We start from the raw sequence: 55,276 nt of genomic DNA on the forward strand, positions 1-55,276 counted from the left end.
TCGATCTTGTAGAGGACGTCGCCCTCCTTGACCTGGCTGCCCTGCTCGAACAGCCGCTTCACCACGAGGCCGGAGACGCGGGACCGCACCTCGGCGATCCGCATCGGCGCGACGCGGCCGGGCAGGTCGCGGACGTAGGGGATCGCCTGGGGCGCCACCGTGACGATGCTGACCTCCGGCGGCGGAGGCGGGACCGGGGCCGAGGCCTGCTTCTGGTTGCAGGCGGAGAGCGCGACGAGAAACACCCCGAAACCGAGCGAGGCAGGGCGCATCCGGCGGGCGGACAGGGAGAAGGTCAAGGTCGGGTCGCTCCTGCGAAACGCATCTCGGGGAAGGCCGAGGCGAGGCTCGGCCGTCCGGTGTGTGTCGGTGGCGCGTGGTGCCGGATCGTTCGGCAACGGTCGCCCGCTCGAGGGGTCGGGGCAACCGCGAGGACAGCGCGAGACCCCCGCTTTCGCAGGACATCTTGGCGATCCCGCGACGACGGGCGGAAAGTCCGCGCCGTCGGCCCTTCAGGCGAGCCGGGGCGGGCGGTCGGGCGGTGCGGAAGCCCGGGCGCGCACGACGGCGCGGCCGCGTGGAACGAAGGCGGATCCGGACAGGCATCGGAGGAGGTGCGGCAGCGGATCGGCGGAGGCCGAGCGTCCGGCCCAATCGTCGGCCTCGACCGCGTGCGGCGCGACCATGTCGACCGAAGCGTCGGCGGCGTCGGCCAGGACCGACCGGGGAGCCGTCAGCGTCGAGCCGCTGCCCGAGACGGCGGCACCGGCCTCCCGAGGGAGACCGACGACGAGCAGCAGCACGCCGACCACGAGAGCGACGAGCACCCGCAGCATCGTGGCACGAGCGGCCACGCGGGCCGGCGCAGCGATTTCGGAGGGGCATGTCACAGCTCCCATAAAGGCTCTGCCCCATCGCGGCACAACCGGCTGCGACATCTTGTCGAGAGGGTCTGCGAGAAATCCGGGAACCAATCGCCCTCCGCCTCCGGCCGGGTGGAGGGCTTTCCGGGTCGGCAGGCCGCGATCCGCCCGCAGGAAGTGTTGCGGCGATCCCACAGGCGGCGCGTTCCGGGCCCCCAACGCATCCGACGTCCGCCGCTTGCCGCAATGCCCGCCTATCCGGCAGCGGACCGAACGAACCACCGGAGGACCTGCATGACACGCCGCATCGCCACACTCTGCCTCGCTGCCGGGCTCGCGCTCGGCGCCGGCGCGGCGCACGCGAACCCGTTCGATGCCGGGCCGATCGCCGACTTCATGAACATCTTCCGCACCCAGGCGATCCCGCGCGAGACCATCGCCTGGAAGGGCAAGGAGAAGCCCGGCACCATCGTCGTCTCGACGAGCCAGCGCCGGCTCTTCTACGTGCTCGGCGGCGGCGAAGCGGTGCGCTACGGCGTGGGCGTCGGGCGCGAGGGCTTCTCGTGGTCGGGCGAGAAGAGCGTCACGATGAAGAAGGAATGGCCGTCGTGGCGGCCGCCGTCGCAGATGCTCGCCCGCCGCCCGGATCTGCCCCGCTTCATGGCCGGCGGCCAGGACAACCCGCTCGGGGCCCGGGCGATGTATCTCGGCTCGTCGCTCTATCGCATCCACGGCTCCAACGAGCCCGAGACCATGGGCGCCGCCGTCTCTTCCGGCTGCATCCGGATGACCAACAAGGACGTGGTCGACCTCTACGATCGCGTCCGCGTCGGCACCAAGGTGATCGTTCGCAACTGATGGTTGATGGCGGCGGGATGGGGCGCCGGTCTTCGTCCCGCCGTTACGAAGGGCTTCGCCTGGGCAGCCGTCGCCTCGATCGACAAAATTACAATTCAAGATTGTAATTTTAAGTCTTTGACAGCGTTTGCCGTGAAATCCTGCCGTCCGCGCCCGATCGGGCGTCCGGGACGGTTTCGCATGGCGGATGATCGAGCAGGCTCAGCGGCGATGCGCGACGCGCGGACGGCGTCGGTCGAGGCGTCGCTGCAGGGCCTGATCGACCTGGCCGCGGACCTTCTCGAGGCGCCGATCGCCGCCATCCTCGGCGCCGGGGCGCCGATCGGGCCGCGAGCGGAGGAAGCGAACGCGCTCGCGCCCTTCCGCGACCGTGCGATCGCCCGGGGCGACGTCCTCGTCGTCCCCGACGCGGCGATCGATCCGCAGTTCCATGCCGGCTCCGCCGGCCGCGGCGCGATCCGCTTCTTCGCCGGCGCGCCGCTGATCGACCGCGACGGCACCTGCCTCGGCGTGCTGTGCGTCGCCGACCCGGCGCCGCGGCCGCCCCTGGCCGACCGCACGCGCCGGCGGCTGGCGCGGCTGTCCGACCTCGCCGTCGCGGTGCTGGCGCAGGGGCGGCGGACGATGGCGCAGCGGGACGCGGAAGGGTTCGTCGCCGCCACGAGCTCGGCGCTGATCACCACCGACGCGACCGGCCGGATCACCTTCGCCAACCCCGCCTGCGAGACGCTGCTCGGCTACCCCGCCGGTGCCCTGGCCGGGCGCGACGTGGCCTCGATCGTGCCGCTGCGCCTGCGCGGGCACCACGTCGCCGGCATGGGCGCGCTCACCGCCGGCGGCCCGCCCAAGCTCGCCGGCCGTTCCGTCGAGGTGACGGCTCTGCGCGCCGACGGCAGCGAGGTGCCGATCGAGCTGTCGCTCTGCGCTTGGGGGGAGGGCGCCGCGATGGGCGTCGGCGCGGTGATGCGCGACATCTCGGAGCGCCGCCGCCGCAACGCGCGCCTGCTCCGGCTCGCCCACGAGGACCCCGGCACCGGCCTGCCGAACCGGGTCCGCCTGTCCGGAGAGATCGATGCGCGCCTCGCCGCACGCCGACCGGTCGGGCTGCTGACCCTCGGGGTCGACGGCCTGCGGGCGGTGACCGACGGGTTCGGCTCGGGCATCGGGGCGGCCTTGCTGGAGGCGCTGGTGGTGCGGCTGGCCGGACGCCTGCCGCCGGGGGCGCTCCTGGCCCGCCTCGGCGAGGACGAGCTCGCCGTGCTGCTGGCCGCGACCGAGGCGCCCGGCGAGGCGGATCTCGAGGCCGGCACCGAAGCCTGCGCCGAAGCCCTGTTCGCCGCGCTCGCCGAGCCCGTCACCGTCGGCCACCACGTCCTGCATGTCGGCGCGCGGATCGGCGCCGCGCAGGCGCCGCGCGACGGGGCCGACGCGGCCGAACTGATGGCGGCGGCCGACCTCGCCCTCGAGCGCGCCCGCCACATGGGCCCGCGCGGCTACCGCGCCTTCACCCCCGCGATGCGGGATGCGGCCAAGGCCCGGCGCGACCTGCAGGATGCGCTCCTCGACGGCCTCGCCGCCGGCGAGGTCGCCCTGCACTACCAGCCGCAGATCGAGCTCGCGACCGGGCGCCTGCGCGGCGTCGAGGCCCTGATCCGCTGGAACCACCCGACCCGCGGGCTGCTCGCGCCGGCCGAGTTCCTGCCGGCGATCGAGGCGAGCACCCTGGCGACCCGCTTCGGCCAGTGGTGCCTCGACGAGGCCTGCCGCCAGGCGGCCGCGTGGCGCAAGGCCGGCCTGCCGCGGATCGGCGTGGCGGTGAACCTGTTCGACGCGCAGATCCGCGCCGGCACCCTAGCCGAGGTGGTGATCCAGGCCCTGGCGCGGCACCGGCTGCCGCCGGAGATCCTGGAGCTGGAGGTGACGGAGATGATCGCGCTGGCCGACGCACCCGCCACGCTGGAGCCGCTGCGGCGCCTGCGGGCCCTCGGCGTCGGCATCGCGCTCGACGATTTCGGCACCGGCTACGCCTCGCTCTCCACCCTCAAGAGCTTCCCGCTCACCAAGCTGAAGATCGACCGCGGCTTCGTCCGCGACGTGCTCCACGACGCCCACGACGCGACCATCGTGAAGGCGGTGCTCGACATCGGCCGCAGCCTCGACCTGATCGTCATCGCCGAGGGGATCGAGACGCCGGAGCAGGAGGCGGCGCTGATGGGCATGGGCTGCCGCTACGCGCAAGGGTACCGCTACGGCCGGCCGGTGCCGGGCGATCTCCTGGGACGTCGCCTCGCCGAGCCCGTTCCCGCCAAAGCCTTCTCCCGCAGCGCCTGAAGCCGGTGCGGGACGCGCCCGGGGCGGGCCGTCACTTCGGCATGAAGGCCCAGTAGTCGAGGTCGAGGATGACGCTCGGGTGGTAGCCGTCGCCCTCGCGGCCGGGATGCGCGGCGCAGGGCTGGTTCTTGGTGGCGACCGTGCGCAGCCGCAGCAGGCCGACGTCGCCGCGACCGGTCTCGGCCGTGTCGAGCACCTCGCTCCAGGCGTAGACCGTGTCCCCGGCAAACAGCGGCGCCACGTGCCGGCCGGCGTTGATGCCCGCGATGGCGAAGGCGTTGGCGAGCCCGTTGAAGCTCAGGGCGCGGGCCAGCGAGATCACGTGGCCGCCGTAGATCAGGCGCCGGCCGAAGCGGGTCTCCTTGCCGCTCAGCGCGTCGAAATGCACCTTGGCCGTGTTCTGGTAGAGGCGCGTCGCGATCTGGTGCTCGGCCTCCTCGACGGTCATGCCGTCGACGTGGTCGATCTTCTCGCCGACCGCGTAATCGGAGAACCGATGCGGGCTGCCGGCGAGGTCGAGATCGTAGGCCGAGACGTCGAGCGGGGGCAGGGCGCCTGCGAGGTCGGCCGGGTCGACCACCTTGGCGAAGCTCGGCACGTGCTCCTCGGCGACCGCGGCTTGCGGGTCGCGCTTGCGCACCAGCACCCAGCGGCAATAGCTCAGCACGGTCTCGCCCTTGGCGTCCGAGCCGGTCGAGCGCACGTAGACGACGCCGGTCTGGCGGTTCGAGCTCTCCTTGAGGCCGATCACCTCGGAGACGGTGGACAGGGTCTCGCCCGGATAGACCGGACGGCGGAACCCGCCCTCGGCGTAGCCGAGGTTGGCCAGCGCGTTGAGCGAGATGTCCGGCACGGTCTTGCCGAACACCACGTGGAAGGTGAGCAGGTCGTCGAGCGGGCTGCGCGGGTAGCCGATGCCTTGCGCGAACGCGTCCGACGACTGCACCGCGAAGCGCGGGCCGTAGAGGGCGGTGTAGAGCGCGACGTCGCCGGTGGTGACCGTGCGGGGCGTGGCGTGGCGGATGGTCTCGCCGAGGCGGTAATCCTCGAAGAAGCGGCCGGGATTGGTCTTCATGGGGCTCGGGGATCTCCGCGTCCGGGCGCGACGGTTTCGAGGACGGTGTGCGGCGGGTCGGCCGCCGGCGCGCGGGTCCCACGATCCTGAGGATCGCGGGACCGGCCGTCAGCGGGCGTAGACGTAGGGGTCGGCCGGCACGAACTCGTGCAGCAGGCGGCTCACGAACAGCAGCAGCAGGATCAGGATGATCGGCGAGATGTCGACGCCGCCGAGGTTCGGCAACAGGTTGCGGATCGGGCGCAGCACCGGCTCGGTGATCCGGTAGAGCACCTCGCCGATCTGCGAGACGATCGGGTTGCGCACGTTCACCACGTTGAAGGCGACGAGCCAGCTTAGGATCGCGCTGGCGATGAGGACGTAGATGAAGAGCTGGACGACGGTGTCGAAGAGCCAGATCAAGGAATTCATGCGCGAAACACGTGTCCTCGTGCGCCCGCGCGGGACGCCGGAACGGCGACGCGACGGCAGCGGGAATCGGGAATTGACAGTTCGATCGGCGCAAGCCTAAAAGGCTGGCGCCTTGGACGGGGCTGTAGCTCAGATGGGAGAGCGCCGCAATCGCACTGCGGAGGTCAGCGGTTCGATCCCGCTCAGCTCCACCAGGCTTTCCTGGTGGTCGATCGTCAGGTGAGGTCCGGCCGCGATAACGCTGCCGCGACAACGGGTTGAGGCCCGCCATCAGCATTTCTGCGATCCGGCGGATCGGCGGCGCGCACGCGCTCCGAGCCTGTCGGCCGGCGGCGTTCCCGCCGTCCTGCGAGCCTTCGGTCGACGCAGGGTCTGAAGGCGTCGCGACCGCTCCCGTCACGGGCCGCCGAAGCGTGCGGGCGGGACCGAAGCCCGATCCTCGCGCCGCGCTCTACGGCGCGGTCCGGCCGATCACGGCGCGCAGCGGATCGCCCGGGCCGCCTTCCGGCAGGACGACACGGGTTTCGACGGTCGGGAAGCCGGCCTGGCGGAGATAGAGATCGATCAGCCGCGCCTGATCGTCGCCGCCGAGCGCCTGCCAGATCGCCACGGCCTTGGTCGAAAAGCAGCGATTCGAGAAGGTGATGATCACGGGCGCGTCCGGGCGCAGCACCCGCGCGGCCTCGCGCAGCACGGCGACCGGATCCTGCAGGTACTGCACGCCGACGCAGACGAGGACGGCGTCGATGCTGCCCGCCTCCGACGGCAGGGCCGGGTCGCCGTTGAAATCCTGCACGAACGAGGCCGTCAGGCGGGGATTGGCCGCGAGCTCGCGCCCGTTGAGGCCGTGCCCGATCACGGCGGCGTAGGCGATCTCCGGAGGCAGGTGGCTGACCCAGCTCGACATCAGGTCGAGGAGGCGGCCGCCGGCCGGGAGCAGGGCGCGGTAGAGGTCCGTCACGGCCGCGATCGCCGCGTCGTCGATGTGGGTGACGAACCGGGGCTGGGCGTAGAACAGGGCGTCCGGCGCCTGGTCCCGCTTGCGGAACGCCTCGGGCGGAAGCTGGGGAAGGCTCGTCATGGCGTCACTCCGTTCGGGATCTCGTCGCGCCTCGCGCCGCCATGCGACGGCGCCATGCGCGGTGGCATCCATCGCCCGGGGCGACGAAGGCCGCTTGCGCGAGAGGCGACGCCGTAAGCTCAGATGTCCTGCCGGAGGTGGTCGCCGGGCGGCCGGAAGGGAAGCGCCAGCACCTTGCGTCCCTTCAGATCGTGCACGCTCACCTGCCACTCCGCCCAATCCGTCTGCCCGTCGAGCGTGACCATCAGGGCTTCGGCGACACCGCGCGCCTTGGCGGCCAGCCTGTCCGGCAAGCGGATGTCCTTGCCGACCGTGTCGACGACGCATTCCAGGCCGTTCGTGCAATGGAAACGGTAGCGTGCCATGGCGGTGCAACTCCCTGAGCGACCGGGTCGAATCTCGTTCATGATATGTTCTGAAATCCGTCGAAGGCAAACGGGTTCCGGTGCGAACAGCGTCGCGCGGTCACGACAGGGTGGATAAGCACCCCGACGGCATCGCCCTCGCCGGCGCGCCGGCGCCCCGCTTCCAGGCGACGCTGGTCCCGCGCCCGCATCAGGCCGCGGCCGCCGACGCGATCCTGGCCGCGCGGGCCGCCGGCCGTCCGGGCTTCCTGCTCGGCGACGCGACCGGCCTGGGCAAGACGCTCTCGATCTGGAGCGCGCTCGCGCGAATGCCCGAGGGCGAGGTGCTGATCGTCTGCCCGAAGGGCGCGATGCCGCAGTGGCGTCGCACGATCGCCGGTTCGGGATTGCCGGAGAAGGCGGTGACCCTCGTGAACTACGAGCGCACCAAGTCCCTGATGGCGCCGCCGCCCGCGAGCCCCCGCCGGTCGGCGCGCGCCAGGAACAACGCGCTGGCCAAGAACGGAAGCCTGCGCCAGACCTGGCCCCTCGTCGTGTTCGACGAGAGTCACCGGCTGCGCAATCCCTACAGCCAGCAGAGCCTGGTGTGCCGCCACCTGGCCGACGCGGCGGTGTTCACCGGCTACGTGAGCGCGACGGCCGGGCAGGCGCCCCACGAGCTCTCCTATCTCGGACGCCTCCTCGGCGAGGCGGCCGACGCGCCGACCGCGACCCTCGCCGAGTTCCGGACGCTGATGCAGCGCCTCGGGATCGGCCGGGCCAAGGGCCGTTGGGTGAACTGGTCGTGGACCAGCAATGCGCGCGACTGCGCCGTCATGGCCGACCTGCTCTACACCGGCCCGCGCGCGATCGGGCTGCGGCGGCGCCCGGGCGACATCGCAGGCTGGCCGGAGGTTCAGCGCGCCCTGGCGCCGACGGCCCTGACGGCGGAGGCCCGCCGCCTGTACCAGGCGACGTGGCGCGCGTTCCGCCAGGAATTCGGGTTGCTCGGCGGCAGCCACCGGCGCCCGGCCGGGTGGGCGGCGGATCTGCGCTTCCGGCAGAAGGCGAGCCTGCTGCGCGTGGCGGGAACGTGCGACTTCGCCGAGCTTCTCCTCGGCGCGGGCGAGCAGGTCGCGATCTCCGTGGCGTTCCTCGAGACCGGTGCGGCGCTGCAGGCGGCCCTGGAGCAGCGCGGCTGGCAGGTCGGCACCATCGACGGGCGGCAGGATGCCGAGGCGAACGAGGCGGTGCGCTGGGCCTTCCAGACCGGTCGGCTCGACGCCGTCGTGTTCACGGTGACGGAGTCGATCTCGCTCCATCAGGACGAGCTGCCGGGCGGCGAGCGCACGCGGGCCCTGGTGATCCACGACATGCGCCACAGCGCGATCCAGCTCGCCCAGATCGAGGGACGCTGCCACCGGGACGGGCAGGCGGCGACGATCCACTACGCCTATGCCGAGGGCACGGTCGAGGAGGAGATCACCGCGACCGTGGTCCAGCGCATGGCCGCGATGGGCGCCATGGTGGGCGAGGATACCGGGATGTTCGAGGCGATCGCGCGCCGCCTGGCAGCCGACGGCCCCGGCGCCTGAGGGACCGCCGGGACGCCGCCGACGACGACGCGCCCCACGGGCCGGCGCCGGCTTGATGGTCGCCTGATCTATCGCACATCCGACAAATCAGGCCTCTGTAGGCTCGCTTGACGCCTCGCGACTGTCAAATCGCGGCTACCATTTCGAAAGACCTTGCCCGCGATAGTAAGGCATGACACGCAGACTCACGAGCCGCCAGGACCTGCCCGACGACGTGCAGACCGAGCTCGTCTTCCTGCTGTACTCGTCCCTGCCGCAGGTGGCGATCCTCGCGATCACCGTGTCGGCGGCCAGCCTCGCCTTCGCGCTCGCGACCGGCGGCCTCGTCGAGGCGGCGCTGGGCGCGCTCGCATCCGCCGCCACCCTCTGCCGCGTCGCCTCGATCCGGCGGTTCAAGCGCACGCGGACGCAGGACATGACGTTTCGCGTCGCGCGGGCCTGCGGCCGGACCTTCGGCGCGATGATGGTCGGCACCGGGATCTGCCTCGCCCTGCTCGCGCTGCGCGCCGCAGCGATCGACCGCCTGGACTTCTTCATCCTGTTCTTCGGCATCATCCTCAGCTTCTGCGTCGGCGCGGCGACCCGCTCCTCCGTGATCCCGTGGATCCCGGTGACGACCGCCTACATCATGCTGATCGCCTGCATCGTCGCCCTGACCCGGCGGCCGGAATTCGGCTGCTGGTTCGGAGGCTGGTTCCTGATCCTGATGCTGGTGGCCTACGCCGAAGCCTGCCTGCACCTGGAGGGCACCGTCATCGACAAGATCCTGGCACGGCGCGCCGTCGCCTGGACCGCGGCGCATGACGGCCTGACCGGCCTGCCGAACCGCGCCAGCTTCGGCACGCAGCTCGATCGCGCCTGCCGCCGGCCGGGCGGCACGGGCGAGCCCTGCGCGGTGTTCTACCTCGACCTCGATCGCTTCAAGTCCGTGAACGACACGATGGGCCACGCCGCCGGCGATACGCTCTTGGCTCGGGTCGCGGACCGCCTTCGCCAGGCCATCGAAGGGCAGGCGAGCGCCTATCGTCTCGGCGGCGACGAATTCGCCGTGCTGCTGGAGGTCGACGCGACGCCCGAACGGGCGCGCGCCCTGGCGTCTCGGATCGTCGCGGAGGTCGGCCGCCCCTACCGCCTGTCCGGCGGCAGCGCGGAGATCGGGATCTCCGTCGGCATCGCCCATGCGCCGGAGGTCGGGGCCGATCCGCAGGAGGTCCTGAACCGGGCCGACCGCGCGCTGTATGCCGCCAAGGGCGGCGGGCGCGGGCGGTGGATCGCGGCGGATCATCCCGGGGCGCTCGCCGCCTGAGCCGGCCTTCCGTGCCGTCGGCTTGACCGGCCGGCGGAGGAAGAGGCCTCAGGCGACGGGAAAGGCCGTCGGCTCGGCGATCTCGACCCGGTTGTTGCGGGACCGGTATTCGCGGGCGGCGGCGTAGGCCGGGCGCCGGGCTCGCATGATCGAGCCGAGCGGCCGGTGCGCGGCCAGGCCGGTCCACGGATTGAAGGCCAGGCGGTCCTCGACGGCGGCGCGCATCGCGTCCGACCACGTGTCCTGCGGCGCGGCGGTGATGCGGGCGACGGGGCGATAGGGGCTCTCGTCCTCGGACCACATCGCCGCGGCGTCCTCGACCGGCATCGCCTCGATGTCCGTCGCCAGCTGCACCCGCAGCTCCCAGACGGCCGGGCAGGTGCGGAAGAAGTCCCGGACGGCCTCGCGGATCCCGTCGGGACGGCCGGCGAGGTCGAGGGGCCGCTCCGACAGGGCGACGAGGTCGGAGGAGACCGGCGAAAGCGCCACCTTGCCGAAATACGCGCCATGCAGGAGCGCGGCCTGGGAGAAGAAGCTGTCGCCCAGAAGATGGGTCTTCGCCTGGCCGGCCAGGGTGGTCAGCGTGGCGGACTTGCCCCCGACCATCTCGAGCGCGGCCTCCGCGGTGCGCGTCACGGCCGACACCGCCCGCTTGAGGGGCTCGGCACGCCCGGTGGTCGCGGCCAGCGGCCTGAGCTGCCGCAGGAAGCCCTCGGCGGTGCCGATCTGGAACGCGGGCGAGTTGCCGAGCACGTAGTTCTGGGTGGTCTCGCCCTCGCTGCCCGGCAGGCGCGGGCCGGGAACGCCCAGGACCTTGAGGGCGGCCCCCCGCGGGGTGGACACCCGGTCGTCGAGGATGTCGCCCGGCGTGGTGCTGAACCGCAGGATCGCCTCGTAGCTGGCCGGCGCCGCGAACAGGCCCTGGGCGAGGGCCGGCGGAAGGCCGGGCAGGACCTCGAATCGTGCCTTCAGGTAGCCGTGCGCCTTGGCGTGGACGGCCCGGTGGGCGTAGCCGGTGTCGGCATGCGTCTTCCGCTGGATCGAGAGCATGGCCTCGGTCAGGCCCCGCTGGATCTCGTCCTCGTCCGCCGGGACGGTCTCGAAGGAGGGGTCGAACCGAAGCGGAGGTTGCTGGGTCATGCCCTCAAACGTGGGGCGACTCGCGGAAGTTGCCCGACCGGGCGAGATGCCGCGTCCTCGACCGGGCCGCCTCGGCCCTGGAACGCCGGCCGCCCTCGGTTCGGCCCCGCCCCGATCCGCTCACGGGGCGGGGGAACCCCGGATCTCACCAGCCTGGGCCGAAACGCGACGCGGCCCGGATGCGGGATACCGCGATCGGATTTAAGCGCGCGTAGGATCGGACCATGCCCGGCTGTCCCGTATCGAGACGCCGGGCCGTCTCGGGTCGGGTGGGCGCCCCCCCCGACCGGCGCGTCGGCTTTCGGGGCGGATTGTACCGAAAAGACCGTGCGACGCGGCCGAGCGGGCGTGCGAGTTCGAAGCGTCGAGCGGCGGCGCTCGACGATCGCCCACCGGTCGGAACGACAGGCGAGCGGTCATATTTCCGCCGTCGCGCACCGACTCTGAGAGACCGACCAGACCGTTCCAGATAAAATCGGTGACATGAATCGTCCCCCCGCCCGCGAGACGGAGGCCGCGCGTCTCGGCGCCCTCGATCGCTATCGCATGCTCGATACGCCGCGCGAGCAGGATTTCGACGAAATCGCGGAAGCGGCCGCCGAGCTGTGCGAGGTGCCGATCGGGGTCGTCAACCTGATCGGCGACGGGCGCCAGTTCTTCAAGGCCGAGGTCGGGCTCGGCGTCCGCGAGACGCCGCTGGAGAGCTCGTTCTGCCGGCAGGCAATCCTGCAGGAGGACTTCCTCTACGTCCCCGACGCGCGCCACGACCCGCGCTTCGAGGCCAACCCGCTCGTCGTCGGGGACCCGGGCCTGCGCTTCTACGCCGGCGCCCTGCTCAAGACCGCCGACGGCCATCCCATCGGCACGGTCTGCGTCCTCGATACCAAGCCGCACCAGCTGACCGAGCGCCAGCGCAAGGGCCTCGCCCGCCTCGCGCGCCAGACCATGGCGCAGATGGAGCTGCGCCGGTCGCTGCGGGCGCAGGAGGAGCAGCGCCTCCTGCACGAGCGCATCGTCGACGGCGCCACGGACTACGCCATCGTCGCGACCGACGCGGCGGGCCGCGTGACCCGCTGGAACACGGGCGCCGAGCGCACCCTCGGCTGGACCCAAGCCGAGATGCTGGGCCGGGCGGTGGACGCGTTCTTCACGCCGGACGATCGCGCGAGCGGGCGGCCGGAGATCGAGATGCGGCTCGCGGAAAAGAACGGCAGCGCGCCCGACGAGCGCTGGCACGTGCGCAAGGACGGCAGCCGGTTCTGGGCCTCGGGCAAGATGATGCCCCTCCGGTCGGACGACGGGCGAACCGTCGGATTCCTCAAGATCCTGCGCGACCGGACCCGGGAACGCGACGCCGGTGCGGCGCTGGAGGCGAGCGAGCTGCGCTACCGCTCCCTCGTCGAGGTCAGCCCTCAGGTGGTCTGGTTCGGCGACATCGACGGCAACGTCACCTACTGCAACGCCTACTGGTACGCCTATACCGGACTGCCCGCGAACGAGACCGGGGAGACGAGCTGGATGGGCGTGATCCACCCCGACCACCGCGACGCGACCCGTCGCGCCTGGCTCGCCGCCTCCCGCGACGGCCGGGACTACGAGGTGGAGTTCCTGCTGCGGCGGGCCGACGGGATGTACCGCTGGTTCCTGTCCCGCGCACGCCCGATCCGCGATGCGGACGGGACCGTGCGCAGCTGGATCGGCACCTCGCTCGACATCCACGAGCGCAAGGTCGCCGAGGCGCGCTTCCAGACCCTGACCCAGCTCGCGCCGACCGTGATCTGGTTCGGCAATCCCGACGGCAGCCTCAGCTACCTGAACGACCGCTGGTACGCCTATACCGGGCAGACGCCGGAACACACGCTGCCGCTCGGCTGGGCCGAAGCGATCCATCCCGACGACCGGCCGGGGCTGTTGGAGACGTGGGAGGCGGCGCGCACCCGCGAGACCGTCTACGACACGGAGGCGCGGCTGCGTCGGGCCGACGGCGCCTATCGCTGGTTCCTGATCCGGGCCGAGCCGATGTGGGACGGCGCCGGATCGGTCGTGGGCTGGCTCGGCAGCACCAGCGACATCCACGACCGCCGCCAGGTGGAGGAGGACCTGCGCCGCGCGCGCGAGCAGCTGCGCCTCGCCGTCGAGGCGACGGGAACCGGGATCTTCGACTACGACCTCGTCGCCGACGTCCTGAAGTGGGATGCACGCACGCGCTCCTTCTTCGGCCTCGGCCCCGATGCCGCGGTGAACCTCGACGTCTACCTCGCCCGCCTGCACCCGGACGACCGCGCCGCGGCGGACGCGGCGGTCGGCGCCGCGATCGATCCGGCGGGCGACGGGACCTACGACATCACCTACCGCACCGTGGCGCCGGAGGACGGCATCGAGCGCTGGGTGTCCGCCAAGGGGCAGACCCTGTTCGAGGACGGGCGGCCGCTGCGGCTCATCGGGACGGCGCGCGACATCACCGTCGCGCGGCGGGCCGAGCAGGTCCTGCGCGAGACCGAGGAGCGCTATCGGCTGGCATCGCGCGCCACCAACGACGCGATCTGGGATTGGGACCTCGCCAGCAATCACGTGTTGTGGAACGAGGCGCTCCAGGCTGCCTACGGCCACGCCCCGGACGCCGTCGACCCGACGGGGGATTGGTGGATCGGGCAGATCCATCCCGAGGACCGCGGGCGCGTCGACGCCGCCATCCACGCGATCATCGACGGCACCGGCACGGCCTGGACCGACGAGTATCGCTTCCTGCGCGCGGACGGCTCCTACGCCTACGTCCTCGACCGGGGTTACGTCATCCGCGACGCGACCGGCCGGGCGGTTCGGATGATCGGCGCCATGCTCGACATCTCCGAGCGCCGGAAGGCCGAGGAGCACCAGCGCCTGTTGACCGGCGAGCTGCAGCACCGGGTCAAGAACACCCTCGCCCTGGTGCAGGCCATCGCTAGCCAGACCCTGCGCGGCTCGACCGACGTCAACGAGATGCGGGAGGCGTTCGCCGCCCGGCTGATCTCGCTCGGCCGCGCGCACGACATCCTGACCGCCGCGAGCTGGACGGCCGCCCCGATCGGGGACGTCGTGGACGGGGCTCTGAGCGTGCATCTCGGGGCGATGGCCGCGCGCCTGCGCACCAGCGGGCCCAACGTGCTCCTGGCGGCCAAGCCCGCCCTGTCGCTCGCCCTGTCCCTTCACGAGCTCGCCACCAACGCCGCCAAGTACGGCGCGCTCTCGAACGACGCGGGCGTCGTCGACCTGCGCTGGCACGTGGCCCATGCCGGCGACGCCCCGCGGTTCTCCCTGGTCTGGTCCGAGCAGGGCGGCCCGCCGATCCTGGTCCAGCCGGCGCGCCGCGGCTTCGGATCGCGCCTGATCGAGCGCAGCTTTGCCGCCGAGGTCGGCGGAGAGGTCACGCTCACCTACGCACGGACGGGCCTCGTCTGCCGGCTGGAGGCCCCCCTCGCGTCGATGCAGGAGATCCCCGATGCCGCCGCGGCCTGAGGTGCGGGCGGGCGCGGCCCGCGCGTGCATCGCGCCTTGGCGCGGCGGCCGACCGGCCTATCTGTGCGGTCACCGCGCCGCGATGCCCATCGCGCGCAGCCCGAGCGCTCGGCCGATCCCGTCATGTCGCTGACCAAACGCATCGTCGGCCTCGTCACGCTCGCGCTCGTGCCCGCCCTCGCGATCCAGGGCTACAACGAGTTCGCGTTGCGCGCCGCGCGGGGCGAGGCCGTGCGCGACGAGGCGATGCGCGCCGCCCGCAGCGTCGCCGCCGACCTCGGCCAGTTCGGGCGCGGCACCCGACAGGTTCTCGGCATCCTGGCCGAGGTCCCGGAGATCCAGGGCAAGGACCCCGACACCTGCAGGGCCTATCTCAGGACCCTGCTCGGGAAGGTCCCGGGCGCGTTCTTCTTCGGGGTGGCGGATGCCGGCGGCACCATCGTCTGCAACACCCTCGGCTCCCCGCGCGGCGCCTACACCCTGGCCGACCGCGGCTACTTCCGGGACGCGATGCGCACGGGCGGCTTCGCGGTCGGCGGCTTCGTGACGGGGCGGATCACCCGCAAGCCGACCTGGCAGTTCGCCCAGGCCATCCCGGGAGCCGGCGGCCGGCCGACCGGCGTCGTGGTGGCCAGCATCGACCTGGACCACCTCGCCGGACACCAGGCCCGGGCCGGGCTGCCTCCCGACGCCGCGCTGATCGTCGCGGATCGGGACGGCGTCATCCTGCTCCGCCTGCCCGACCACGCCGCATGGGTCGGCAAGCCGCTGCCGCAGCCGTTCTGGTCGGCGCTCTCGGAGAACCGCGGCAAGGTGATCGACCTGGCGGGCCTGCGCGGGACGATGCGGATCACCGGAATCGCGGCCGTCACGCCGGACGACCTCGAAGGCGTGACCGTCGCGGTCGGCCTTTCGCCCACGGCCGCCTTCGCCGACATCGACGCGGCGACGCAGCGCGGCGTCATCCTCATCGTCCTCGGCGCCCTCGGCGCCCTCGTCGCGGCGCTGCTGGCGGGGCGCGCCTTCATCCGCCGTCCGGTGCGCCGCCTGCTGCAGGCCGCGTCCGCCTGGCGGCTCGGGGACCTCGGCGCGCGGTCGAGCCTGTCCGGCCCGTCCGAGTTCGGGCAGCTCGGCGAGGCGTTCGACGCCATGGCGATCTCGCTACAGAAGCACGAGGGCGAGCTGCGCTCGGAGATCGCGCGCAGCCATCTCCTGCAGGAACGGCAGACGATGATGCTGCACGAGCTCAACCACCGGGTCCGCAACACCCTCACCACGGTGCAGTCGCTGGCCCGCCAGTCGCGCCGCACCGACGAGACCGGCGAGCGGCTGGAGGGGCGCATCATCGCCCTGTCGAAGACCCACGACCTGCTCTCGCGCGACGACTGGGCGGGCGCCCCGCTCCGGACGGTGCTGGAGAACGAGCTGGCGCCGTTCAGCGAGGGCCAGGCCGACCGCTTCCGGCTCGACGGCCCGGAGGTCGACCTTCCGCCGCGCTACGTGCTGGCGCTCGGCATGGCGCTGCACGAGCTGACCACGAACGCCGCCAAGTACGGCGCCCTGTCCGGCGGGACCGGGCGCGTCGACATCGCGTGGCGGACCGCGACCGCGGAGGGCGGCACGCGCCGGCTCGTGCTGGACTGGCGCGAGAGCGGCGGCCCGCCGGTCGTCGCGCCGCAGCGGCGCGGCTACGGCACGCGGCTGATCAACGGCGGCATCGGCCATGAGCTCGGCGGGACGGTGCAGCTCGAGTTCGACCGCTCGGGGCTTCGCTGCACCCTGGACGTGCCGCTCGACGCGCAGGATCGCTTCACCTCGTTCCACCCGGAATCCGGGATGCCGATGTCGGCGGCCTGACCGCGCGCCCCCGGCCGGGACCGGCCGGAGGCGGCAGACCATGAACGGCCGCGTGCGGGTCCTCCGCGGATCCCCTCGATCGGCGGGGTCGGGTCCGGATCGCGGCTCGGCGACGACGAGCGAGACACCGGGGTGTCCCGCGACAGCGGGCGCGTCGCGGCTCCCCAGAGGATTGCGCATCCATGCTCGAGGCTTTCTTCGACCGCCCCGCGGCCGCCGTCGCGCAGGATCTGATCGGCGCGCGACTCTTCGTCGAGGCGGTCGGCGGCCTCGTCGTCGAGACCGAGGCCTACGACCGCGCCGATCCGGCGTCCCACAGCTTCCGGGGGCCGACGAAGCGCAACGCCAGCATGTTCGGGCCGCCCGGCCACGCCTACGTCTATCGCTCCTACGGCCTGCACTGGTGCCTCAACCTCGTGTGCGAGCCCGGCAGCGCGGTGCTGCTGCGCGCCATCGAGCCCACGCAGGGCATCGCGGCGATGCAGGCGCGCCGTGCCACGGCGGAACCGCGGCTGTTGTGCGCGGGGCCCGGCCGCCTGTGCCAGGCGCTGGGCGTCACCGATGCGCTCGATGGTCGTTCCCTCGCGGGCCCGCCGTTCCGCTTCGCGCCTCGGGGCCGGCCGGTGCCCGTCGTCGTCGACCGGCGCATCGGCATCACGCGCGGCGCCGAGACGCCCTGGCGTTTCCTGCTCGCCGGATCCCGGTACGTCAGCCGCCCCGCACGGCGCATCGCCGCAGCGGACGCCTGACCTCGGGCGCCCCGCACCCCGAAGGCGAGCGGAGGTCCGGCCCGGTCGCGGGCAGGGGAGGCCCACGCTCATAGGCCCCGGCCCGACCGGCATGCGGCGCTCCGCGTCACAGGGCCAGCGGCGCGTTGTCGACGACCTCCTTCATCACGAAGAACGTCCGCGTCTGGCGCACGCCGGGCAGCGCGATCAGCGTGCTGCTGTGCAGGCGGTTGAAATCCGCCATGTCGCGCACCCGGATCTTGAGGAAGTAGTCGAAATCGCCCGCCACCAGGTGGCAGTCGAGCACGGTCGGCATGGCGCGGGCCGCCGCCTCGAAGGCCGTGAAGCTCTCCGGCGTCGAGCGGTCGAGCACCACGCCGACGATCACCAGCGCGCCGAGGCCGACCTTGTCCGGCGCCACCTGGGCGCGGACCGCCTTGACGTAGCCCTCCGCGAACAGCCGCTGCGTCCGACGATGGCAGGTCGCCGCGCTGGTGCTCACGCGCTTGGCGATCTCGGCGTTGCCCATCCGCCCGTCCGCCTGCAGCAGGCGCAGGATCTTCAGGTCGATCCGGTCGAGCCCCGCGTCGGTGGACGAATCTCTCATGACCCCGCCGCCTCACGATCCATCGAGCGCCATATGCCGGCGATCAAGGGAACACGGCGGCAAAGCGCGCGCCACCCTTCGAGAGAACCTTCCGGGACGGCTGACGCCCGCCGCAAACGGCCGAGACCGTTCGCGGCGCGCCGACGTCTCAGGCGGCGAGGGCTGCCGCGATGTCGCGCTCGAGCGACGCGGGCTTGGCGGTCGGCGGATAGCGGCCGATCACCCGGCCGTCGCGGCCGACGAGGAATTTCGTGAAGTTCCACTTGATGCCGGCCGTGCCGAGGAGGCCGGGCTTCTCGCTCTTGAGATGCCGGTAGACCGGGTCGGCGCCCGCCCCGTTGACCTCGACCTTCGCCAGCAGCGGGAAGCTCACGTCGTAGGTCAGGCTGCAGAACTGGGCGATCTCGGTGGCGTTTCCCGGCTCCTGCGCGCCGAACTGGTTGCAGGGGAACCCGAGCACCACGAGCCCGGCCGCGCGGTGCTTCTTCCACAAGGCCTCCAGCCCCTCGTATTGCGGGGTGAACCCGCATTTCGAGGCGGTGTTGACGACGAGCACGACCTTGCCGCGGTACTGCGCGAGGGGATGCGGAGCGCCGTCGGCGCCCTTCGGCGCGAAGTCGAACAGCGTCATCGGGCCGCCGTCCGCCGCTCGACGAGGCGGGCCAGGTACGCGGACCCGATCGGGATGATCGTGTCGTCGAAATTGTAGCCCGGGTTGTGCAGCCCGGCTCCGGTCGAGGCGCCGATCCAGGCATAGGCGCCGGGCACCGCCATCGCCATGTCGGCGAAGTCCTCGCTGCCCATCTTCGGGCTGGAATTGAGGTCGACCCGCTCGGGCCCGAACAGCTCGGTCGCGGTGTCGATCGCGGCCTGGGTCTGGTCGGGGGCGTTCTCCAGCACCGAGAACTTGTCCTGGATGTCGACCGTGATCTCGGCGCCGTAGGCCGCGGCGTAGCCCTTGGCGAGCTCCCGCATCCGGTCGTGGCTGAGCTTGCGCAGGTCGCGGTCGAAGGTGCGGATCGTGCCGGCCATGTGCGCGGTGTCGGGGATGACGTTGTAGGCCGAGCCGGCGTTGAACTGGGTGATCGACAGCACGATCGACTTGAGCGGGTCGGCGTTGCGCGAGACGATCGACTGCAGCGCCTGCGCCAGGGCCGTGCCGACGACGATCGGGTCGATGCCGCTGTGCGGTTGCGCCGCGTGGATGCCGCGGCCCTTCACGTGGATGTCGAAGAAGTCGGCCGCCGCCATGATCGGGCCGGGGCGCAGCTTGATCATGCCGTGCGGGCCGCTCGGCTGGTTGTGCAGGCCGTAGATCTCGTCGCAGGGAAAGCGCTCGAACAGCCCGTCGGCGAGCATGGCGCGGGCGCCGCCCAGCCCCTCTTCCGCCGGCTGGAACACGAACACCGCCGTGCCGTCGAAGTCGCGGGTCTCGGCGAGGTACCGGGCGGCGCCGACGAGCATGGTGGTGTGGCCGTCGTGCCCGCAGGCGTGCATCTTGCCGGGGATGGTCGAGCGATAGGGGAGGTTGGTCTCCTCCTCGATCGGCAGCGCGTCCATGTCGGCGCGCAGGCCGATGCGACGGCCGTTGTCGCTGCGGCCCTTCAGGATGCCGACGACGCCGGTGCCGCCGACGTTGCGATGGACCTCGATGCCGAAGCCCTCGAGCAGGTCGGCGACGATGCCCGAGGTGCGCACCTCCTCGAACCCGATCTCGGGATGGGCGTGCAGGTCGCGGCGGAGCGCGGTCAACGCGTCGGCGTAGGTCGTGATGCGATCGATCGGGCTCATGGGCGTCAGGACTCTTCCGGGCTGGGCCGTCGGAACGGCGTCAGGGTGTCGAGCTCGTCGACCATGGCTTCGACATGGGCGCGCTCGCGCTGCAAGTAGTCGGCCACCGCGCGGCGCAACGACGGGTCGGCGATGTCGTGCGCGGAGTGCATCAGCACCGGCCGGTAGCCGCGGGCGAGCTTGTGCTCGCCCTGCGCCCCGGCCTCGACCCGCTTCAGGCCGCGCGCGATCGCGAAGTCGATCGCCTGATAGTAGCAGACCTCGAAATGCAGGAACGGGTGCTCCTCGATGCAGCCCCAGTTCCGGCCGTAGAGCGCCGTGTCGCCGATCAGGTTGATCGCGCCGGCGACGTAGCGGCCCTCGCGCTTGGCCATGATGAGAAGCACGCGCTCGGGCATCCGCTCGGACAGGAGCGAGAAGAAGCGCCGGTTGAGGTAGGGCCGGCCCCATTTGCGCGCGCCGGTGTCGGTGTAGAATTCGTAGAACGCGTCCCAATGCGCCTCGGTGAGGTCGGCCCCGGTCAGGTGCTCCACCGTGATGCCGGGCGACAGCGCGTCGCGCCGCTCGCGCTTGATGCTCTTGCGCTTGCGCGAGGCGAGCGCCGCGAGGAAGTCGTCGAAGCCCGCGTAGCCGGCGTTCTCCCAGTGGAACTGCTGGTCGGTGCGCTGGAGGAAGCCGGCGGCGCCCGCCCGCTCCCATTCCGGCTCCTGCATGAAGGTGACGTGGATCGAGGAGGCCTTGGTCTCGGACCGCAGCGCCCGCAGGCCGGCGACCAGGGCGGCCGTCGCGGTCTCCGGGTCGGCGCCGGGCGCGATCAGGAAACGCGGGCCGGTGACGGGGGTGAACGGCACGCTCACCTGCAGCTTCGGGTAGTAGCTCCCGCCGGCGCGCTCGAAGGCGTCGGCCCAGCCGTGGTCGAAGATGTATTCGCCCTGGCTGTGGGATTTCAGGTAGCACGGCACGACCCCGAGCAGCGTGTCGTCGCGCTCCACCGAGACGTGCAACGGAAGCCACCCGGTCCGGCGCGAGACGCAGCCCGAATCCTCGAGGGCCGAGAGGAAGGCGTGGCTGACGAAGGGGTTGTGGGTCTCGTCGCCCGAGCCCAGCGTCTCGGCCGACGTGGCGCAGGCGTCCCAGGCCGCGGCCCCGATCTCCTTCAGGCCGGCGAGCGCGCAGACCTTGAGCACGGTCTCGGAGGTCGCAGGCTCGTGCGGAGCACCCGGTTTTTCCATGCACGACAATCTAGCCCGCCGGACAGGGGGGACAAGGCGGAGGCGTGCATCCTGCCGTCGCAGCGTGGGGCATCGCCGTCTTCCGGTCTTGCCAAGCCGCTCGCCACCTTCCAACGGTCCGCATGGGAATCGACGGTCCCCTGAGAGTCGAGCCAATGCGCCTCAGCCACCCGCTCGCCTTCCGAAGGCGGACGCCGCCGGCTGATTTCATCGAGGATCATCCGATCGAGATGTCGAACCTCGACGAGGCGGACCCGCATGTGCCGGGCACGATCTTCGTGTCGACGGCCCTCGGCTCGCACGGCCCCCAGGTGAAGTGGTATCCCGACCGTGCAGGGCGGACGTTACCATGCCTCATCGTCTCGATCGGACCGAATCCGAGCGTCCGTGACGATTTCCTGCCGCCGATCGTGTCACGGGCCGCGGCCCCGAAGGTCATCGCGTGGGTGCGACCCAACCACGTCGCCCTGCTGGACTTCTGGACGAACGGCGCATCCTGGAACCGCCGTGAGGTCGCCGCCTTCCTCGATGGGCTGCTTCCCCTTCCCTGATCGAGCCTTGCCCTGATCGAGCCTTGCCCTGATCGAACCCTGCCGTGACCGAACGGATCAGGCCGAAAACCCCTCGAACACCATCTGGTCGGCATGCATCTCGGCGAGCCGGCGCTGGTCCGGGTTGCGCACCGTCCAGGCCATCACCGGGAGATGGCCGAGCACGCGGGCGAGATGCGTCGCGGCGCAGGGCAGGTCGTCGACCCGCCAGGACACGAAGCCGGGCCGCGTCTCCGCGATGTGCAGCAGGTCCGAGAGCCGGCGCCGCGCCGAATCGGTGAGGCCGGCATAGGCCGGGTCGTCCTGGTTCGTCTCGCCGACGATGCCGCGCGGGATCGTCTCGGGCACCAGCCCGCGCAGCGCCGCGACCACCTGCGGGTCGAAGGATTTCACCGCCACCGGCCCGGCGTATTCGCAAAGGATGTCCGCGACCCGGCGGGTCAGGGTGAGGTCGCCGGAATAGGACGACTTGATCTCGACCACGAGCGGCGTCCGCCCGGCGATCTCCGACAGGAAGGCCGGCAGCGTCGGGATGGTCTCCGCCGTGCCCGCGACCGTCAGGCGAGCGAGGTCGGCGCCCCGCATCGCGGCGACGGGGTCGGCGACGCCCGTCAGCCGCCCCAGCGCCGCATCGTGGAACACCATCGCCTCGCCGTCGGCGCTGATCTGCACGTCGCACTCGATGGCGTAGCCGCCGGCGATCGCCGCGCGGGCGGCGGCGACCGTATTCTCGGGGCGGCCCGCCGCGCGGTCGTGCAGGCCGCGATGGGCGATCGGCCGCGCGACGAGCCAGGAGATCCCGGCGGGCCGGCCCATCACCGCACCTCGAACATCGCCTCGACCTCGACGGCGGCGTCCAGCGGCAGCTCGGCGACGCCGACCGTGGAGCGGGCATGGCGGCCGCGGTCGCCCAGCACCGCGACCATCAGGTCGGAGGCGCCGTTCATGATGCCGGCGAGGCCGGCGAAGCTCGGCACGCAGTTGATGAAGCCCCCGAGGCGGACGCATTGCACCACCCCGCGCTCGAGGTCGCCCACCGCCGCCTCGACCTGGGCCAGCACGTTGAGCGCGCAGAGCTTGGCCGCGGCGATGCCGTCCTCCGCCGAGACCTCGGCGCCGAGCTTGCCGACATGCGCCGGCCCGAGCTTGCCGTCCGCCCCGAAGCAGATCTGGCCCGAGATCACCACGAGGTTGCCGGTCCGCACGAACGGCACGTAGTTCGCGACCGGGGCCGCCGCCTTCGGCAGGGCGAGCCCGAGGCTCTCGAGGCGTTCCTTGACCGTGCTCATGAGGCGATTCCTCTGGTTCGTCGTCGGCGATGCGCGGGTTCTGGAGCACGGGCAGCACCTGCCGCGCAAGCGGCCCGTGCGAGGCATGTCGTAGGCAAGCCGGCAAACGACGCCTGTTTTGCAGGCATGTCCGGCACGAAGGCCGGCCCCATCATTGACAGCGCGGCCTCGTTTCATAGTAATCGCGCGCGTGCCGCCCCGGTGACGAGGCGGCACTTTCGTTTTTGCACGCAGGGCACTCGTCCTGCACGCAGCCTTCAACGCTGGGTCGTCGCCCGGCACGCCGACACGGAGACGGGATCGTGACATCCGCCCTTCTGCCGACCTATGCCCGGGCCCCCATCGCCTTCGAGCGTGGCGAGGGCGCATGGCTGGTGGCGCGCGGGGGCGAGCGATACCTCGATTTCGGCGCCGGCATCGCGGTGAACGCGCTGGGCCACGCCCACCCGCACCTCGTCGAGGCCCTGACCACCCAGGCGCAGAAGCTCTGGCACACCTCGAACCTGTTTGAGATTCCCGACGGCGAGCGCTTCGGGCAGCGCCTCGTCGACGCGAGCTTCGCCGACGTCGCCTTCTTCTGCAACTCGGGCGCCGAGGCCAACGAGGCCGCGATCAAGATGGCGCGGAAGTACCATGCCGCGGGCGGCCACCCCGAGCGCTACCGCATCGTCACTTTCGAGGGCGCGTTCCACGGGCGCACGCTGGCGACGCTGGCCGCCGGCGGCCAGCTGAAGTACATCGAGGGCTTCGGCCCGAAGGTCGACGGGTTCGACCAGGTGCCCTTCGGCGACCACGCCGCGCTGCGCGCCGCGATCGGCCCCGAAACGGCGGCCGTGATGATCGAGCCGATCCAGGGGGAGGGCGGCGTCCGGCCGGTGCCGCCGCAATGCCTGCGGGGCCTGCGCGAGCTCTGCGACGAGCACGGCCTGATGCTGATCATGGACGAGGTCCAGACCGGCGTCGGCCGCACCGGGCGGCTGTTCGCCCACGAGTGGTCGGGCATCGCCCCGGACATCATGAGCGCGGCCAAGGGCATCGGCGGCGGCTTCCCGATGGGCGTGTGCCTGGCGACGCACGAGGCCGCCCGCGGCATGGTCGCCGGCAGCCACGGCACCACCTTCGGCGGCAACCCGCTCGCGATGGCGGTCGGCAACGCCGTGCTCGACGTGGTGCTGGCCGACGGTTTCCTCGATCACGTCCGGCAGGTCGCGCGGGTTCTGACGCAGAAGCTCGGGGCCCTTCGCGACCGCTATCCCCACGTCGTCACGGCGATCCGCGGCGACGGCCTGATGCTCGGGCTCAAGCTCGGCGTGCCCAACACCGCGTTCGCGGCCGCCGCGCGGGCCGAGCACCTGCTGGTGATCCCGGCGGGCGACAACGTGGTGCGCCTGCTGCCGCCGCTGATCGTCACCGAGGCCGACGTGACCGAGGCCGTCGCGCGCCTCGAAGCCACCGCCGCCGCGTTCGACGGCGCGATGCGCGGCGCCGCCGAGTGATCCTTCCTCGGCTCCCGAAGGCGGAGCCGCCGACCGAACCCGGACATGATGTGTTGAGATGACTGCCCCAGCGAACGGCCAGAGCAGCGGCCAGACGGCCGGCGCGAGCGCGCCCCGCCACTTCCTCGACCTGTCGGACTTCTCCGGCGCCGACCTGCGCCGGGTGCTCGACGCGGCCGCCGCGATCAAGGCGCGCCGCCGCAAGGGCGAGATCGCCGTGGAGCGCCCGCTCGCCGGCAAGAACCTCGCGATGGTGTTCGACCGGCCCTCGACCCGCACCCGCGTCTCGTTCGACGTGGCGATGCGCGAGCTCGGCGGCGAGACGCTGATGCTGACCGGCTCCGAGATGCAGCTCGGCCGCGGCGAGACCATCGGCGACACCGCGCAGGTGCTCTCCCGCTTCGTCGACGCGATCATGATCCGCATCCTCGATCACGCGCTGATGCTCGAGCTGGCCGAGAACGCCACGGTGCCGGTGATCAACGCACTGACCAAGCTGTCGCATCCGTGCCAGATCATGGCCGACGTGCTGACCTTCGAGGAGCATCGCGGGCCGATCAAGGGCCGCACGGTGGCGTGGTCGGGCGACGCCAACAACGTGCTGACGAGCTGGGCGCACGCGGCCGCGCGCTTCGACTTCACCCTCAACGTCGCCTGCCCGCCCGAGCTGGCGCCCCCGCCCGCGCTGATGGCCTGGGCGCGCGCCGAGGGCGCCCGCGTCAACGTCACCACCGACGCGTTCGCCGCCGTCGAGGGAGCCGACGCGGTCGTGACCGATTGCTGGGTCTCGATGGGCGACGAGGACGAGAGCCACCGCCACAACCTGCTCAACCCCTACCAAGTGAACGCCGAGCTGATGCGCGCCGCCGCCAAGGACGCGGTGTTCATGCACTGCCTGCCGGCCCATCGCGGCGAGGAGGTCACCGCCGAGGTGATGGACGGCCCGCAATCGGTGGTGTTCGACGAGGCGGAGAACCGCCTCCACGCCCAGAAGGGCATTTTGGCGTGGTGCCTGCGGGCGAACGGGCTCTGAGCGGACGGATCGCCGAGGCCGTTCGGACGCAGGACCCGTGAGGTCCGCGGGCCTTGACCGTATGAACATCGTGTATACGTTCACGGCGTGAGATACCGATCCCGACCCGGTTGTGAGAGGCTGTCGCCGTGAGCATCGATGGGCGGAGCAACGTCCCGGTGCGGCGCGGGACGACGATCAACCTGCGCGTCGAGGCCGAGACGCGGGACCTGATCGATGACGCCGCATCGGTGCTCGGCAAGACGCGGACCGAGTTCATGATCGACACCGCGCGTCATCACGCCATCGACGTGCTGCTCGATCAGCGCCTGTTCGTCCTGGACGATGCGCGGCATGCCGCGTTCGTCGCGGCCCTCGACGCGCCGCCGGTTGCGAGACCGAGGCTGAGCGCGCTCATGGAGAGGAAGCCGGCCTGGGAGCGATGATCGGCCCGCCGGTTCCGCTGGGTTCGGAGCACGGCCTCGATGGGTTCTCGTGCGGCAAGCCGGTGCTCGACGATTGGCTGAAACGGCAAGCACGCCGCAGCGAGGGCCGGTTCGCCCGGACCTATGTGATCTGTGCGGACGGCACGGTGGTGGGTTATTACTGCATCTCCGCGGGAACGGTCGCCCGGGCGGATGCTCCGGGACGGATTCGACGCAACGCGCCGGAGCCGATCCCGGTCTCGATTCTGGGTCGGCTGGCCGTGGATCGGCGTTGGGCCGGGCGTGGGCTCGGTGCCGACCTCCTGGCCGATGCACTGCGCCGGATCGCCAATGCCGCCGAGGTGATCGGCATCGGCGCCGTCCTGATCCACGCGCTCGACGACCAGGCGCTGACATTCTACCGCAGCCGGGCGGAATTCCTCGCGTTCCCAGACAACTTGCGCACCCTGTTCCTGCCGATCGGCGCGCTGACAGACAGACGATGACGACCCGAACGCTTCCAAGCCGAACGTTTCCAGGCCAATTGCTTCCAGGATCGAATTGAGCACCATGACCGCCGGACACGACACCACCCCGATCAACGAAGGCAACGGTCACGACGGCGCCGACGACTGCGTGCTGCCGTTCTCCGTCGAGGCGCTCGACGTGCGCGGGCGCGTCGTCCGGCTCGGGCCGTCCGTCGACACGATCCTGCGGCGGCACGGCTACCCGGATGCGGTGGCGCGCCTGCTCGGCGAGGCGGCGGCACTCACCGTGCTCCTCGGCTCGTCCCTGAAGTTCGAGGGCCGGTTCCAGCTCCAAACCAAGACCGACGGCCCGGTCGGGATGATCGTCGTCGACTTCGAGGCGCCCGACCGCCTGCGCGCCACCGCCCGCTTCGAGGCGGAGGCGATCGCGGCTCTGGGCACCGGTCCGCACAAGGCCGCCGAGTTGATCGGGCAGGGGCACCTGGCCATGACCATCGACCAGGGCTCGGCGGCGAGCCGCTACCAGGGCGTCGTCGCGCTGGAGGGACAGAGCCTGGAGGAGGCGGCGCACCAGTATTTCCGCCAGTCCGAGCAGATCCCGACGCAGGTGCGCCTCGCCGTGGCCGAAGCCTTCGAGGACGGGCAGAGCCGCTGGCGCGCCGGCGGGCTGCTGGTCCAGTTCCTGCCGCAGTCGATCGACCGGGCCCGCCTGGCCGACCTGCCGCCGGGCGACATCCCGGAGGGCCGCGTCCACCTCGACGAGAACGGCACCCAAGAGGACGACGCCTGGGTCGAGGCGCGCGCCCTGGTCGGCACGGTCGAGGACCACGAGCTCGTCGACCCGGCGGTCTCGAGCGAGCGGCTGCTCTACCGGCTGTTCCACGAGCGCGGCGTGCGGGTGTTCGAGGCGCAAGCGGTGCACGAGCAGTGCCGCTGCTCGCGCGAGCGGGTGATGGGCATGATCCGCTCGTTCTCGCCCGAGGAGCGCCGCGAGATGGTGGCCGACGACGGCCGCGTCGTCATCACCTGCGAGTTCTGCTCGCGCCGCTACGACCTCGACCCGGCGGAGGTCGAGGCGGAGGTGGGCGGCACGCCGAAGCAATAGAACGCCGCGCCGACGCGACGACGGCCAAGCTTGATCGAGCGATAGACTGAACTTCGATTCATAAAAATCAGTTTCGAGGCGTGAAACGGTTTTCGAACCTTCGGCGTTTCGATGCTTCCAAGAACGTCGGAGGAAGCATCATGAAAAGGATCGCCATCGGGCTCGCAGCCCTGCTGCTCAGCACGTCGGTCTACGCCCAGGGCGCGGCCGGAAACGCGGCCGGCGCCGGGCCGGGCCGCGCGAATACAGGTTCGACGGACGCGACCGGCGGACGGCCGGGCAGCGACCGCGCATCGGGCGCGTCGTCCGGCGGCCGGATGTCGGACACGCGGGGCGAGGCCCGGAACACGACCGCGGGGAACGGAACCGGCGGCCGCGAGAGCGGCCTGCAGGCCGGGCGGTCCGATCGCCAGGGCGCCGATCGTGCAGGAGCCGATCGTGGAGGAGCTGATCGTCAGGCCGCCGGCCGCGACGACCGGCGCGGCGCGGATCGGGCCGAGGGCCGCGGCGGCAACCGTGACGGGATGCACGAGAGCCGCGACCGGGCGGAGCGGAGCGGGCGCGAGGCGCGCAGCGAGCGGCGCGAGACCCGCACCGACTTCCGGTCCGAGCGGGTCGGCGGCAGCTTCCGGCGCGAGGGCCGGTTCGTGGTCGTCGGCGGCCAGCGCGTGGTGTACGGCTCGCCGGAGTATCGCCGCCTCGTCACGGTCGAGCGCCGGGGCGGCCCGCGGGTCCGCTACGTCACCATCCGCGGCCACCGCGTGCTGTACGGATCGCCGGAATACCGTCGCCTCGTCACGGTCCGCGAGACCGGTCCGCGCGAGCGCTACGTCACCATCCGCGGGCAGCGGGTGCTGTACGGATCGCCCGAGTACCGTCGCCTCAGCGTGACCACGACCGAGCGTCGCGGCGGCAGCGTCGACGTCGGCTTCCGCGGACAGGATCGCACGGACGTGCGGACCCGCTCCACCCGGACCGAGACCCGCGACGATCGCGGCTTCCGCAATGCCGACCGGCGCAACGCCGGCGAGCGCAACACGGGCGCCGACCGGGGATCCGAGCGCAACGCCGACCTGCGTCGGGGCCAGGATGCGCGCGGCGGCCCGGACAGGGGCGGCATCCGCAACGCTTCGGAGACGATGGGCGGCGGCAAGAGCGAGGACAGGGGTGGCGCCAACGGTGGCGTCAGGGGCGGGCGCGATGCCGGCATGACCGGCGGCTCGCCCGAGCGCGGCGGCGCGGGTGCCGCCACCCGCGGCGGCCGCGACGGGGGCGGCGCCGGTCGCAATTGATCGGTCCAGTCGTGCGAACGGGGAGGGGCCGGCGACGGCGCCTCCCCGACCCGCCGCGCCGGTCAGCTCTTGAGCACCGGCTCGGCGATGTCGACGGCATGGCGGCCGGCGAGGTATTCCGGCTGGAACAGGCACATCCGCACGGCATCGCGGTAGCGGCCGTTCATGAAGAACTCGTCCCGCAGGATGCCCTCGGGGCGGAAGCCGCAGCTCTCGTAGATCCGCACGGCGCGGGCGTTGTCCTTGTCCACGTGCAGGTAGAGCTTGTGGATGTTGAGCACGCTGAAGGCGTAGTCCATCGCGATCCGCGTCGCCTGGCGGGCGAAGCCCCGGCCCTGGAAGCCCGGATGGATCGCGATCTGGAACTCGCAGCGCCGGTGCAGGTGGTTGATCTCCACGAGCTCGACGAGGCCGGCCGGATGCCCGTTCAGCGTCGCAATGATGAAACGCCGCTCGGTCTGGTTGTGGATGTTGCGCTCGTAGAGCTGCGCCAGCTCGGCGAAGGACTCGTAGGCCTCCTCGAACCAGTAGCGCATGATGCTGTCGTTGTTGTTGAGCTGATGCACGAACATCAGGTCCTCGCGCTCCAGCGGGCGGAGCTTGACCCTGTCGGGGACGGTCTCGTTCATGCGGCGCAGGCCTCGATCAAGCGGCGGAGGAACGCCTCGCCCTGGCCGAGCGCGGCCAGCGTGATGAACTCGTCCGGCTGGTGGGCCTGGTCGATCGAGCCCGGCCCGCAGACCACGGTCGGGATGCCCGCCTGCTGGAAGCGCCCGGCCTCGGTGGCGTAGGGCATCGACACGGTGCGGTTGCGGTTGGCCAGCCGCAGCGCCAGCCGCTCGGCCTCGGAGCCGGGCTCCGGCAGCAGGCCGGGGATCGCGATCTCCTCGACGGTCTCGATCCGGCCGAACGCGCCGTAGCGGTTGAGGCGCTCGCGGGTCACCGCCTCGGCCTTGGCCTGGAACAGGCGCGGGATTTCGGCCATGTCGAGGTCGGGCAGGCCGCGGAACTCCCAGTGGAAGGCGCATTCCTTGGGCAGGATGTTGCGGGCGGTGCCGCCGTGGATCGTGCCGACATGCACGGTGGTGCTGGGCGGATCGAACCGGCCCGACGCGTCGCCCCGGGCGATCATCCGGTCGGCGATGGCGTTCAGCCCGGAGACGAGGTCGCAGGCCGCCATCACGGCGTTGGCCCCGAGCATCGGCTTGGCCGAATGCGCCTCGTGGCCGTGCACCGTGGTGTGGAAGGTGACGATGCTCTTGTGCGCATCGGCGACCTCGAGGTCGGTCGGCTCGCCGACGATCACCGCGCCCGGCCGCGGCAGGTCGACGCCGAAGCGGGCGATCGCGTCCATCACGCCGAGGCAGGTGGTCTCCTCGTCGTAGGAGAGCAGGATGTGGATCGGGCGCTTGAGGCCGGCCGCGAGGCAGTCCGGCACCAGCGCCAGGGCGGTGGCGCAGAACCCCTTCATGTCGACCGCGCCGCGGCCGTAGGCCCGGCCGTCGGCGACGCGCAGGGTGAACGGGTCGGCGGTCCAGGCCTGTCCCGTGACCGGGACGACGTCGGTGTGCCCCGACAGCACGACGCCGCCGTCGACCTGCGGCCCGATCGTGGCGAAGAGCGCGGCACGGTCGCCGGCCTCGTTCGGGATGCGGAGGTGGGGGACGCCCCAGCCGTCGAGATAGGCGGCGACCCAGTCGATCAGGTCGAGATTCGGCTTCGAGCTTTCGGTGTCGAAGCCGACGAGGTGGGCGAGGATGTCGAGCGGAGTCAGCCGCTCGCCGGAACCGGGCATCGCTTGGTGTCCTGGGCGGGCCGCCGGCCTGCCCGGCTCGAATCAGTGCAGGCTGCGGCGGATATGCGGGCTGTCGAGCGAGAAGGCCGGGATCTCGGCCTCGAAGCTCTCGCCCGCGACCGTGGCCATGGTGTAGCTCCCCGCCATCAGCCCGTCCGGCGTGGTGAGCGGGCAGCCGCTGGTGTAGCAGAACGACTCGCCCGGCTCCAGCACCGGCTGCTTACCGACGACGCCGGCGCCGCGCACCTCCTGGCACTCGCCGCGCCCGTCGATGATGCGCCAATGGCGGGAGCGGAGCTGCACCTGCTCGGCGCCGTTGTTCACGATCTCAACGGTGTAGGCGAAGAAGTACCGGCTCTCTCCCGGCGAGGATTCCTCCTCGACGAAGCGCGGATTGACGGTCACGCTGATTCCGCGCGTCTCGGCCTTGTACATCGTCCCTAATTGCCCTCTTCAGCGGCGCTCGAGTTCGGTCTAGCTCGGGTCTAGACGGCTCGAAGCCGCTTTTCGATGCGTCATTCAACGTGGTAGTTGCCGGAAGAATTCCCGTCAATTGCGGCGGAGTACGTCGCGGCGGGCGGCATGAACGGGGCCGGCATGGTCGAAGCGTGGGTGTGCCATCTGAGGTCGCTTCGGCGCGGGGGGGACGTTCGGCTCTCGGCGGCGGCGCTCGCCCACGTGGCGGCCTGGGCGACGCTGCTCGCCCTTGCGGGCTTTTCCGCGTGGCGCGATCCGGCCGCCAACCTCCTGCCCGCGGCGGCGCTCGCGGCCGCGCTGATCCTCGACGGGACCGGGCGGATCGCGGCGGCCGTCATCGCCGGCCGGGCGGGACCCGATCCGCGGCTCGCCGGCCTGCCCTCGCTGGTGCTCGGCGTCGGCGGCACGGTCGGCCTCGTCGCCGGCGCGGCCGCGCTGCTCGTGTTTCCGCGCGCGGTCCCGGTGCTGGCGAGCGCGCTCGCCGGCCTGGTCGCGATCGGCGCCCTGGCCCGGCTCGCCCTGATCCGGATCGTCCTCGCCCTGCCCGGCGACGAGCCCGCCGCCCTCCCGGCGGAGGCGCGCGCGACCTCGGTCCGCCCCCCCTTAAGCCGACGTTAGGCGCTTTGCTCGAAAACGGCCGATGGTGACGGCCGGACGGGACGCGCGAGAGACATGAGCACGACGCCGAGCCCTTCGGTCGAGACCGGCCCTTCGGTGGCGGCAGGCACCGCCACGGGGCAGGGCGCCCCGCGCGACGGCATCCTGTCGGGCGAGGGCATCGCCGCCCTGGCGCGGGCGGGCGGCATCCTGCCGGCCTCGGCCTTCGCCGCCGACCAGATCCAGCCGGCGAGCCTCGACCTGCGCCTCGGGGCGCGGGCTTGGCGCGTGCGCACCAGCTTCCTGCCGGGCGCGGCGCGGGCGGTCTCGGCCTGCGTCGAGCGGCTGGCGTTCCACGAGATCGACCTGCGGCCCGGCGCGGTCCTGGAGACCGGCTGCGTCTACATCGCCGAGCTGCAGGAATCCCTGGCGCTGCCCGAGGACCTCGCGGCGGCGGCCAACCCCAAGAGCTCCACCGGGCGGATCGACGTGTTCACCCGCGTCATCACCGACCGGGCGGAAGCGTTCGACCAGGTCGGGGCCGGCTATCGCGGGCCGCTCTACGCCGAGATCTCGCCGCGCACCTTCCCGGTCCTGGTCCGCACCGGCTCGCGCCTGTCGCAGATCCGCTTCCGACGCGGCATCGTGCGGCTGCGCGACGACGAGCTGGTCGCGCTGCACGCGCGCGCGCCGCTGGTGACCGCGGCGGCGCCCTCCTTCCAGGGGGGCGTCGCCGTCTCGGTCGATCTCGCCGGGTTCGACGGGCTGATCGGCTACCGGGCCAAGCGCCATACCGGCCTCGTGGACGTCGACGCGCCGGGGCGCCACGCGGCGGCCGAGTTCTGGGAGCCGCTGCCGGCCGACGGGTCAGGCTCGCTGATCCTCGATCCCGGCCAGTTCTACATCCTGGCCTCGAAGGAATCGGTGCAGGTGCCGCCCGACCACGCCGCCGAGATGGTGCCATTCGACCCGCTCGTCGGCGAGTTCCGGGTGCATTACGCCGGCTTCTTCGATCCCGGCTTCGGCTATGCCGGCGCCGGCGGCACCGGCGCGCGCGCGGTGCTGGAGGTCCGCTCCCGCGACGTGCCGTTCCTGCTCGAGGACGGCCAGATCGTCGGCCGGCTCGTCTACGAGCGCATGGAGGCGGTGCCGCTGATGCTCTACGGCGCCGGCGCCGGCTCGAACTATCAGGCGCAAGGGCTGAAGCTGTCCAAGCACTTCGCCTGAAGCGCCCGGACTCAGTATCCCAGCGCGCTGCCGTCCTTGCGCGGGTCCGAGCCGGCCGACAGCATGCCGGCTGCGCGGTCGATCCAGATCACCTGCCCGCCGCCGAGGGGGAGGGGAGCGGCGACCGCGTCGTGGCCGCGGTCCCTCAGGCCGCCGACGAGGCCGGAAAGGCCGCCCTCGACCTCGAGCGTGCCGCCGTAGGCGAAGCTGCGCGGCGCATCGAGCGCCTCCTGCGGATCGAGGCCGCGGTCGATCAGGCCGGTCAGCAGCTCGACATGGCCCATCGCCTGGTAGTGCCCGCCCATCACGCCGAAGGGCGCGACCGCGCGGCCGTCCCGCATCAGCATGCCGGGGATGATCGTGTGCATCGGGCGCTTGGACGGGCCGATCGTGTTGGGGTGGCCGGCCTCCGTGCGGAACGACAGGCCGCGGTTGTGCAGCAGCACGCCGCTCGACGGCCCAAGGATGCCCGAGCCGAAGCCCTGGAAGATCGAGTTGATCAGCGAGATCGCGTTGCCGTCCCGGTCGACCACGCAGAGGTAGACCGTGTCCTTGTGCGCGCGGGCCGCGAGCTCGGCGCGGATCTCGGGATAGAGCACCGGCGCCTGCGCGCGGGCCATGTCGATCGCCCCGTGGGCGGCCGCCTGCCAGGCGTCGGAGAGCAGGTGCTCGACCGGGATCGCCTGGAGCTCGGGATCGCCGAACAGGGCGTCGCGGTGGTGGTAGCCCTGCTTGCACGCCTCCGCGAAGAGGTGGACCCGGTCGAGGTCGGAGAGCCCGGCGACGTCGAAGGGCTTCAGCACGTTGAGCATCATCAGCGCCGCCAGACCCTGCCCGGCGGGCGGGCATTCGTAGACGTCGTAGCCGCGGTAGCGAGTGCTGATCGGGGTGACGACGTCCGGCGCGGCGCTCGCGAAATCCTCCAGGGTGTGGAGGCCGCCGCGCTCGCGCAGGCGGCTCACGAGATCCTCGGCCACCGGCCCCTCGTAGAAGCCGCGCGCGCCCTCGCCGGCGATCCGCCGGAGGGTCGCGGCCAGCTTCTCGAGCCGCACCACGGTGCCGATCGCCGGCGCCCGGCCGTCGATCAGGTAGGTCGCCGCCGCGTGCGGATCGCCGGCGACCCGGCCGATGCTGCGCGCCCAGTCCCACCCGACCCGCGGCTGAACGGGAAAGCCGTCCTCGGCCAGCCGGATCGCCGGCTGCAGCAGCTCGCCGAGGGAGCGGGTGCCGTGGTCCTCGACGAGCCTCTGCCACGCCGCCACCGCGCCGGGCACGGTCACCGCATGCGGGGAATCGGGCTCGATCGCGACGCCGTTCTCGCGGTACCAAGCGTCGTCGGCGGCCGCCGGGCTGCGGCCGGAGCCGTCGATCGCGATCGGCACCGACGCGCCGTTGGGCGCATACAGGGCGAAGCAGTCGCCGCCGATGCCGGTCATCAGCGGGTCGACGACGCATTGCACCGCCACCGCGGCGATCGCCGCGTCGACGGCGTTGCCGCCCGCGCGCAGGGTCTCGATCGCCACCAGCGTCGAGGCCGGGTGCGAGGTCGCGACCGCGGCGTTGGCGGCGTAGACGGGCGAGCGGCCCGGTCCCTCGAAGTTCCTCATGGGCGATCCTCAGCTTCTCGTGGCGACCCAGTGGCCGGGCGCGACCTCGACGAGGTCGCCGCCCTCGGCGATGGGGGAGGCGGGCCGGGCCTGCTCCGCGGCGAGGCGGGCGCGCTCGGCGGCCGGGTCGGGCACCGGCACGGCGCCGAGCAGGCGCCGCGTGTAGGGATGGCGCGGGTCGTCGTAGAGCGCGTCGCTCTCGGCCAGCTCGACGATGCGGCCGCGCCAGAGCACGGCGACCCGGTGGCAGAGATATCGCACCATGCGCAGGTCGTGGGAGATGAACAGGTAGGACAGCCCCAGCTCGGCCTGCAGGTCCTGCAGCAGGTTGACCACCTGCGCCTGGATCGAGACGTCGAGCGCCGCGATCGGCTCGTCGGCGACGATGAAGCTCGGCTTCAGCGCGATGGCGCGGGCGATGCAGATGCGCTGGCGCTGGCCGCCGGAGAACTGGTGCGGGAACCGCCCGGCGAAGCGCGGCTCCAGCCCGACCCGCTCGAACAGCCCGGCCACCGCCGCGCGGCGCTCGGCCCGGCCCATCTCGGGCCGGTGCAGCTTGAACGCCTCGGAGACGTAGTCGCCGACGCTCATCCGCGGGTTGAGCGCGGCGTAGGGGTCCTGGAACACGGTCTGGATGCGGGCGCGCATGCCGCGCATCGCTCGCGGCGAGAGCTTGGCGAGGTCCGTGCCCTCGAAGGCGACGGTGCCCGCGGTCGGCGGGTTTAGCATCGTCACGGCACGGCCGATGGTCGACTTGCCCGAGCCGGATTCGCCGACGAGCCCCAGCGTCTCGCCGGCGCGGATGTCGAAGCTGACGTCCTCGACCGCCCGGAACACCGAGGCCTTGCCGCCCCACCACGAGCGCAGGGGATAGTGCTTCGAGAGGTTGCGCACCGAGACGATCGGATAGTCCGGGGCCCGCATCACCGTGCCTCCTCCGCTTCGCGCGCCAGGATCGCCGGAAGGTCGTACCAGGCCGCGACGAGGTGGCCGGGCGCGGCGCCGGCGGCCTGGACGAGCGGCGGCGCCTCGGTGCGGCAGCGGGGGGTGGCGTAGGCGTTGCGCGGCGCGAACGGGTCGCCGGGCGGGGGCGCGCGCATGTCGGGCGGCGCGCCCTCGATCTGGCGCAGGCGCCCGCGCCCGGCCCGGCCGCGGGTGAGGTCGGGGAGCGAGCGCAGCAGGCCGAGGGTGTAGGCGCTGCGCGGGTCGGCGAAGATGTCGTCCACCGGCCCGCGCTCGAGGATGCGGCCGGCATACATCACCTGCACCGTGTCGCTGATGCCGGCGACCACCCCGAGGTCGTGGGTGATCCAGATGATCGCCATGCCGATCTCGCGCTTCAGCTCCTGCACCAGGGCGACGATCTCGGCCTGCACCGTGACGTCGAGCGCCGTCGTCGCCTCGTCCGCGATGAGGAGCTTCGGGCGGCAGGCGATCCCGATGGCGATCATCACGCGCTGGCGCTGGCCGCCGGAGAACTCGTGCGGGTACTGGTCGAGGCGGCCGGCCGCGTTCGGGATGCGGACGAGGTCGAGCAGCTCCCGCGCACGCCGGCGCGCCGCGCGGGCGTCGAGGCCGAGATGGATGCGCAGCGGCTCGACGATCTGCGCCGCCACGGTCATGCCGGGGTTGAGCGAGCTCATCGGGTCCTGGAACACGAACCCGATCTCGCCGCCGCGGACTTTTCGGAGCGCCTTCTCGGGCAGGGTGAGCAGGTCGCGGCCCCGGAACAGCACCTGACCGCCGGTGATCCGGCCGGGCGGCCGCGGGATCAGGCCGAGCATGGCCAGCACGTGCACGCTCTTGCCGGAGCCCGATTCGCCGACGATGCCCAGCGTCTCGCCCTCGCGGAGCGCGTACGAGACGCCGTTGACGGCGTGGACCGCGCCGCCGTCGGTGTCGAAGGCGACGGCGAGGTCGCGGACCTCGAGCAGGGGCGTTTCGAGACGCGGCATGTCGCTCATGTGCGGGCCCGCGGATCCAGCGCGTCGCGCAGCCCGTCGCCGAGCAGGTTGAAGCCGAGCACGGCGAGGAAGATCGACAGGCCGGGCCAGATCGCCATCCACGGCGCCTGGTCGAGGAAGTTCTTGGCGACGTTGAGCATCGCGCCCCAGGACGGCTCGGGCGGCTGCTGGCCGAGCCCGAGGAAGGACAGGCTCGCCTCGGCGATGATCGCCGCGGCGATGGTCAGCGTCGCCTGGACCAGGATCGCCGGCACGATGTTGGGCAGGATGTGCACCAGCGCGATCCGCCAGGGCGGGTTGCCGACCGAGCGCGCCGCCTCGACGAACTCCTCCGCCGCCACCGCCTGGACCTGCGCGCGGGTGAGCCGGACGAAGGTCGAGGTCGCCGAGAGGCCGATCGCCACCATGGTGTTGGTCAGGCTCGGGCCGAGGAAGGCCGCGAGCGCGATCGCCAGGATCAGGAACGGGATCGCCAGGAGCGCATCGGTGAGCCGCATGATCGCGCCGTCGACCCAGCCGCCGGCATAGCCGGCGACGAGCCCGAGCGGCAGGCCGAGCGAGACCGCGAGCGCCACCGAGACGAGGCCGGCGCCGAGCGAGGCCCGCGCCCCGTAGACGATGCGGGCCAGCACGTCGCGCCCGACCTCGTCGCCGCCGAACGGGTGGGCCAGCGACGGCGCGGCGCGCACCGCGCCCCAATCGGTCGCCGTCGGGTCGTAGGGCGCGATCCATCCGGCGAACGCCGCCATCAGCACCAGCCCGACGACGATGGCGAGCCCGACGACCGCGCTCCGCCGCGCCCGCAGCCGGCGCCAGAAGGCGCCGAGCATGCCGGGCTCGCGCGGGAGGGGCACCGCTCGTCCCCCCGCCACGGAGGGGGACGGCAACAGCGCGGCGGCGTCGCGATCCATCCCGCTCATGCCCGCCTCAGCTTCGGGTTGACCACGGCCGCCAGCACATCCGCCGCGAGGTTGAGGCCGACATAGGTGGCGGCGGTGCAGATCACGACGCCCTGCACGGTGGCGAAGTCGCGGTTGAACACCGCGTCGACCATCAGCTTGCCGAAGCCCGGCACCGAGAAGATCTGCTCGGTGAGCACCGCGCCGGACAGGAGCTGCCCGAACTCGAGGGCGCCGAGCGTGATGATCGGGATCGCGGCGTTGGGCAGCGCGTGGCGCAGCACCAGGCGCACCGGCGAGACGCCCTTGGCGCGGGCCGTGCGGACGTAGTCGGAGCCGAGCACGCCAAGCATCGCCGCCCGGGTGTGGCGCATCATCACCGCGCTGATCGCGTTGCCGAGCACGAAGGCCGGCATCGCCATCGCCTTGAGGTTCTCCCACAGGCTCTCCGAGGGCGGGACGTAGCCGGAGGCCGGCAGCCATCCGAGCTGCACCGAGAACAGCAGGATCATCAGGATGCCGAGCCAGAAGTTCGGGATCGACAGGCCCCAGAGCGCGACGCCGTTGGCCAAGGTGTCGGCCCAGGTGCCGCGGCGGGCGGCCGAGACGATGCCCATCGGCACGCCGATGGCCAGGGCCACCAGCATGGCGAGGCAGGCGAGCTCGAGCGTCACCGGCAGCTTCTCGAGGACGAGTTCCGAGACCGGCTTCTGCAGGCGGATCGACTCGCCGAGGTCGCCGGTCAGGACGCCCGCCGCCCAGTAGCCGTAGCGGACGGGGAGCGCCCGATCGAGGTGATACTTCTCGCGGATGAACGCGATCACCTCCGGGTCGCGCTCCTCGCCGGAGAGCGCGGTCGCGGTGTCGCCCGGCAGCAATTGCTGCAGGGCGAAGATGATCATCGAGGCGAGGACGAGCGTCGGGACCGCGAGCGCCAGGCGGCGGGCGAGGAAGCGCAGCATCAGTTCAGCTTGAGCCCGGTGAAGCGCGCCAGCCCGTCCGGGTAGGCGACGAAGCCCGAGAGCTTCTTGGTGTAGGCCCAGAGCAGCTTGCGGTGCAGCAGGTAGAGGCCCGGGCGGTCGTTCAGGACCCGGTCGGCAAGCTGCTTCCAGGCGGCCTGCCGCTTCTGTGGGTCGACGGTGCCGCGCTCGGCCTGGAGCGCCGCGTCGGCCTCGGCGTTGCAGTAGCGGCTGTAGTTCAGCGGCGTCTTGCAGCCGAGGAAGCTGAAGGTGTTGCCGTCGGGGTCCGGTCGCCCGGACCAGGAATACAGGTAGGCCTCGAAGTTGCCCTTGTCGGCCATGTCGAGCAGCGTGGTGAAGTCGGCGGCCTGGATCCGGATGTCGAAGCCGGCCTCCCTGGCCATCGCCTGGATCACCTGCCCGACCTGCGGCGCCTCGCTGTTGGCGTAGACCGAGAGCGTGATCTGGGGTTTCGGCTGCCCGGCCTCGGCAAGCAGGGCCTTCGCCTTGGCGACGTCGCGCTTGGGCACCGGGTATTCGGTCACGTAGCTCGGGTGCTTGGGCGAGACCCACTGGTTGCCGGGCAGGAACTCGCCGTTGAACACCACCTGGTTGAGCGCGTTGCGGTCGATCGACAGGTCGAGCGCGTGGCGCACCTTCGGGTCGGCAAGCGGCGAGCCGGCCTTGGCGGGGTTCAGCAGGATCTCCTGGAAGCCGAGCTCGTAGACCGATCCGAGCGCGAGCTTGGCGTCGCGGCTGACCTGGGGGACGTCGGTCGGCGCCAGGCGCTCGAGCAGGTCGAGCTGGCCGGCGCGCAGGTTGGTCAGCCGCACGGTGGCATCGGGGATCGGGCGGAACTCGATCCGCTGGATCTGGATCTGGTCCTTGTTCCAGTAATCGGGAAAGCGCTCGACCACGATCCGGTCCTGCGGCACCCGCTCGACGAACCTGAAGGGGCCCGCGCAGACCGGCGCCGTCGAGAACTTGTCGCCGAGCCGCTCGGCGGCCTTGGGCGAGACCATCATCCCGGCCCGATCCGTGAACTGGGCCATCAGCGGCGCGAACGGCGTCTTCAGGTTGATCTTGAAGGTCAGGTCGTCGACCACCTCGACGGTGTCGATCGGCGCGATCTCGCCGCGGCGCTGCGAGCCCGGCATCTTGAGGTGCCGCTCGATCGAGAACTTCGCCGCCGCCGCGTTCAGCGGCTCGCCGTCATGGAACCTCACCCCCGGCCGCAGGTGCATGGTCAGGGTCTTCTCGTCGGGCGAAAGCTCCCATTGCGTGGCGAGCTGCGGCACCGGCTTCAGGTCGGGCCCGATGTCGACGAGCTTGTCGCAGAGCGCGGCGAAGACCATGCGGCTGGCGAACGTCCGCGCCAGCGTCGGATCGAGGGCGTCGGGGTCCTCCATCATGCCGTAGCGCAGGGTCTGCGCCGAGAGGACCGTGGACGAGAGCGGCAGGGAGACGAGCAGGCCCGCGATCAGGCAGGCGGCCGACAGACGCGACATCAGGACTTCCCGGGACGGACCAGAGTTTCGAGGCGGATGAGCGGAGCGTGGGCCGATGCACGGGATCAGGCAACCCCAAGCTGGCATTTCGCATTCCAGGCACCATCCGTGCCACCGACGGTTGCCGGTCGTTTCCGGGCGGCCGATCGGAGGCCGTATCGATCTCGATCCGCACGGCCTCGTCCTCGTCGACCAGACGGCGGCCGCCACCGACAGGCTCCGAGGCTCCGGTCGACGCCTCCGCGTGGTGCGCTGCCGCATCTGCGTGCCGCACGGGCACGACGAGACCGCCACCGCCGCCCTCCCAAAGACCCTGAAAGACTTCGACCCAGCATGGCCGGAAACGACCTTGGGAGGTCTCTGGATCGGTGCACGCGGTTTGCCGGATCGCAGCGCTTCGATCGACCCGATTCTTGACCGTTCCCTTCGGGCTAGATCGAAAGGCGTACGCGGCCTCTCCTGAAAATCTGTCATCTCGTCGAGGATTCAGCCTACCGTCAGGCTGGAAGATCGACGTGACCCATTGCAAAACTTGATCTGCTTTATTTCATGGTCACGCAATATAGAGCGATTATATTTCTCTTTAGATTGTCTTTCGTCTGCTCGAAGATGCGGACTCGGAGGTACCGATGTCGGTGACAGTCATAGTGCCAACCCATAACCGCGCCAAGTACATAGAGGCGTGCATCGGAAGCGTGTTGGCGCAATCCCACGAGGACTTCGAGCTGATCGTCGTCGATGACGCGTCGACCGATGGGACCCATGAGATCCTCGCGGCTCTCGTCAAGAAGGATGCGAGGATCCGTTTGTTGCGTCACCCGACAAACAGGGGCGGTCCTGCCGCCAGGAACTTGGGGCTGTCGCTTGCGAAATACGATCTGATTGCCTGCATGGACGACGACGACATCATGCTTCCGGACAGGCTGAAATCGCAAATCCGATTCATGGAAGAAAACCCGGACGTCAGCGTTCTGAGCTCGGCAGCATACATGATCGATGTCGACAACAAGATCATCGGAAAGAGCGCCCCGACCATTGATATGGAACGTGGGCTTGCAAGAAAAGACCCGGGCCTCATCGTCAATATCATCCATCCGACCGCGATGTATCGGCGCGATGTCGTTCTCAGCTTGGGCGGCTATCGGAACTATCTTCTCGATGATCGAGACTTGTGGGGGCGAATGGCGACCGCGGGCTTCAAGATCGCCGTGTCGCCCGAGCCTGTCTTGATGCATCGCCGGCATAGCAGCATCATGACGACGCGGATCAACGAGATCTTCGAAAACGGAGATTTCATCGATTTCAACATGATCAGGCGCCTGAACGGCAACACGGAAATAAGCCTGGAACAATATAGGGAAATGCTTCACTCACAATCGATCTGGAAAAAATGCCGCAATTGGAGATTGAAGAAATCCGCTGTCGCTTACAGAATAGCAACCCTGCATTACAGCAGCGGAAATTGGCTTCCGTTCATGAAAAACCTGGCCGTAGCTCTTTCGCTCAACCCGTCAAAGTACGTCGTGCGAACGATCGCGAAAAAGGGAAAATACCTGCTCAGAATATCGACCCCCAAGCATATTCTACCGGCTTGAGATAATCTTTGTCATAAGAATCAAAGACGCCGGATCATGATGCATCGTTGTGCTTTGCGCATCGCGCGGCGTCATTTCAAGCTCATATCTCAGTGCAAGCTACCGGAGATGAAATCGGTGCTGCCGACGGGCTATTTCACCTGAAGCGTCGGAGCAGCTGACGGAGGCCGACATGCGCATCCTGGTGACCGGCGGCTGCGGCTTCATCGGCTCCGCCCTCGTGCTCCACCTGGTGCGCGACCTCGGCCACGACGTGCTGACGCTGGACGCGCTGACCTACGCGGCCAACCCGGTGTCGCTGGCGCCCCTCGCCGAGGATCCCCGCCACCGCCTGGTCGAGGCCGACATCTGCGACGCCGACGCGGTGCGCGCGGCGTTCGCGGACTTCCGGCCCGACGCGGTGATGCACCTGGCGGCCGAAAGCCACGTCGACCGCTCGATCACCGATCCGGGCGCGTTCATCCGGACCAACGTGATCGGCACCCAGGTGATGCTGGACGCGGCGCGCGGCCACCACGAGGGGCTGGCGGCGGACGCGCAGGGCCGCTTCCGCTTCCTCCACGTCTCGACCGACGAGGTCTACGGCTCGCTGCCGCCGGGCGGGTTCTTCACGGAAGGCAGCCGCTACGACCCGCGCTCGCCGTACTCGGCCTCGAAGGCCGCCTCCGACCACCTGGCCCGGGCCTGGCACGAGACCTACGGCCTGCCGGTGCTGGTGACGAACTGCTCGAACAACTACGGGCCGCGCCACTTCCCGGAAAAGCTCATTCCGCTGATGATCCTCAACGCGCTCGAGGGCCGTCCGCTGCCGGTCTACGGCGACGGCCTGAACGAGCGCGACTGGATCCACGTCGAGGACCACGCCCGCGGCCTGGTGGCGGTGCTGGAGCGCGGCCGGGTCGGCGAGACCTACCTGCTCGGCGGGCGCGCGGTGCGCAACAACCTCGCCGTGGTCGAGGCGCTGTGCGCCGCCTTCGACCGGCTGCGGCCCGAGCACGCCCCGCACGCGCGGCTGATCGCCTTCGTCGCCGACCGGCCCGGGCACGACCGGCGCTACGCGATCGACCCGGGCAAGGCCGAGGCCGAGATCGGCTGGGCGCCGTCCAAGACCTTCGAGCAGGCGCTGGAGGAGACCGTGCGCTGGTACCTCGACAACGCGGCCTGGTGGCGCCCGATCCGCGAGGGCCGCTACGCCGGCGAGCGCCTCGGCCTCGCCCCGGCCGCTTGACCGGGCGCTCGCGACGCCTTCGACATCAGCATCGAGCGAGAGGGCGCTCCGTTATCTGAAACACGTGAGCGGCCAGATCGTACTTCGCACGCCCCTCCATGCTCAGCCTCGCATAGGCAACCCGATCCTTCATGAAGTAGGCGTTGGCGCACACCAGGTCTCCGTCGAAAGCCGGAACCTCTTCGATGCGCTTCAATCGCAACCCGAAAGGCTCGAGCTGGGCGATCAAGTCGTGAAACAACGCTTGCCGTTTGTAAACGGGATAGAAGAATACCTCCGTCTCGATCCCGACGACGTTGTGAAGCAGCGAACCGAACCCTTCGAGAACATGGCTCTCGTAGCCTTCGACGTCGATCTTGATGACGTCCGGAACGGGCGCCTTGCCGGCACCGACGAGGCCATCGTAGCGGGCACATTCGATCTCGACCGTATCTTTGACGTGATAGCTGGCCGCGATCTGATAATCGCTGAGGAATGCCGAGTTCGCCTCGAGTATCGACGTGCAGCCATAATGCTCCCCGATATGGAGCTGCTGCGGACCATTCCGGTCGGCCAGGCCGGTCTCGATCACGAAGGACTTTTCGAAGGCGGAGAGCTGATCGCGCAGGCGACGCGCCTCTTCAGGATTCGGCTCGAACAGCACCGGTATGATATTGTCTTTCTGTCGCAACCATTTCGGCTGGATGCCCTTCGATGCACCGACATCGACGAAATGAATCTTATGTTCCAGGCGGATCTTACGCGATGGAAGGGGAACGATCTCTTCCAAAGCTTCTGATATGAGTGCGTAAGCCTTCTGTCTTAGATACGGCATCGTGCGCTCCACGGCTTCTCGACCAGTAGCAGCGGATCCGAACGAGAAATCAATTTCAAATCGGTACTTAGCCTTCTTGGCTCCAGCGCGCGCGAGCCGTTTTCCGTTTCTGTCGCGCCGTCGTGGCGGTATCCGGCGACGAGGTCGTTTCGATACGCTTGCATCGTGAAGCCGGCGAAGATTTTCCGGATCGCGCGCCGGAGATCCGGGATGGCGCGGGGAGCGGCGGCGCGCAGGCAGGCCTTCAGCTTGGCAAAAGCCGCCTCATCCTGCGCTTGTCGATGGATCGATCGGGTCGACGTCGGGGCGGTCGAGCGGTCGCAGGCGGCTCCGTGCGCCGGCCGCCGCGAGCCCCCGCGGACACCGGCGACCTTGTGGAGGTTCAGGTCGTCGAGGATGACGGTGTCGCGCCGCTCCAGCTTTGGGACCAGCCTGTCGGTGCCGTCGGCGCGAAACCAAGCCCCGTCCCCGGCCCGATCACGCAGGGCGACGGCCGTGGGACCGCCGGTGATAAGGGCGGCGGCGGTCTCGTGATGCCCGTGCGGGACGGCAGCGCGCACCGCGCGGAGCCCGGCCTCGGCGGCAGGCGACCGCCGTGTGGGTGGCCGTCGCGTCGCGGACGGTCGATCCGTCCGGATCGAGGCCGAGCCGCCCCTCGAACCAGTCCTGCCCGGTTGCTCTCGCGTCCGCCCGTTCCTTCTCCGATGCCGCCGGAAGACGTGCCACCGGCCGCCGGGTGCCGGTCGGCACGCCGTGCCCGCCAGGGCATCGCACGGCGCGTGCAGGACGATCTTCGAACCCGCCTCGTAGAGGCCCGGGATCAGGTCGGCATGCGTTTCGGTGCACCGCGAGGCATGCCCGCCACCCGACCGCATTCGTCCCTCGGCTATCGGCTGCCTGCGCCCACCAGCTTCCCGGATTCGGCCTTCCGGCTACCCATGACCGCGACCATGCAGCAGCCGCGCAGCTGGCCCGGTCCGAAATACGAGCCTGAGCAAACCCGAGCCCCGACCCCGCGTCGCCGGCAGCCCCGCCGGCCCCGGTCCGGACGGGGTGTGACCGCGCGCATCCGTCCCCATGACGGTCCCTGCAACCTGCGAAGCGGGGAGGCGCGGGGGGCTACGGGGGAGGACATGGTGGTGGGCCCGGCAGGACTCGAACCTGCAACCAGACCGTTATGAGCGCAACGACTTCCCTCAAATAGCAGGGAAAGCAGACGAAATCGGAGCGGACAGATGTAGAACGTTCGCGCTCGGTTCCAACGTATCGTTGGCGAAACGTTGGTTCGTTTCACCGGCAGGGCACGACGTCGCCACCCGTCCAGCTCGGGGTGTGACCGAGCCAGACGAGGAGGGGCGGATCGGGACCTTCGGTGCGGTTAATCACCCGGCTACGAATTCTGGACCGAACAGTAGGAATAAGGCGAGGCGGGGTTTAGACGCTTTTGTGATCGCGGAGCTGCGCGAAAAGATTTTATTTACTATAAGCTTCAATACACAGGAAACCCTTTGCACGCAATATTATTGCATGCAATCTCTGCTCATATCCTTAGTTGATAGCCAATCCCTCAGCTTTATTGTCGCCGCAGCGACTATTTGCACCTTCAGTGCGTGGCTGTTGGTCTCTCTCATCCACTATGCAGAGGTTGGTAGCACAACCACCCGGCGATGGTGGTTGCTTGGAACGGCCGTCGTTGCGGGCACTAGTGTTTGGACGACTCATTTTGTGGCGATGCTAGGGTACCGGACTGATCTCGTCTTAAGTTACAACTTTAACACGACGATGGTCTCCGCCGCTGCAGCAATCGTCGCGGTAGGCCTACCATTCGCCCTTTCGATCATATGCCCACGGGGATGGATGCGCCTTGTTGCCGGAGCTGCGTCAGGCCTGGGGATCGGCGTTATGCACATCAGCGGGATGGCCGCGCTGGAAAACTGCGGCCAGGTTCAGTCGCTTGGCTTCAACGTCCTCGCCTGCTTGATCGGCGCTGCCTGCATGGCGTTCGCGCTCGTGCGTCCGGGGCGAACTGGATCGCGGCTGGTGACCACGTCGCTGATCGTCGTCGCGGTTTGTGGAACGCATTTCGTCTCGATCGCGGGCACGGTCTTGACCGGGGAGCGCGTCGATCAGCTCCTTCCCGGCGTACAGGTCGCACTCAGTGTTCTTGCCGCGACAGGCGCCGCCATCCTTCTGCTCGGGACGCTTCTCGCTCTAACTGCAGCGAAGCGCTTTGACACCCAAGAAACTGCACACGCTCGTGTTCTCGCGACGGCACTGCAAAAGATGTCGAACGGGATCCTTAAGGTATCTGCTTCCGAGATCGTGGAGCTCTACAATGAGCGCCTCTGCGCGATGCTCAAGCTCGCGCCAAGCGACATGGCCAGAGGAATGAGCTTGGCAGCCTTCCTCGAGGGTGTGGGTCGGGCGAATGGTTGGGAGGCAGACCGCGTCGCCAGGGTGCTGGCAAACCACCGAGCCTGGATGGCCAGGGACGACGAGACTCGCGTCGAGCACAGCTTCGAGGATGGCCGGATCCTGTCCATCGCTTGCCAGCCCATCGAGGATGGTGCGGTGCTCACCTTCGACGACATCACGCAAGCAAAACAGGCGCAGCGCGAGATCTCCCTGCTTGCCTATCACGATCCGCTAACAGGCTTGGCCAACCGTCGGTCGCTGCTCGAACGCCTGGCGCAAGCGCATGAGGAGGAGCAACCCTCCACGCTGTTGCTGATCGACCTCGACCGGTTCAAGGCCGTCAACGACACCTTCGGTCACGGGATCGGCGATCGCCTTCTTGTCAGCGTGGCATCACGGCTGTCCGAGCTGGCGGGGGAGACCGCTTTCGTCGCTCGCCTGGGCGGTGACGAAATGGCGTTGATCGCTCGTATGGACGCCGAGGTAGCTATGAGCTTGGCCGAGCGCATCGTCATCGCGATCGAGAAGCCGTACGCGTTCGACGATCTGACCATCGTGATCGGCTGCAGCATCGGCGTGTGCAGCACCGAGGACCGGGCGAGCCCAACAGATCTGATGCAGCGTACGGACATCGCGCTGTACGAGGCCAAACGCCAAGGTCGAGGTCGTGCGACGCGCTACACCCCTGGGATGATCGAGGCCGTCGCCGACCGGCATCTCCTCGAAAGCGACATCCGGTTCGCCCTGTCCGAGGGTCAGTTCCATCTCGCGTACCAGCCCATCATGGCGCTCGCCGACGACACCATCCTGGGCTTCGAAGCGCTTATCCGCTGGCCGCATCCGACGCGGGGGCTCGTCTCCCCGGCGACCTTCATCCCGTTGGCGGAAGAGACGGGGTTGATCCTGCCGATCGGGCGCTGGGTGTTGGAAGAGGCCTGCCGGCAGGCTGTGGCTTGGCCAACTGATCAGCATGTCGCGGTCAACATCTCGGCCGTGCAGTTCCGTTCGCCGATGCTGCTCGCTCATATCACTTCCGCCCTGGCGAAAAGTGGGCTGCCGGCGAGCAGACTGGAGATCGAGCTGACGGAGACGGCACTGGTCGAGGACGGGCCTCAAATTGCGCACACCTTGTTGGCGCTGCGCGAACTCGGCATCAAGATCGCGATGGACGACTTCGGGACGGGGTACTCGTCTCTTGCTCATCTGCGGGACCTGCCGCTGGACAGGATCAAGATCGACCGCAGCTTCGTTGCAGCAGCTTTGGAAGACAAGCATTCGATGGCGGTCGTCAAAGCGATCACGCAGATGGGGCGTGACATGAACATTCTGACGATCGCTGAAGGTGTTGAGGATGCGAACCAGCTCGCCCTTCTAAGAGCGCTCGATTGCGATGCCGTTCAGGGATACCTGATCGGTCACCCGGAACGCTTGATCTCAGTGTTTAAGAATGGTGCACAAGTTCGTGCCGCTTGAGTGATCCTCTGCCGCGGGACAACTCAGGCGATCGACACACAGTTCATATCCCGCGAAGCTTGAGTCTTCGAAGTAGCTGCTAGGGTCCGATACGACGTCTATTACGCCACCTTGGCCGGCGGCATCGCGCCATCGAAGCGCCAGCCATCGAACCCGCTGGTACGCGAGGCGGCGATCGACTTCCTCGATTGGTTCGGCGAGGACACCATCGCCCTCGGCTGGATGGCCACCAGCCTGTTCGGCCTTTACCCGCCCCTCGGCGTGGTCCGCGTCGACTACTAGGGCTGCCCTTTGATCAAGGCCCGCTGTGTCGAGGCGATCGGCGACACCTAGATCCGGTACGGCAACCAGACCTTTCGGCGGGACCGTCTGGGGCATCCCGTTGGCGTGCCGGCCTAGCAGGCTGCGTGGTAGGCGGCAGGCACGAAAAAGCCCGCCGGCGGCAACCGGGCGGGCTGAGGTGATGTCAGGGCCAGAGGAACCCCTTCGATGGCCGGGTCGTAGCGTGAGCTGGTTAATGGATGACGAAAAAGCCCCGCGCAGCGGATGCCGGCGGGGCTAAGCGGTCTCTGTGAGGGCAGGTACCTAGGGCGCAGGCCCGGACACGTCATCCGTCCGGTGGAGGATCGCGCGAGGCTGCGAGGTCCCGCAGGACCGCCACCGGCACCAGCACGGCGATCACTCCGCTCAGGACTTCCATCCAGGAGCGACCGCTCATGAAGGCGTTCAGCTCGACACCTACCCTGCGGCTGCTATCCTGCCGGGATGCGCATAGCCCTTACCGCCCTCGCTCTCGTCGCTATGGCCGGAGGTGCCAGCGCACAGCAGCAGATGCCGACCGTCCCGGAGTTGCTGACGGCTGAAAGTAAGGCCTCGCAAGCGTGTGAGGGCTCAGGAGATGCTGACGTCGCCCGAGAGCAATGCCGTCTCCGCGACCGTCTGAGCGGCCGCCTGGCGCAAGCCGGCTACTGCTGGGGTCGCAAAGGCCAAACCGACGAGAAGAAGCAGTGGCACGCCTGCCAGCCGGACTCGATCTATGAGGACGATATCGAGGCGGTGCAGCGCTGAAGCCTTTGCCACTCCAGGCAACACCCGCGGCCGGCAAGGCAGCTGGGGTTCATGCTGCGCCTTTGATCCAGGATTTGCCAATGCCCTACACCCTTAAACGCCTCGCCCCTGGTAGCTTCGATCTCATCCTCGACGGCGAAGTGGTCGGCAGCCTGGTCCGCGATGTGTCGCGGGACGGGTACGAAGGCGATTGGACAGCCGAACCACTCGCCGACAGCCCGCCCTTTCCGGCGCCTTTCACGAGCGAGGCGCAAAAGTTCCCGAACCTGAAAGCAGCGGCGGACTGGCTCGACGCGGACGTGCCTGATCTCTGATACACCCCGTGCTCGGCAAGGCGAAGCGGTCGTAGTGAGGTGAGTATGCTCGGGCGACGATCGAAGCGCAGGCTGCCCCACAGCCTGACCCAGCACCTTTCAGATCCGAAGATCGTTGTCTTCAGCCCCCGAACGACCAAGCGGCGTAGCACCCCCTCTGCGTCTGGGTCGCCGCGGAAGTTCGGCATATCGGCCGTGACCCTCATCGTCCTCGTGCTGGCCGGCGGGTACCTGCTTAACGCGTGGTAGGGGATCAAGCCAGGCTCGAGTCGACCAGGGCTACGTGCGGCACCGTGAGTACCCTGAGGGTGCGAACTGAAGGAACGACCGATGGCCGACATCCCTGATCAGGAGATCGAGGACTCTCCGCTCGGCGGCATCGTCACCCGCGATGGCGTCATGGTGCAGGTTCACATCTACCGATTTGCCGGCACTGACGATGAATGGACCCTTGAGGTGGTCGATCACGAAGGCGGGCACACGACCTGGACTGGTACCTTCGCGAACGATGAGGACGCCTTCGAGGCTTTCGAGCAGGCGGTCGCTAAGGACGGGATCCGCTCGTTCGTTAAGCAGCAGGTGGAGCATTGATCGAGCGCGTGCAGCGGAAGGGCTATCGCGAGTGAATGGGCAACGCCTCGCCATAGGGATTGACGGCTTCCTCTTGGCCTACGTGACGAGCACAGTGCTTATCGCGAACGGCTTCGACAATGCGCTTATGATAGTCTTCGCGTCTGGGATTGTTGCATCCGTCGCGCTCATGGCCTTCTAGATCCGAGCCGATCACAAGCGGTGATCCGAGCGAGCCCGGAAGGGTCGGACTTCTATCGATCAGTGTGGCGCAGCCTTCCAATCTCAGGGAACACCCGCTGTCTGAAAATCAGAGCAAAAAGTGGAAGCAAGCCGGAGCGGCTTTCGCTAGCCGGCAGAGTCAACCCATCTCCATGCCTGCCGAAGGGCCGCCGGTGAACGTGGCTGAGACCAACCTGGCTCGGTAAAGGGCGGCTCGCTTATCGAGGGATGCGGCGCAAGCGTCGCCTCGGAAGCGGTAAGGCATCCTCCTTTTGGAGGTGAATGGCGAGGTGCAGGCGCCATCACAAATGTCGTAAATTGTGCGCAGCTTGGGTAGTCCAATGAACGAGTCCGCAGCCACAACAAGCTTTTATTAACCATAAGGCAGCAGCGTCATCGGCGGGTGTGCGCCGTTGATCGTATGCGGCGCAGTGACCCGCAGCTCTCGGAGCTTCGAGGATGCGCCTTCCGGTTGTCGTGCTGATCGCGGTCCAATTTATCGCCAGTCCAGCCATATCCCAAAAGCGGGTCGCTGCTATCCACCCACAACCGCCCCTTAAATCAGTTGAAAGCCTGCCAGAGATCTCAGTCTCCACCGCTGCGCTCCCGAATATCGAAGCGGCGAATAGAGCGGCGCGGATCAAGATGGAGAAGTTCGATTTGGCCATAGCAGGCCGTGATCTGCGCGTCCTGCGATCTGTGTGCGTCGGGTGTCGGACGACGGCAAATTGGGCAGCTCATAGCATCAAAGCCAGAGCAGAAGGACCTGAGTTCCCCATCGCAGATCCGGCTGCTGCCCCTGATCAATAGTAGTACCGCCAACTAGGCGGTGGGGATCTTACGAACTTGAAGTTTTCTACGCATACTGCGTATTTTGAGCAGTGTGAACGGTTTTGCCCGGTCTGGCGTTTAGAAGAGTAGCGCGCATAAGCTTCGCTATAAAACACTTCACACGGACGGTAGAAGCAATGGTTCCGCTCAGGGCCGATCGGTGACCAGTAGGAGCATCGAGACGGTGGCTCTGCCAGAGTTGAGCGTGACGACAGAAGCTCGGCGCCTTCAGGAAATTGATATCAAGGAATTCAGGTGGGATCCGCGCGTCTGCATCGGCCGCTGAACGACCTATCGGCAAAAATGGTGCTGGCTTCCGGCGTACAGGCAGTGAGCTTACCTTCCGCGGGTGGAAGCCTCGACAACCCCACTCGTCGCCCTCGCCTTCGTCGTAACGGCTGACCTTTATCTTGAGAGCACGCTTTTGGCCATTGTGCCATTTGGGCCGAGTAAGCCATAAATCTCAGAGCACCAGTTTTCGTCGCCGTTCCGAGTGTATGCCTGCCGAACCTCGATAGACCATTTGCGGAGTTTGGCTTCGATCAGCGGCTCTTCAGCGCTGGAAATAGCGCTATCCATCCTTAAGGTAGTTAGGCGCCCCGCGTTCACGCGAAATCCTGGGCACCTGCTCTCTGCAAAGATTGACGCTGCCGCCACCATTGCATAGTGGTCTAAATCTTCAGCGTGATCCCTGGCGACCACCGATTGACTCAAACCTATTAGGCATCCCGGGAGCAAGTAAAAGAATTTTTTGGTGGATATTTTCAAGGTTCGACAGCCGATTAAGTCAGATCAAAATTTGAGTTGCCGATAATATCCCGAGATCGGTAGATCCTACTATTCTCCCTAGGGCGGTGTGCTTGAAATTCACAAAAACCACCGGCCACGCTCCAGGATGGAAGCCGCCGGCTCTCGCTGTTGTCGACCACCGTGCGAGTGGGTCAGAGCAACGCCTTCGCAACGCACCCTAAACGCGAGACTGCCGTTGGGCGGCGGATCCCGTCAATCCCTGAGCCATCCGAACGCATCACGTCGCCGCCTCGGGCTGCGCAGGCGCATTGCCAAGGTCGTAAAAGCCGTCGTTCTTGGTTGCGTCGCCCTTGCGCTGCTCACAGGCCAGCGTGTTGATCAGTCGAGCGTCGACCCATGATGCGGACCTCGGTGCCCTCAACGCGCCTCGACAACCCCATCCCTGGGGCTATCCTGCTTGCATGCGCACAGTCCTGATCGCCCTCGCTCTCGTCGCTATGGCCAGAGGTGCCAGCGCACAGCAGCAGATGCCGACCGTCCCGGAGCTGCTGACGGCTGAAAGTAAGGCCTCGCAGGCGTGTGAGGGCTCAGGAGACGCGGACGTCGCCCGAGAGCAATGCCGTCTCCGCGACCGTCTGAGCGGCCGCCTGGCGCAAGCCGGCTACTGCTGGGGTCGCAAAGGCCAGACCGATGAGAAGAAGCACTGGCACGCCTGCCAGCCGGACTCGATCTACGAGGACGATATCGAGGCGGTGCAGCTCTGACCCAAAAGCTGCAGACCGATGCACAAGCTTCCACCGGGCAGCCTCTACCGCCTTCAGACCCTGGCTCAGACCGGGGCAAGCTTCTACAAACTGACCGCCTACATGCGGCGCCTTGAGGTGCTGGGCATGGTCGTCGCCACCGGGCGGACGGCCCCGGAAAAGGACCTCAACGAGTACAGGATTACTGACGCGGGGCTTGCCGAGCTCAAGGATCGCTACGACCCACCATCGACAAATCCTATCGAGCGATAAATTCTCCCGACCACGGTTACGCAGATGGTTTGCCGGGCTGATGGCGGCCACGGAGCATCGGGCTAATGGCCAGTCCCGATACGATCCAGTGATGCCGACCGACACCTCCCCGCTTAGCGCAGACCGGCGCGGTGTCGATAGGAACCGTCGAGCAGGTCTTCGGATCACTCCGCCGCTTGCTGAAAGCGCAGGCGCTGGTTCTGCCCGATGGTGCGGGAGATCACCGAGCGGCGCGCGCTGTAGCTGGCCGAGACCAGGGGATAGTCGACCGGCAGGCCCCACTTGGCACGGTAGGCCTCGGCCGACAGTCCGCGCAGCGTCAGGTGCCGGCGCAGCGCCTTGTAGGGCTTGCCGTCTTCGAAGCTGATGATGGCGTCCGGCGAGATCGACTTGCGAATCTCCGCATTGGTTGGCTTCGTCAGCGCCGGCTTCGGCGGAATGGTCAGCCCCGTAATCGAGTCGTGAACCATGCGGATCAGGTCCGGCAGCCCCGTGGCGGGCACAGAGTTGTGGGCGACGTAGCTCGTGAGGATCTTGGCGGCGAGGTCGATGGGGTCCGTCGTAGTCTTCACGGTTTGTCTCCTTCCGAATGCTGTCTGGTAGGTGCGTGTCCAAAACGTGCTGTCGCCCGGCGCAGGATGTTTTCCGTCGTCGATCATCCTGAACGATCGCGGCAGGTCGGCCTGCCGTCGCACGATTATGCGCGTGCCATCCTGAAACACAACTTATGCGCGAACTATGCGATGGATGCGATCTACTTAGAATTGATTAACGGGCTTGAATCGGCTGCAATGGTTAGCCGTTGGAGGTCGATGCCCTGCTATTTTGCCCATCGAAACTGGGGTTCAGGCACCTCTTGCGAGCCCCGGCCTCGACCTTCAGGCATGCAATTATCGGTTGTATAAACCGCCCCAGCTTGCAGCCCGACCCGATCGGCTCGGGGGCCTGCTGCTGCTTACGGCGGAAGTGTTGGCGCGGCTGGCATGAGCGGGGCAAACCTCAATCCGGCTTCTCGCGCTTTGCAATGACCCGGCAGGCCTGACGCAGGGTGACCTCATGGTCCGGGTAGAGCGTCGCCACGGCATCGAGCACGAGGTGGCCGAGCTCGATGCTCCACACCGTCGCCAAGTGCCACTGAATCGAGCCCGACGTCGTCCAGGCCTCGACGTTCAGGCCGCGCTGGATCGGCGTCGGCACGATCTGTTGTTTCGAGGGCGGTAGGATGAGCCGGGCCTGACACGCGCTTTCGTATCTGCGCGCGGGCGGCGCCCCGGGGCGGCGCTGATGCCGGCACGAGCCCGACAGGTGCCGGAGCGCATCGAGCTGCTGCACCGTAGGTCCGAACCGAGCCACAAGGCCGTCTGTCGCGTAGACGCCCCTTCGGCGGCACGACAGGCACTCCACCACGACGCGATCGCCTGCGATGTCTCCGAGGGTGTCCACCTACGCTCTGGCTCCGCGGCCACGAACGGCGCGGCGAGATAGCGACCGGATCTCCACAGTCGCTTCGAGGGGCGGGGGGGGCATCGCGGGTCCAGGTCCGGCAAGAACGGATCAGGAACAAACAGCATGCGTTATGACGGTTCAACCATGGCGACGATGGCCACGCGCGCAGCGGTGAGATGGCGTGGAGGGCGGGGTAGAAGGCCAATGCCGACACCGCTTTACCGCTTCCACTGCACAGACGGGCACGAGTTCGTGGCCGACCTCCAGGGCAAGCGGCTGCCGACGTGGGCGCTGATGCGCGCGCACGCGGAGCGCGTCGCGCTGGACCTGATGCTCGGCGCAACGCCGCGCGATTGGTCGTCCTGGACGGTGGAGATCTACGAGGCGTCGGGTCGCCACGTGCTTTCGAAGCCGTTCGCCGACGTGCTCGTCAATCGGCAGGCACGGCAAGGTTGAACGATTTCTGGAGGGCTTGCAGCAGATATGCCTGCCCGGGTCAGTGAAAACGACCACTCTGATCGGCCTCAGATATGTTCCGAGCCAGAAGCCTGCCTGCCGTCATCAGGGCCTGCCGCAGCACCGGCAGCATTTCCCTGGCGTGGTCCTGCTCGATGAGCCCATGTGCCATCAGCAAATGGTCAGCGACGAGTTCCAACACAGACCTTGGATTCGTAGCCGGATGCCCCGGAGGCGGGACGAAGCGCGCGAGCGTTCCGTAGGCGGTGAAGGGTTCAGAGCCACTTGAAGCGATTTCGGTTAGCGACCCCAAATACCCGAGGAAGGTGCGTCCTGGGGGGCCGAATGACGGTATCGCTCCGCCGACGACCCAGGCGTAACTCCCGTCGGCCCGACGGAGCCGGTGGCGAAACGTGTACTCCATCTGCTCAGCATGGACGCTGCTGAGGAAGCTGATCGCGATCTCCCGATCCTCCGGGTGAACAGAATTCAACCAGCCATGACTCGCACCTGAAGCTTCGTCTCTCCCTGTGAACGCGCACCATTCTGGGCTGACGTAGGTCACCTCCCCCTCAGCGTTCGTGACGAAAATCATACCGTTCCCCCAGCTTCAAGGCGTTTGGGGCGCTAACGCGCATTAATGACACTAGGGCAGGCGCCACATACTCAAAACCATACTAGTGCAAATGGACTAATGTGCCGGCTAAAAAATGTGATATGAGAGAGAACAATCTTCTTCGTCGGGGTATTTGTCTCGTAATGACAAGCTCCTGCGAAACGCATCGGGCGATGCTGGACAATCTAGCTCGAGCCCTCGGCATTCCCTCCGAGCGATTTTTTGCCTGCGAATCGTTCGTAGATGGAGCCCTTACCGCTAAAGAATGCTTGAGCCTTTAGTCGAAGATCAAGACAATAGAGGGTCGCAAGCAAGCTCTGCAGGCGCTGTGCGTAATCGCGGAAACCTCCTGGCTCGATGAGGCCTAGGCGCCGCATTGCGCCGGTGCGCCCGCGCCCCTCCCCGCCGGCCCACATCCGGCGAGAGCACTTGTTTAGCTTCACAAATGATAGAGGTTGCGTAGCACTCGCGGCCACTAAGTAATCTTTTATCATATGTTTAGCCGGCGATCGTGCAAATCAGGCGATTTCGAGGATATGGAGACGAATATCCTCTGGAACGGTTTGCCGCGTATCGGGCTTTATAGGAAAATCGCCCATCGTTTTTTTTGGGTGTGAACAGGAAACCATGCGCGTCGTGAAAGATTTCTGCCGTTCATGCGGCATCGAAATAGTAATTTATGTTGGCACAGAATGCATGATCACACAGGCCGCCCATAAGGACCGGCAAGAGCATTGTAACTGCAAATCGGACGAGAGGTGCCCGATGGTCACCTTATCAATGGTAGCTCATGGGTGCGAACCGATGCCGCTGAAAGGGGCACGCTTTAAGGCCTCGGATCAGGTTCAGCCTCGAGTCGATGGCAACAGCCCGAAGCCGGGCTACGCTGTGGGATCCGCGTCGACTACCGCAGGGCGCTGATGATCAACGCGCGCCGCGTCGAGGCGATCGGCGAAACCTGGATCCGGTACGGGAATTAGACCTTCCGGCGGGACCGCCCGGGGCGGCCTTTTGGGGCGCCGGTACGGGAGGCCGGCCGGTAGGGTGCAGGCACGAA

Annotated in this window: 52 protein-coding genes and 1 tRNA gene (1 of these 53 cut by a window edge); 26 read left to right on the forward strand and 27 right to left on the reverse strand. The window is 69.1% G+C overall.

All coding sequences use genetic code 11. The features are described 5' to 3' along the window. Together ACFZ8E_RS11680 and ACFZ8E_RS11685 are read right to left on the reverse strand one after the other, a co-directional pair. A protein-coding gene (locus ACFZ8E_RS11680; protein ID WP_405044374.1) for an efflux RND transporter periplasmic adaptor subunit crosses the window boundary here: on the reverse strand, positions 1–272 show its 5' portion. It extends 1,093 nt beyond the left edge of the window; 272 of the gene's 1,365 nt are visible here — the first part of the coding sequence; its start codon is at positions 270–272; its stop codon lies beyond the left edge, outside the window. 240 nt (positions 273–512) lie between these two features. Next, on the reverse strand, positions 513–827 hold the full coding sequence (locus tag ACFZ8E_RS11685; protein WP_243947272.1) for a hypothetical protein: 315 nt from the start codon (positions 825–827) through the stop codon (positions 513–515). 330 nt (positions 828–1,157) lie between these two features. Here ACFZ8E_RS11685 and ACFZ8E_RS11690 point away from each other — a divergent pair, with 330 nt between their 5' ends. Then, positions 1,158–1,721, forward strand: a complete 564-nt coding sequence (locus ACFZ8E_RS11690) for a L,D-transpeptidase (RefSeq protein WP_147843950.1) — start codon at positions 1,158–1,160, stop codon at positions 1,719–1,721. 180 nt (positions 1,722–1,901) lie between these two features. Next, positions 1,902–4,052: a putative bifunctional diguanylate cyclase/phosphodiesterase gene (locus tag ACFZ8E_RS11695; protein ID WP_405042826.1), complete on the forward strand. Its 2,151-nt coding sequence runs from the start codon at positions 1,902–1,904 to the stop codon at positions 4,050–4,052. A gap of 31 nt (positions 4,053–4,083) precedes the next feature. Here the strand turns inward: ACFZ8E_RS11695 and ACFZ8E_RS11700 are convergent, their stop codons facing one another. Further along, entirely contained in the window at positions 4,084–5,127 is a 1,044-nt protein-coding gene (locus ACFZ8E_RS11700) for a MaoC family dehydratase (protein ID WP_243947276.1), read from the reverse strand. Between the two features lie 108 nt (positions 5,128–5,235). Continuing rightward, on the reverse strand, positions 5,236–5,538 hold the full coding sequence (locus ACFZ8E_RS11705) for a YggT family protein (RefSeq protein ID WP_147751992.1): 303 nt from the start codon (positions 5,536–5,538) through the stop codon (positions 5,236–5,238). 118 nt (positions 5,539–5,656) lie between these two features. Here ACFZ8E_RS11705 and ACFZ8E_RS11710 point away from each other — a divergent pair. After that, positions 5,657–5,732 (forward strand) — tRNA-Ala (locus ACFZ8E_RS11710). A 257-nt stretch (positions 5,733–5,989) separates the two neighbouring features. On the opposite strand, the gene ACFZ8E_RS11715 is transcribed toward ACFZ8E_RS11710, so the two are convergent. Both ACFZ8E_RS11715 and ACFZ8E_RS11720 read right to left on the reverse strand, forming a co-directional pair. After that, complete coding sequence (locus ACFZ8E_RS11715; RefSeq protein ID WP_405042827.1) at positions 5,990–6,619, reverse strand: class I SAM-dependent methyltransferase; 630 nt, start codon at positions 6,617–6,619, stop codon at positions 5,990–5,992. A gap of 119 nt (positions 6,620–6,738) precedes the next feature. Continuing rightward, positions 6,739–6,984, reverse strand: coding sequence for a DUF6894 family protein (locus ACFZ8E_RS11720; RefSeq protein WP_243947280.1), 246 nt, complete (start codon positions 6,982–6,984; stop codon positions 6,739–6,741). Between the two features lie 110 nt (positions 6,985–7,094). Between ACFZ8E_RS11720 and ACFZ8E_RS11725 the strand changes: the two genes are divergently transcribed. After that, entirely contained in the window at positions 7,095–8,558 is a 1,464-nt protein-coding gene (locus ACFZ8E_RS11725) for an SNF2-related protein (RefSeq protein WP_405042828.1), read from the forward strand. Positions 8,559–8,730: 172 nt separating this feature from the next. After that, positions 8,731–9,864 carry a diguanylate cyclase domain-containing protein gene (locus ACFZ8E_RS11730; RefSeq protein ID WP_405042829.1) on the forward strand — a complete coding sequence of 378 codons (1,134 nt, stop codon included), beginning with the start codon at positions 8,731–8,733 and terminating at the stop codon, positions 9,862–9,864. 48 nt (positions 9,865–9,912) lie between these two features. Here ACFZ8E_RS11730 and ACFZ8E_RS11735 read toward each other — a convergent pair whose 3' ends face one another. Beyond that, on the reverse strand, positions 9,913–11,004 hold the full coding sequence (locus ACFZ8E_RS11735; protein WP_147727958.1) for a catalase family protein: 1,092 nt from the start codon (positions 11,002–11,004) through the stop codon (positions 9,913–9,915). Between the two features lie 483 nt (positions 11,005–11,487). Here ACFZ8E_RS11735 and ACFZ8E_RS11740 point away from each other — a divergent pair, with 483 nt between their 5' ends. The 3 genes from ACFZ8E_RS11740 to ACFZ8E_RS11750 all read left to right on the forward strand — a co-directional run bounded on the left by ACFZ8E_RS11740 (position 11,488) and on the right by ACFZ8E_RS11750 (position 17,105). Next, the gene (locus ACFZ8E_RS11740) at positions 11,488–14,499 is read left to right on the forward strand and encodes a PAS domain-containing protein (protein ID WP_405042830.1); all 3,012 of its coding nucleotides are present in this window, start codon (positions 11,488–11,490) and stop codon (positions 14,497–14,499) included. Between the two features lie 123 nt (positions 14,500–14,622). Further along, the gene (locus ACFZ8E_RS11745; protein WP_405042831.1) at positions 14,623–16,356 is read left to right on the forward strand and encodes a sensor histidine kinase; all 1,734 of its coding nucleotides are present in this window, start codon (positions 14,623–14,625) and stop codon (positions 16,354–16,356) included. Positions 16,357–16,538: 182 nt separating this feature from the next. Beyond that, positions 16,539–17,105, forward strand: coding sequence for a DNA-3-methyladenine glycosylase (locus ACFZ8E_RS11750; protein ID WP_147842073.1), 567 nt, complete (start codon positions 16,539–16,541; stop codon positions 17,103–17,105). Between the two features lie 106 nt (positions 17,106–17,211). On the opposite strand, the gene ACFZ8E_RS11755 is transcribed toward ACFZ8E_RS11750, so the two are convergent. From ACFZ8E_RS11755 to ACFZ8E_RS11770, 4 genes are all read right to left on the reverse strand, one after another. Continuing rightward, positions 17,212–17,691: an Lrp/AsnC family transcriptional regulator gene (locus ACFZ8E_RS11755; protein ID WP_405042832.1), complete on the reverse strand. Its 480-nt coding sequence runs from the start codon at positions 17,689–17,691 to the stop codon at positions 17,212–17,214. A gap of 148 nt (positions 17,692–17,839) precedes the next feature. Next, a complete protein-coding gene (locus ACFZ8E_RS11760) occupies positions 17,840–18,322 on the reverse strand; it encodes a glutathione peroxidase (protein WP_147842071.1) in 483 nt (160 codons plus the stop codon). Next, the gene (locus ACFZ8E_RS11765; protein WP_147842070.1) at positions 18,319–19,482 is read right to left on the reverse strand and encodes a M20 aminoacylase family protein; all 1,164 of its coding nucleotides are present in this window, start codon (positions 19,480–19,482) and stop codon (positions 18,319–18,321) included. The genes ACFZ8E_RS11760 and ACFZ8E_RS11765 overlap by 4 nt, the downstream gene beginning before the upstream one ends. A gap of 5 nt (positions 19,483–19,487) precedes the next feature. Further along, a complete protein-coding gene (locus tag ACFZ8E_RS11770; RefSeq protein ID WP_243950086.1) occupies positions 19,488–20,714 on the reverse strand; it encodes a GNAT family N-acetyltransferase in 1,227 nt (408 codons plus the stop codon). A gap of 230 nt (positions 20,715–20,944) precedes the next feature. On the opposite strand from ACFZ8E_RS11770, the gene ACFZ8E_RS11775 reads away from it, so the two are divergent. Then, the gene (locus tag ACFZ8E_RS11775) at positions 20,945–21,265 is read left to right on the forward strand and encodes a hypothetical protein (protein WP_243950088.1); all 321 of its coding nucleotides are present in this window, start codon (positions 20,945–20,947) and stop codon (positions 21,263–21,265) included. A 57-nt stretch (positions 21,266–21,322) separates the two neighbouring features. Here ACFZ8E_RS11775 and ACFZ8E_RS11780 read toward each other — a convergent pair whose 3' ends face one another. Further along, positions 21,323–22,081 carry a glycerophosphodiester phosphodiesterase family protein gene (locus ACFZ8E_RS11780; protein WP_147727003.1) on the reverse strand — a complete coding sequence of 253 codons (759 nt, stop codon included), beginning with the start codon at positions 22,079–22,081 and terminating at the stop codon, positions 21,323–21,325. Then, a complete protein-coding gene (locus ACFZ8E_RS11785) occupies positions 22,081–22,554 on the reverse strand; it encodes a RidA family protein (protein ID WP_147858746.1) in 474 nt (157 codons plus the stop codon). The genes ACFZ8E_RS11780 and ACFZ8E_RS11785 overlap by 1 nt, the downstream gene beginning before the upstream one ends. A gap of 302 nt (positions 22,555–22,856) precedes the next feature. Between ACFZ8E_RS11785 and ACFZ8E_RS11790 the strand changes: the two genes are divergently transcribed. The 6 genes from ACFZ8E_RS11790 (at position 22,857) to ACFZ8E_RS11815 (ending at position 28,372) form a co-directional block, all read left to right on the forward strand. Then, entirely contained in the window at positions 22,857–24,050 is a 1,194-nt protein-coding gene (locus ACFZ8E_RS11790; protein ID WP_243950092.1) for an aspartate aminotransferase family protein, read from the forward strand. A 58-nt stretch (positions 24,051–24,108) separates the two neighbouring features. Then, positions 24,109–25,083, forward strand: a complete 975-nt coding sequence (argF, locus tag ACFZ8E_RS11795; protein ID WP_243985205.1) for an ornithine carbamoyltransferase — start codon at positions 24,109–24,111, stop codon at positions 25,081–25,083. A gap of 128 nt (positions 25,084–25,211) precedes the next feature. After that, entirely contained in the window at positions 25,212–25,508 is a 297-nt protein-coding gene (locus ACFZ8E_RS11800) for a DUF1778 domain-containing protein (RefSeq protein ID WP_243950096.1), read from the forward strand. Next, complete coding sequence (locus ACFZ8E_RS11805; protein ID WP_405042833.1) at positions 25,505–25,993, forward strand: GNAT family N-acetyltransferase; 489 nt, start codon at positions 25,505–25,507, stop codon at positions 25,991–25,993. Before ACFZ8E_RS11800 ends, ACFZ8E_RS11805 begins: the two co-directional genes overlap by 4 nt. Before the next feature lie 64 nt (positions 25,994–26,057). Further along, positions 26,058–27,080: an Hsp33 family molecular chaperone gene (locus ACFZ8E_RS11810; protein WP_147727009.1), complete on the forward strand. Its 1,023-nt coding sequence runs from the start codon at positions 26,058–26,060 to the stop codon at positions 27,078–27,080. Positions 27,081–27,220: 140 nt separating this feature from the next. After that, positions 27,221–28,372 carry a hypothetical protein gene (locus tag ACFZ8E_RS11815; protein ID WP_405042834.1) on the forward strand — a complete coding sequence of 384 codons (1,152 nt, stop codon included), beginning with the start codon at positions 27,221–27,223 and terminating at the stop codon, positions 28,370–28,372. Positions 28,373–28,434: 62 nt separating this feature from the next. Here ACFZ8E_RS11815 and speG read toward each other — a convergent pair whose 3' ends face one another. Genes speG through apaG form a run of 3 tightly spaced genes read right to left on the reverse strand, consistent with a single transcriptional unit; the run spans position 28,435 to position 30,602 of the window. Next, positions 28,435–29,001, reverse strand: a complete 567-nt coding sequence (gene speG, locus ACFZ8E_RS11820; RefSeq protein ID WP_147844564.1) for a spermidine N1-acetyltransferase — start codon at positions 28,999–29,001, stop codon at positions 28,435–28,437. Next, a complete protein-coding gene (gene argE, locus ACFZ8E_RS11825; protein ID WP_405042835.1) occupies positions 28,998–30,167 on the reverse strand; it encodes an acetylornithine deacetylase in 1,170 nt (389 codons plus the stop codon). The genes speG and argE overlap by 4 nt, the downstream gene beginning before the upstream one ends. Before the next feature lie 42 nt (positions 30,168–30,209). Then, positions 30,210–30,602: a Co2+/Mg2+ efflux protein ApaG gene (gene apaG / locus ACFZ8E_RS11830; RefSeq protein WP_147729503.1), complete on the reverse strand. Its 393-nt coding sequence runs from the start codon at positions 30,600–30,602 to the stop codon at positions 30,210–30,212. A 147-nt stretch (positions 30,603–30,749) separates the two neighbouring features. Between apaG and ACFZ8E_RS11835 the strand changes: the two genes are divergently transcribed. Further along, positions 30,750–31,262: a hypothetical protein gene (locus ACFZ8E_RS11835; RefSeq protein ID WP_244033662.1), complete on the forward strand. Its 513-nt coding sequence runs from the start codon at positions 30,750–30,752 to the stop codon at positions 31,260–31,262. A gap of 54 nt (positions 31,263–31,316) precedes the next feature. After that, entirely contained in the window at positions 31,317–32,468 is a 1,152-nt protein-coding gene (locus ACFZ8E_RS11840; RefSeq protein ID WP_243935043.1) for a 2'-deoxycytidine 5'-triphosphate deaminase, read from the forward strand. 11 nt (positions 32,469–32,479) lie between these two features. On the opposite strand, the gene ACFZ8E_RS11845 is transcribed toward ACFZ8E_RS11840, so the two are convergent. The 6 genes from ACFZ8E_RS11845 to ACFZ8E_RS11870 all read right to left on the reverse strand — a co-directional run bounded on the left by ACFZ8E_RS11845 (position 32,480) and on the right by ACFZ8E_RS11870 (position 39,405). Then, positions 32,480–34,075: a gamma-glutamyltransferase family protein gene (locus ACFZ8E_RS11845; protein WP_243950102.1), complete on the reverse strand. Its 1,596-nt coding sequence runs from the start codon at positions 34,073–34,075 to the stop codon at positions 32,480–32,482. Positions 34,076–34,084: 9 nt separating this feature from the next. After that, positions 34,085–34,999 (reverse strand): ABC transporter ATP-binding protein, encoded by a 915-nt coding sequence (locus tag ACFZ8E_RS11850; protein ID WP_243935039.1) that lies wholly within the window; start codon positions 34,997–34,999, stop codon positions 34,085–34,087. Further along, entirely contained in the window at positions 34,999–36,030 is a 1,032-nt protein-coding gene (locus ACFZ8E_RS11855; RefSeq protein WP_147858752.1) for an ABC transporter ATP-binding protein, read from the reverse strand. Before ACFZ8E_RS11855 ends, ACFZ8E_RS11850 begins: the two co-directional genes overlap by 1 nt. A gap of 5 nt (positions 36,031–36,035) precedes the next feature. Beyond that, positions 36,036–36,869: an ABC transporter permease gene (locus ACFZ8E_RS11860; protein WP_405044375.1), complete on the reverse strand. Its 834-nt coding sequence runs from the start codon at positions 36,867–36,869 to the stop codon at positions 36,036–36,038. Positions 36,870–36,955: 86 nt separating this feature from the next. Then, the gene (locus ACFZ8E_RS11865; RefSeq protein WP_405042836.1) at positions 36,956–37,900 is read right to left on the reverse strand and encodes an ABC transporter permease; all 945 of its coding nucleotides are present in this window, start codon (positions 37,898–37,900) and stop codon (positions 36,956–36,958) included. Beyond that, positions 37,900–39,405, reverse strand: a complete 1,506-nt coding sequence (locus ACFZ8E_RS11870; RefSeq protein WP_243950106.1) for an ABC transporter substrate-binding protein — start codon at positions 39,403–39,405, stop codon at positions 37,900–37,902. The genes ACFZ8E_RS11865 and ACFZ8E_RS11870 overlap by 1 nt, the downstream gene beginning before the upstream one ends. Before the next feature lie 629 nt (positions 39,406–40,034). Here ACFZ8E_RS11870 and ACFZ8E_RS11875 point away from each other — a divergent pair. Together ACFZ8E_RS11875 and rfbB are read left to right on the forward strand one after the other, a co-directional pair. Then, positions 40,035–41,000, forward strand: a complete 966-nt coding sequence (locus ACFZ8E_RS11875; protein WP_405042837.1) for a glycosyltransferase family 2 protein — start codon at positions 40,035–40,037, stop codon at positions 40,998–41,000. 172 nt (positions 41,001–41,172) lie between these two features. Continuing rightward, complete coding sequence (gene rfbB, locus ACFZ8E_RS11880) at positions 41,173–42,228, forward strand: dTDP-glucose 4,6-dehydratase (RefSeq protein WP_405042838.1); 1,056 nt, start codon at positions 41,173–41,175, stop codon at positions 42,226–42,228. 25 nt (positions 42,229–42,253) lie between these two features. Here the strand turns inward: rfbB and ACFZ8E_RS11885 are convergent, their stop codons facing one another. Then, positions 42,254–43,054 carry an FkbM family methyltransferase gene (locus ACFZ8E_RS11885; protein WP_405042839.1) on the reverse strand — a complete coding sequence of 267 codons (801 nt, stop codon included), beginning with the start codon at positions 43,052–43,054 and terminating at the stop codon, positions 42,254–42,256. Beyond that, positions 43,030–43,602 (reverse strand): hypothetical protein, encoded by a 573-nt coding sequence (locus ACFZ8E_RS11890; protein ID WP_405042840.1) that lies wholly within the window; start codon positions 43,600–43,602, stop codon positions 43,030–43,032. The genes ACFZ8E_RS11885 and ACFZ8E_RS11890 overlap by 25 nt, the downstream gene beginning before the upstream one ends. Positions 43,603–44,569: 967 nt before the next feature. Here ACFZ8E_RS11890 and ACFZ8E_RS11895 point away from each other — a divergent pair. The 6 genes from ACFZ8E_RS11895 to ACFZ8E_RS11920 all read left to right on the forward strand — a co-directional run bounded on the left by ACFZ8E_RS11895 (position 44,570) and on the right by ACFZ8E_RS11920 (position 51,701). After that, a complete protein-coding gene (locus tag ACFZ8E_RS11895) occupies positions 44,570–46,930 on the forward strand; it encodes a putative bifunctional diguanylate cyclase/phosphodiesterase (protein ID WP_405044376.1) in 2,361 nt (786 codons plus the stop codon). A 111-nt stretch (positions 46,931–47,041) separates the two neighbouring features. Next, positions 47,042–47,212 (forward strand): hypothetical protein, encoded by a 171-nt coding sequence (locus ACFZ8E_RS11900; protein WP_243932697.1) that lies wholly within the window; start codon positions 47,042–47,044, stop codon positions 47,210–47,212. An 866-nt stretch (positions 47,213–48,078) separates the two neighbouring features. Beyond that, positions 48,079–48,312: a hypothetical protein gene (locus ACFZ8E_RS11905; RefSeq protein WP_243950968.1), complete on the forward strand. Its 234-nt coding sequence runs from the start codon at positions 48,079–48,081 to the stop codon at positions 48,310–48,312. Positions 48,313–48,642: 330 nt separating this feature from the next. Further along, positions 48,643–48,903 (forward strand): hypothetical protein, encoded by a 261-nt coding sequence (locus tag ACFZ8E_RS11910; protein ID WP_243950966.1) that lies wholly within the window; start codon positions 48,643–48,645, stop codon positions 48,901–48,903. Positions 48,904–51,146: 2,243 nt separating this feature from the next. Then, complete coding sequence (locus ACFZ8E_RS11915; protein WP_243950964.1) at positions 51,147–51,449, forward strand: hypothetical protein; 303 nt, start codon at positions 51,147–51,149, stop codon at positions 51,447–51,449. A gap of 18 nt (positions 51,450–51,467) precedes the next feature. Next, positions 51,468–51,701, forward strand: coding sequence for a hypothetical protein (locus ACFZ8E_RS11920; RefSeq protein ID WP_243950962.1), 234 nt, complete (start codon positions 51,468–51,470; stop codon positions 51,699–51,701). 164 nt (positions 51,702–51,865) lie between these two features. Here the strand turns inward: ACFZ8E_RS11920 and ACFZ8E_RS11925 are convergent, their stop codons facing one another. After that, entirely contained in the window at positions 51,866–52,273 is a 408-nt protein-coding gene (locus tag ACFZ8E_RS11925) for a MucR family transcriptional regulator (RefSeq protein WP_243988375.1), read from the reverse strand. Between the two features lie 427 nt (positions 52,274–52,700). Then, on the reverse strand, positions 52,701–53,033 hold the full coding sequence (locus ACFZ8E_RS11930; protein WP_405042841.1) for a hypothetical protein: 333 nt from the start codon (positions 53,031–53,033) through the stop codon (positions 52,701–52,703). A gap of 318 nt (positions 53,034–53,351) precedes the next feature. Between ACFZ8E_RS11930 and ACFZ8E_RS11935 the strand changes: the two genes are divergently transcribed. Beyond that, on the forward strand, positions 53,352–53,603 hold the full coding sequence (locus ACFZ8E_RS11935; protein ID WP_279603815.1) for a DUF6894 family protein: 252 nt from the start codon (positions 53,352–53,354) through the stop codon (positions 53,601–53,603). 40 nt (positions 53,604–53,643) lie between these two features. Here the strand turns inward: ACFZ8E_RS11935 and ACFZ8E_RS11940 are convergent, their stop codons facing one another. Further along, entirely contained in the window at positions 53,644–54,198 is a 555-nt protein-coding gene (locus ACFZ8E_RS11940; protein ID WP_405042842.1) for a PAS domain-containing protein, read from the reverse strand. Between the last annotated feature and the right edge of the window lie 1,078 nt (positions 54,199–55,276).

The organism is Methylobacterium sp. HMF5984 (assembly GCF_045033435.1).
In the GTDB taxonomy this organism is placed as follows: domain Bacteria; phylum Pseudomonadota; class Alphaproteobacteria; order Rhizobiales; family Beijerinckiaceae; genus Methylobacterium.

Excerpts from the sequence above, each read along its gene's own strand:
- ACFZ8E_RS11690 (WP_147843950.1), top strand. The coding sequence starts at position 1,158 with ATGACACGCCGCATCGCCACACTCTGCCTCGCTGCCGGGCTCGCGCTC.
- ACFZ8E_RS11695 (WP_405042826.1), top strand. The coding sequence starts at position 1,902 with ATGGCGGATGATCGAGCAGGCTCAGCGGCGATGCGCGACGCGCGGACG.
- ACFZ8E_RS11700 (WP_243947276.1), bottom strand. The coding sequence starts at position 5,127 with ATGAAGACCAATCCCGGCCGCTTCTTCGAGGATTACCGCCTCGGCGAG.
- ACFZ8E_RS11705 (WP_147751992.1), bottom strand. The coding sequence starts at position 5,538 with ATGAATTCCTTGATCTGGCTCTTCGACACCGTCGTCCAGCTCTTCATC.
- ACFZ8E_RS11715 (WP_405042827.1), bottom strand. The coding sequence starts at position 6,619 with ATGACGAGCCTTCCCCAGCTTCCGCCCGAGGCGTTCCGCAAGCGGGAC.
- ACFZ8E_RS11720 (WP_243947280.1), bottom strand. The coding sequence starts at position 6,984 with ATGGCACGCTACCGTTTCCATTGCACGAACGGCCTGGAATGCGTCGTC.
- ACFZ8E_RS11730 (WP_405042829.1), top strand. The coding sequence starts at position 8,731 with ATGACACGCAGACTCACGAGCCGCCAGGACCTGCCCGACGACGTGCAG.
- ACFZ8E_RS11735 (WP_147727958.1), bottom strand. The coding sequence starts at position 11,004 with ATGACCCAGCAACCTCCGCTTCGGTTCGACCCCTCCTTCGAGACCGTC.
- ACFZ8E_RS11740 (WP_405042830.1), top strand. The coding sequence starts at position 11,488 with ATGAATCGTCCCCCCGCCCGCGAGACGGAGGCCGCGCGTCTCGGCGCC.
- ACFZ8E_RS11745 (WP_405042831.1), top strand. The coding sequence starts at position 14,623 with ATGTCGCTGACCAAACGCATCGTCGGCCTCGTCACGCTCGCGCTCGTG.
- ACFZ8E_RS11750 (WP_147842073.1), top strand. The coding sequence starts at position 16,539 with ATGCTCGAGGCTTTCTTCGACCGCCCCGCGGCCGCCGTCGCGCAGGAT.
- ACFZ8E_RS11755 (WP_405042832.1), bottom strand. The coding sequence starts at position 17,691 with ATGAGAGATTCGTCCACCGACGCGGGGCTCGACCGGATCGACCTGAAG.
- ACFZ8E_RS11760 (WP_147842071.1), bottom strand. The coding sequence starts at position 18,322 with ATGACGCTGTTCGACTTCGCGCCGAAGGGCGCCGACGGCGCTCCGCAT.
- ACFZ8E_RS11765 (WP_147842070.1), bottom strand. The coding sequence starts at position 19,482 with ATGAGCCCGATCGATCGCATCACGACCTACGCCGACGCGTTGACCGCG.
- ACFZ8E_RS11770 (WP_243950086.1), bottom strand. The coding sequence starts at position 20,714 with ATGGAAAAACCGGGTGCTCCGCACGAGCCTGCGACCTCCGAGACCGTG.
- ACFZ8E_RS11775 (WP_243950088.1), top strand. The coding sequence starts at position 20,945 with ATGTCGAACCTCGACGAGGCGGACCCGCATGTGCCGGGCACGATCTTC.
- ACFZ8E_RS11780 (WP_147727003.1), bottom strand. The coding sequence starts at position 22,081 with ATGGGCCGGCCCGCCGGGATCTCCTGGCTCGTCGCGCGGCCGATCGCC.
- ACFZ8E_RS11785 (WP_147858746.1), bottom strand. The coding sequence starts at position 22,554 with ATGAGCACGGTCAAGGAACGCCTCGAGAGCCTCGGGCTCGCCCTGCCG.
- argF (WP_243985205.1), top strand. The coding sequence starts at position 24,109 with ATGACTGCCCCAGCGAACGGCCAGAGCAGCGGCCAGACGGCCGGCGCG.
- ACFZ8E_RS11805 (WP_405042833.1), top strand. The coding sequence starts at position 25,505 with ATGATCGGCCCGCCGGTTCCGCTGGGTTCGGAGCACGGCCTCGATGGG.
- ACFZ8E_RS11810 (WP_147727009.1), top strand. The coding sequence starts at position 26,058 with ATGACCGCCGGACACGACACCACCCCGATCAACGAAGGCAACGGTCAC.
- ACFZ8E_RS11815 (WP_405042834.1), top strand. The coding sequence starts at position 27,221 with ATGAAAAGGATCGCCATCGGGCTCGCAGCCCTGCTGCTCAGCACGTCG.
- speG (WP_147844564.1), bottom strand. The coding sequence starts at position 29,001 with ATGAACGAGACCGTCCCCGACAGGGTCAAGCTCCGCCCGCTGGAGCGC.
- argE (WP_405042835.1), bottom strand. The coding sequence starts at position 30,167 with ATGCCCGGTTCCGGCGAGCGGCTGACTCCGCTCGACATCCTCGCCCAC.
- apaG (WP_147729503.1), bottom strand. The coding sequence starts at position 30,602 with ATGTACAAGGCCGAGACGCGCGGAATCAGCGTGACCGTCAATCCGCGC.
- ACFZ8E_RS11835 (WP_244033662.1), top strand. The coding sequence starts at position 30,750 with ATGAACGGGGCCGGCATGGTCGAAGCGTGGGTGTGCCATCTGAGGTCG.
- ACFZ8E_RS11840 (WP_243935043.1), top strand. The coding sequence starts at position 31,317 with ATGAGCACGACGCCGAGCCCTTCGGTCGAGACCGGCCCTTCGGTGGCG.
- ACFZ8E_RS11845 (WP_243950102.1), bottom strand. The coding sequence starts at position 34,075 with ATGAGGAACTTCGAGGGACCGGGCCGCTCGCCCGTCTACGCCGCCAAC.
- ACFZ8E_RS11850 (WP_243935039.1), bottom strand. The coding sequence starts at position 34,999 with ATGCGGGCCCCGGACTATCCGATCGTCTCGGTGCGCAACCTCTCGAAG.
- ACFZ8E_RS11855 (WP_147858752.1), bottom strand. The coding sequence starts at position 36,030 with ATGCCGCGTCTCGAAACGCCCCTGCTCGAGGTCCGCGACCTCGCCGTC.
- ACFZ8E_RS11860 (WP_405044375.1), bottom strand. The coding sequence starts at position 36,869 with ATGCTCGGCGCCTTCTGGCGCCGGCTGCGGGCGCGGCGGAGCGCGGTC.
- ACFZ8E_RS11865 (WP_405042836.1), bottom strand. The coding sequence starts at position 37,900 with ATGCTGCGCTTCCTCGCCCGCCGCCTGGCGCTCGCGGTCCCGACGCTC.
- ACFZ8E_RS11870 (WP_243950106.1), bottom strand. The coding sequence starts at position 39,405 with ATGTCGCGTCTGTCGGCCGCCTGCCTGATCGCGGGCCTGCTCGTCTCC.
- ACFZ8E_RS11875 (WP_405042837.1), top strand. The coding sequence starts at position 40,035 with ATGTCGGTGACAGTCATAGTGCCAACCCATAACCGCGCCAAGTACATA.
- rfbB (WP_405042838.1), top strand. The coding sequence starts at position 41,173 with ATGCGCATCCTGGTGACCGGCGGCTGCGGCTTCATCGGCTCCGCCCTC.
- ACFZ8E_RS11895 (WP_405044376.1), top strand. The coding sequence starts at position 44,570 with ATGCAATCTCTGCTCATATCCTTAGTTGATAGCCAATCCCTCAGCTTT.
- ACFZ8E_RS11905 (WP_243950968.1), top strand. The coding sequence starts at position 48,079 with ATGCCCTACACCCTTAAACGCCTCGCCCCTGGTAGCTTCGATCTCATC.
- ACFZ8E_RS11910 (WP_243950966.1), top strand. The coding sequence starts at position 48,643 with ATGGCCGACATCCCTGATCAGGAGATCGAGGACTCTCCGCTCGGCGGC.
- ACFZ8E_RS11915 (WP_243950964.1), top strand. The coding sequence starts at position 51,147 with ATGCGCACAGTCCTGATCGCCCTCGCTCTCGTCGCTATGGCCAGAGGT.
- ACFZ8E_RS11920 (WP_243950962.1), top strand. The coding sequence starts at position 51,468 with ATGCACAAGCTTCCACCGGGCAGCCTCTACCGCCTTCAGACCCTGGCT.
- ACFZ8E_RS11935 (WP_279603815.1), top strand. The coding sequence starts at position 53,352 with ATGCCGACACCGCTTTACCGCTTCCACTGCACAGACGGGCACGAGTTC.
- ACFZ8E_RS11940 (WP_405042842.1), bottom strand. The coding sequence starts at position 54,198 with ATGATTTTCGTCACGAACGCTGAGGGGGAGGTGACCTACGTCAGCCCA.